At 65.2% G+C, this 57671-nt stretch carries 42 protein-coding genes and 1 pseudogene (1 of these 43 running past the window's edge); 21 read left to right on the top strand and 22 right to left on the bottom strand.

What is annotated here, in order from left to right; all coding sequences use genetic code 11:
* A protein-coding gene (locus GTP77_RS17115; RefSeq protein WP_161073358.1) for an MFS transporter crosses the window boundary here: on the bottom strand, positions 1–611 show its start. The gene continues 742 nt to the left of window position 1, outside the view; only the first 611 of its 1353 coding nucleotides appear in the window; the start codon lies at positions 609–611; its stop codon lies beyond the left edge, outside the window.
* A 185-nt stretch (positions 612–796) separates the two neighbouring features.
* Between GTP77_RS17115 and GTP77_RS17110 the strand changes: the two genes are divergently transcribed.
* From GTP77_RS17110 to GTP77_RS17080, 7 genes are all read left to right on the top strand, one after another.
* On the top strand, positions 797–3199 hold the full coding sequence (locus GTP77_RS17110; protein WP_161073357.1) for a TIM-barrel domain-containing protein: 2403 nt from the start codon (positions 797–799) through the stop codon (positions 3197–3199).
* 177 nt (positions 3200–3376) lie between these two features.
* Entirely contained in the window at positions 3377–5194 is a 1818-nt protein-coding gene (locus GTP77_RS17105; RefSeq protein WP_161073356.1) for a monovalent cation:proton antiporter-2 (CPA2) family protein, read from the top strand.
* A 109-nt stretch (positions 5195–5303) separates the two neighbouring features.
* Positions 5304–7466, top strand: coding sequence for a TonB-dependent siderophore receptor (locus tag GTP77_RS17100; RefSeq protein WP_228893644.1), 2163 nt, complete (start codon positions 5304–5306; stop codon positions 7464–7466).
* 4 nt (positions 7467–7470) lie between these two features.
* A complete protein-coding gene (locus GTP77_RS17095; RefSeq protein ID WP_161073355.1) occupies positions 7471–7779 on the top strand; it encodes a DUF3649 domain-containing protein in 309 nt (102 codons plus the stop codon).
* Positions 7776–9398 carry a PepSY-associated TM helix domain-containing protein gene (locus tag GTP77_RS17090; RefSeq protein WP_161073354.1) on the top strand — a complete coding sequence of 541 codons (1623 nt, stop codon included), beginning with the start codon at positions 7776–7778 and terminating at the stop codon, positions 9396–9398. The genes GTP77_RS17095 and GTP77_RS17090 overlap by 4 nt, the downstream gene beginning before the upstream one ends.
* On the top strand, positions 9395–9760 hold the full coding sequence (locus tag GTP77_RS17085; protein ID WP_161073353.1) for a DUF3325 domain-containing protein: 366 nt from the start codon (positions 9395–9397) through the stop codon (positions 9758–9760). Before GTP77_RS17090 ends, GTP77_RS17085 begins: the two co-directional genes overlap by 4 nt.
* 28 nt (positions 9761–9788) lie before the next feature.
* Positions 9789–11636, top strand: coding sequence for a M2 family metallopeptidase (locus tag GTP77_RS17080; protein WP_228893646.1), 1848 nt, complete (start codon positions 9789–9791; stop codon positions 11634–11636).
* Positions 11637–11808: 172 nt separating this feature from the next.
* Here the strand turns inward: GTP77_RS17080 and GTP77_RS17075 are convergent, their stop codons facing one another.
* Together GTP77_RS17075 and GTP77_RS17070 are read right to left on the bottom strand one after the other, a co-directional pair.
* Entirely contained in the window at positions 11809–14574 is a 2766-nt protein-coding gene (locus GTP77_RS17075) for a TonB-dependent receptor (protein ID WP_161073352.1), read from the bottom strand.
* Between the two features lie 269 nt (positions 14575–14843).
* Positions 14844–15800: an alpha/beta hydrolase gene (locus GTP77_RS17070; RefSeq protein WP_161073351.1), complete on the bottom strand. Its 957-nt coding sequence runs from the start codon at positions 15798–15800 to the stop codon at positions 14844–14846.
* 123 nt (positions 15801–15923) lie between these two features.
* Between GTP77_RS17070 and GTP77_RS17065 the strand changes: the two genes are divergently transcribed.
* Positions 15924–18551 carry an alpha-amylase family glycosyl hydrolase gene (locus GTP77_RS17065; RefSeq protein ID WP_161073350.1) on the top strand — a complete coding sequence of 876 codons (2628 nt, stop codon included), beginning with the start codon at positions 15924–15926 and terminating at the stop codon, positions 18549–18551.
* Between the two features lie 68 nt (positions 18552–18619).
* On the opposite strand, the gene GTP77_RS17060 is transcribed toward GTP77_RS17065, so the two are convergent.
* From GTP77_RS17060 to GTP77_RS17050, 3 genes are all read right to left on the bottom strand, one after another.
* Complete coding sequence (locus GTP77_RS17060; protein WP_161073349.1) at positions 18620–20251, bottom strand: methyl-accepting chemotaxis protein; 1632 nt, start codon at positions 20249–20251, stop codon at positions 18620–18622.
* A gap of 92 nt (positions 20252–20343) precedes the next feature.
* Complete coding sequence (locus GTP77_RS17055) at positions 20344–20853, bottom strand: GNAT family N-acetyltransferase (RefSeq protein WP_161073348.1); 510 nt, start codon at positions 20851–20853, stop codon at positions 20344–20346.
* Between the two features lie 3 nt (positions 20854–20856).
* Positions 20857–22131 (bottom strand): amidohydrolase family protein, encoded by a 1275-nt coding sequence (locus GTP77_RS17050; RefSeq protein ID WP_161073347.1) that lies wholly within the window; start codon positions 22129–22131, stop codon positions 20857–20859.
* A 206-nt stretch (positions 22132–22337) separates the two neighbouring features.
* Here GTP77_RS17050 and GTP77_RS17045 point away from each other — a divergent pair, with 206 nt between their 5' ends.
* The 4 genes from GTP77_RS17045 to GTP77_RS17030 all read left to right on the top strand — a co-directional run bounded on the left by GTP77_RS17045 (position 22338) and on the right by GTP77_RS17030 (position 28968).
* Positions 22338–23081, top strand: coding sequence for a phasin family protein (locus GTP77_RS17045; RefSeq protein WP_161073346.1), 744 nt, complete (start codon positions 22338–22340; stop codon positions 23079–23081).
* Between the two features lie 95 nt (positions 23082–23176).
* Positions 23177–24949: an ABC transporter ATP-binding protein gene (locus GTP77_RS17040; protein ID WP_161073345.1), complete on the top strand. Its 1773-nt coding sequence runs from the start codon at positions 23177–23179 to the stop codon at positions 24947–24949.
* Positions 24939–26729, top strand: a complete 1791-nt coding sequence (locus tag GTP77_RS17035) for an ABC transporter ATP-binding protein (RefSeq protein ID WP_161073344.1) — start codon at positions 24939–24941, stop codon at positions 26727–26729. Before GTP77_RS17040 ends, GTP77_RS17035 begins: the two co-directional genes overlap by 11 nt.
* Positions 26730–26964: 235 nt before the next feature.
* Positions 26965–28968, top strand: coding sequence for a tetratricopeptide repeat-containing diguanylate cyclase (locus GTP77_RS17030; protein WP_161073413.1), 2004 nt, complete (start codon positions 26965–26967; stop codon positions 28966–28968).
* A 78-nt stretch (positions 28969–29046) separates the two neighbouring features.
* Here the strand turns inward: GTP77_RS17030 and GTP77_RS17025 are convergent, their stop codons facing one another.
* Complete coding sequence (locus tag GTP77_RS17025) at positions 29047–29349, bottom strand: apolipophorin (RefSeq protein WP_161073343.1); 303 nt, start codon at positions 29347–29349, stop codon at positions 29047–29049.
* Positions 29350–29462: 113 nt separating this feature from the next.
* Between GTP77_RS17025 and GTP77_RS17020 the strand changes: the two genes are divergently transcribed.
* From GTP77_RS17020 to GTP77_RS16995, 6 genes are all read left to right on the top strand, one after another.
* Entirely contained in the window at positions 29463–31706 is a 2244-nt protein-coding gene (locus GTP77_RS17020) for a molybdopterin-dependent oxidoreductase (protein ID WP_161073342.1), read from the top strand.
* A gap of 76 nt (positions 31707–31782) precedes the next feature.
* Positions 31783–32178, top strand: a complete 396-nt coding sequence (locus GTP77_RS17015) for a GntR family transcriptional regulator (RefSeq protein WP_161073341.1) — start codon at positions 31783–31785, stop codon at positions 32176–32178.
* Complete coding sequence (locus tag GTP77_RS17010) at positions 32171–32995, top strand: ABC transporter ATP-binding protein (RefSeq protein ID WP_161073340.1); 825 nt, start codon at positions 32171–32173, stop codon at positions 32993–32995. The genes GTP77_RS17015 and GTP77_RS17010 overlap by 8 nt, the downstream gene beginning before the upstream one ends.
* Positions 32992–34383 carry a hypothetical protein gene (locus tag GTP77_RS17005; RefSeq protein ID WP_161073339.1) on the top strand — a complete coding sequence of 464 codons (1392 nt, stop codon included), beginning with the start codon at positions 32992–32994 and terminating at the stop codon, positions 34381–34383. Before GTP77_RS17010 ends, GTP77_RS17005 begins: the two co-directional genes overlap by 4 nt.
* Entirely contained in the window at positions 34380–35774 is a 1395-nt protein-coding gene (locus GTP77_RS17000) for a hypothetical protein (protein ID WP_161073338.1), read from the top strand. Before GTP77_RS17005 ends, GTP77_RS17000 begins: the two co-directional genes overlap by 4 nt.
* 69 nt (positions 35775–35843) lie before the next feature.
* A complete protein-coding gene (locus GTP77_RS16995; protein WP_161073337.1) occupies positions 35844–37382 on the top strand; it encodes a cryptochrome/photolyase family protein in 1539 nt (512 codons plus the stop codon).
* Here the strand turns inward: GTP77_RS16995 and GTP77_RS16990 are convergent.
* The 7 genes from GTP77_RS16990 to GTP77_RS16960 all read right to left on the bottom strand — a co-directional run bounded on the left by GTP77_RS16990 (position 37377) and on the right by GTP77_RS16960 (position 47470).
* Entirely contained in the window at positions 37377–38075 is a 699-nt protein-coding gene (locus GTP77_RS16990; protein ID WP_161073336.1) for a hypothetical protein, read from the bottom strand. The genes GTP77_RS16995 and GTP77_RS16990 overlap by 6 nt on opposite strands.
* Before the next feature lie 13 nt (positions 38076–38088).
* Positions 38089–39351: a hypothetical protein gene (locus tag GTP77_RS16985; RefSeq protein WP_161073335.1), complete on the bottom strand. Its 1263-nt coding sequence runs from the start codon at positions 39349–39351 to the stop codon at positions 38089–38091.
* Positions 39352–39424: 73 nt separating this feature from the next.
* Positions 39425–43111, bottom strand: coding sequence for a tubulin-like doman-containing protein (locus GTP77_RS16980; RefSeq protein ID WP_161073334.1), 3687 nt, complete (start codon positions 43109–43111; stop codon positions 39425–39427).
* 26 nt (positions 43112–43137) lie between these two features.
* Complete coding sequence (locus tag GTP77_RS16975; protein WP_161073333.1) at positions 43138–43599, bottom strand: hypothetical protein; 462 nt, start codon at positions 43597–43599, stop codon at positions 43138–43140.
* 41 nt (positions 43600–43640) lie between these two features.
* The gene (locus tag GTP77_RS16970) at positions 43641–45212 is read right to left on the bottom strand and encodes a hypothetical protein (RefSeq protein ID WP_229202241.1); all 1572 of its coding nucleotides are present in this window, start codon (positions 45210–45212) and stop codon (positions 43641–43643) included.
* Positions 45209–46795: a hypothetical protein gene (locus GTP77_RS16965; protein WP_161073332.1), complete on the bottom strand. Its 1587-nt coding sequence runs from the start codon at positions 46793–46795 to the stop codon at positions 45209–45211. The genes GTP77_RS16970 and GTP77_RS16965 overlap by 4 nt, the downstream gene beginning before the upstream one ends.
* Before the next feature lie 192 nt (positions 46796–46987).
* Positions 46988–47470 (bottom strand): cache domain-containing protein, encoded by a 483-nt coding sequence (locus tag GTP77_RS16960; protein WP_308807748.1) that lies wholly within the window; start codon positions 47468–47470, stop codon positions 46988–46990.
* Positions 47471–47678: 208 nt separating this feature from the next.
* Here GTP77_RS16960 and GTP77_RS16955 point away from each other — a divergent pair, with 208 nt between their 5' ends.
* Together GTP77_RS16955 and GTP77_RS16950 are read left to right on the top strand one after the other, a co-directional pair.
* Positions 47679–48653: a hypothetical protein gene (locus tag GTP77_RS16955; protein WP_161073331.1), complete on the top strand. Its 975-nt coding sequence runs from the start codon at positions 47679–47681 to the stop codon at positions 48651–48653.
* Entirely contained in the window at positions 48650–50152 is a 1503-nt protein-coding gene (locus GTP77_RS16950; RefSeq protein WP_161073330.1) for a choice-of-anchor X domain-containing protein, read from the top strand. Before GTP77_RS16955 ends, GTP77_RS16950 begins: the two co-directional genes overlap by 4 nt.
* Before the next feature lie 6 nt (positions 50153–50158).
* On the opposite strand, the gene GTP77_RS16945 is transcribed toward GTP77_RS16950, so the two are convergent.
* The gene (locus GTP77_RS16945; protein ID WP_229202240.1) at positions 50159–50596 is read right to left on the bottom strand and encodes a hypothetical protein; all 438 of its coding nucleotides are present in this window, start codon (positions 50594–50596) and stop codon (positions 50159–50161) included.
* A 169-nt stretch (positions 50597–50765) separates the two neighbouring features.
* Here GTP77_RS16945 and GTP77_RS16940 point away from each other — a divergent pair, with 169 nt between their 5' ends.
* Positions 50766–51827: a M29 family metallopeptidase gene (locus GTP77_RS16940; RefSeq protein ID WP_161073328.1), complete on the top strand. Its 1062-nt coding sequence runs from the start codon at positions 50766–50768 to the stop codon at positions 51825–51827.
* A gap of 527 nt (positions 51828–52354) precedes the next feature.
* On the opposite strand, the gene GTP77_RS30650 is transcribed toward GTP77_RS16940, so the two are convergent.
* From GTP77_RS30650 to GTP77_RS16905, 7 genes and pseudogenes are all read right to left on the bottom strand, one after another.
* Positions 52355–52744 carry an RHS repeat-associated core domain-containing protein gene (locus tag GTP77_RS30650; protein ID WP_229202239.1) on the bottom strand — a complete coding sequence of 130 codons (390 nt, stop codon included), beginning with the start codon at positions 52742–52744 and terminating at the stop codon, positions 52355–52357.
* Positions 52745–52860: 116 nt separating this feature from the next.
* Positions 52861–52956, bottom strand: a pseudogene (locus tag GTP77_RS31245) (RHS domain-containing protein); the annotation flags it as partial.
* A gap of 237 nt (positions 52957–53193) precedes the next feature.
* Positions 53194–54162, bottom strand: a complete 969-nt coding sequence (locus tag GTP77_RS16925) for an RHS repeat-associated core domain-containing protein (RefSeq protein WP_161073327.1) — start codon at positions 54160–54162, stop codon at positions 53194–53196.
* Positions 54163–54594: 432 nt separating this feature from the next.
* On the bottom strand, positions 54595–55218 hold the full coding sequence (locus GTP77_RS16920) for a hypothetical protein (RefSeq protein WP_161073326.1): 624 nt from the start codon (positions 55216–55218) through the stop codon (positions 54595–54597).
* 38 nt (positions 55219–55256) lie between these two features.
* The gene (locus GTP77_RS16915) at positions 55257–56675 is read right to left on the bottom strand and encodes an RHS repeat-associated core domain-containing protein (protein WP_161073325.1); all 1419 of its coding nucleotides are present in this window, start codon (positions 56673–56675) and stop codon (positions 55257–55259) included.
* 119 nt (positions 56676–56794) lie between these two features.
* The gene (locus tag GTP77_RS16910) at positions 56795–57004 is read right to left on the bottom strand and encodes a hypothetical protein (protein WP_161073324.1); all 210 of its coding nucleotides are present in this window, start codon (positions 57002–57004) and stop codon (positions 56795–56797) included.
* A 2-nt stretch (positions 57005–57006) separates the two neighbouring features.
* A partial coding sequence (locus GTP77_RS16905; RefSeq protein WP_229202238.1) for an RHS repeat-associated core domain-containing protein occupies positions 57007–57671 on the bottom strand: 665 nt, incomplete at its 5' end.

Below are 57671 nucleotides of genomic sequence, written 5' to 3'. Positions count from 1 at the left end.
ACGGTCCACATCACGGCCAGGAAGTAGGCGGCGCCGCCGGCGTAGAAGGAGTAGCGCACGCTGTCCGGAATGGCGCCGTTGACGGGCACATTGCTCACGCCCAGCACGTCCGCGAACAGATAGGGCAGCAGCGAGGCGATCACCGCGCCGCAGCCGATGAAGAAGGTCTGCATCGCGAAGCCGGTGGTCTGCTGCGAGGAATCGAGCTTGTCGCCGACGAAGGCGCGGAACGGTTCCATGGACACGTTGATGGCCGCGTCCATCAGCCACAGGACGGCAATGGCCATCCACAGCGCGCTGGAATTGGGCATCAGGAACAGCGCCAGCGAAGCCAGTACGGCGCCGACAAAGAAGAAGGGACGGCGGCGGCCCCAGCGCGGGTGCCAGGTGTTGTCGCTCAGGTAGCCGATAATCGGCTGCACCAGCAGGCCGGTGACGGGCGCGGCCAGCCAGAACAGCGGCAGGTCGTCGGCTCCGGCGCCCAGCGTGGCGAAGATGCGGCTGGTGTTGGTGTTCTGCAGTGCAAAGCCGAACTGGATGCCGAAAAAGCCGAAGCTCATGTTCCAGAGCTGCCAGAAACTCAGCCTGGGCTTGATGGATGGTGATTGCATACCTGCCTGTCCCCGATTTTTATGGTCCTGGCTGGATGCCGGACGGAATGTGTAGCGCTACTTTGTAGTAAAGTAACACGGTGATATTGCGATGTCAATCCACGTACTCATAGTAGAATTAGAAGGTTAGCCTGCTTTCAGCCCACTTCGAGACACTGTTTTGTAGTCAAATAACAGAAAACTATATGACAACACCTACCTTAGCCAAGATCGCCCTCCTGCTGCTGGCCAGCCCCCTCGCGCTGGCCCAGAACGCCGACCGCAAGCTGCAAAGCGCAGCCCTGAACGGCAACCAGCTAGAGATTACTACCAGCGACGGCAAATACCTCATCAAACCGTATTCGCAGCGTATCGTGGAAACCACGTTTATCCCGCAGGGAGAAGCCTACGATCCGACCTCGCACGCCGTGGTGCTGGCGCCCGGCAAGGACAGCGCCACGCTGAAGGACAACGGCGGCAAGCTGGAATACGCGGTGGCGGGCGGCATCAGCGTCACCTTGACCAAGGCGCCGTTCCGCATCGCTTACGCCTACAAGGGCAAGCCGCTGGTGATGGAGAAGCGCGGCTACGCCAAAAAGGAAGGAGCCGAGGTGATCGACTTCGAGCTTGATGCGGACGAAGCCCTGTACGGCGCCGGCGCGCGCGCGGTGGGCATGAACCGGCGCGGCAACCGCTTCACCTTATATAACAAGGCGCACTACGGCTACGACGACCGCTCGGAACTGCTGAACTTCACGCTGCCGGTGGCCATGTCGTCCAAGATGTATGCGCTCCACTTCGACAACGCGGCCATCGGCCACCTGGACTTCGACAGCAAGAAGGACAACACGCTGGCCTACGAGACCATCAGCGGCCGCAAGACCTACCAGGTAATCGCAGGCGACAGCTGGGAAGACGTGGTGGGGAGCTACACCAGTCTGACCGGCCGCCAGCCGCTGCCTCCGCGCTGGGCCTTCGGCAATTTCGCCAGCCGCTTCGGCTACCACAGCGAGCAGGAAGCGCGCGCGGTGGTGAAGAAGTTCGCCGACGAGAAGATCCCGCTGGACGCCATCGTGTTCGACCTGTACTGGTTCGGCAAGGACATTAAAGGCACCATGGGCAACCTGGCCTTCGACAAGGACAACTTCCCCACGCCGAAGAAAATGGTGGCGGACTTCTCCGCGCAAGGAGTGAAGACGGTGCTGATCACCGAGCCCTTCGTGCTGACCTCCTCCAGCAAATGGCAGGACGCCGTGGACAGCAAGGCGCTGGCCACCGATCCAACCGGCGCTCCGGCGCGCTACGACTTCTACTTCGGGAACACGGGCCTGATCGACATCTACAAGAAGGAAGGCAAGGACTGGTTCTGGAATATCTACAAGGGCCTGCGCAACGACTACGGCGTGGCCGGCTGGTGGGGCGACCTGGGCGAACCGGAAGTGCATCCATCCACCGTGCAGCACGGCACGGGCACGGCGGACCAGGTGCACAACACCTACGGCCATGACTGGGCGCGCCTGATCGCCGAGGGCTACCAGAAGGACTTCCCGAACGAACGGCCCTTCATCCTGATGCGCGCCGGCTATTCGGGTTCGCAGCGCTTTGGCCTGATCCCATGGTCGGGCGATGTGAACCGCAGCTGGGGCGGATTGAAGGCGCAGCCGGAGATCGCGGTGCAGATGGGCATGCAGGGCCTGGGTTATATGCACTCGGACCTGGGCGGTTTCGCCAACGCCTACCTGGACGACGAGCTGTACACGCGCTGGCTGCAGTACGGCGTATTCCAGCCTGTGTTCCGTCCGCACGCGCAGCAGGAGGTGCCGTCGGAGCCGGTGTTCCGCGAGGAGGCCACCAAGGCGCTGGCGCGCGAAGCCATCCGCCTGCGCTACAGCATGCTGCCGTATAACTACACGCTGGGCTTCGACAACAGCCAGCAAGGCTTGCCGCTGATGCGCCCCATGCTGTACGAGGAGCCGCAGAACGAAGGCGCGCGCAACCTGGTGTCGTCCTATTTGTGGGGGCATGAGTTCGTGGTGGCGCCGATCACCGAGCCGGGTGCGCGCCGCAAGGAAGTCTACCTGCCGGGCACCAGCCCTGCGTGGTTCGACTTTAACAGCGGACGCCGCTACCCGGGCGGCATTACCGCCGTGGTGCCGGTCGCGCTGGATCATATTCCGGTGTTCGTGCGCGCGGGCGCGTTCATTCCGATGGTGGCGCCGGTGCAGAGCACGCGCGAGTACAGCACGCGCAAGCTGGAGCTGCACTACTATCACGACGCGGCTGTGCTGTCGGGCAGCGGCAAGCTGTATGACGACGATGGCGCGACGCCGGATGCCTACGCCAAGGGCAAGTACGAGATCGTGCGCTTCGCCAGCGCGGCCAGTGCGCAGCAGCTGGTGATTACGCTGGAGTCGGAAGTGGGCAAGCAGTATCAGCGCCACGAGCGCAGCGTGGCGCTGACCGTGCACAACGTGGCCGCCAAGCCGGCAGGCGTGACGCTGGAAGGCAAGCGTGCCAAGTTTGGCTGGGACGCCAAGCGGCAGCTGCTGACGGTGCAGGTGCCCGCCACCACGCGCGCGGCGAGCACCGTCGCGGTCTCGCTGCGCTAGGCTGCTGCGGCCGATCGGCGGGTTACGCTTCGCTAACCCGCCCTACGATCCGCAAATATCCATGGACGCTGCGTAGCCCGCCAACACCCGCCGCCACCCCGCGCCTCCCCCTCACGCGCAATTGTAAAATCCGCCACGCCATCGCATACTGCTGTCTCACACAGTAAAGGATTTGCGATGGAAGGCTCCAATCTCCTCTTGATGGCCCTGGTCTACCTGGCCGCCGGCGTGCTGGCGGTGCCGGTGGCGCAGCGGCTCGGCCTCGGTTCGGTGCTCGGCTACCTGGTGGCCGGCCTGCTGATCGGCCCTTCCGCGCTGGCCTTCGTGCACGACCCGGCCGAGGTGATGCACTTCGCCGAATTCGGCGTGGTCATCATGCTGTTCCTGATCGGCCTTGAAGTGCAGCCCTCCCTGCTGTGGCATATGCGCACCGCCTTCTTCGGCCTGGGCGGCCTGCAGGTGCTGCTCAGCGGCCTGGCGCTGGCCGCCATCGGCGTCGCTTTCGGCCTGGACTGGCAAGCCGCCGTGGCACTGGGCTTCATCCTGTCCCTTTCGTCCACCGCCGTGGTGCTGCAGTCGCTGGAAGAAAAAGGGCTGCGCAAAACGCCCACCGGCCAGGCCGCGCAGGGCATCCTGCTGTTCCAGGACGTGGCCACCATTCCCATGATCGCAGCGCTGCCGCTGCTGGCCGACGACAACGTGAGCAACGCCGCCGAAACCGGCCTGCTGAAAGGCTATCCGGCCTGGGTGCATGCCGCCGCCGTGATCGGCGCGGTGGTGATCGTCATCGTCGTTGGCCGCTTCCTGATGCGGCCCGCGCTGCGCTACATCGCCAAGATACGCTCGCGCGAAATCTTCACCGCCGCCGCGCTGCTGCTGGTGGTGGGCGTGTCGCTGCTGATGCAGGCTGTGGGCCTGTCCGCCGCGCTGGGTGCCTTCCTGGCCGGCGTGGTGCTGGCCGACAGCGAATTCCGCCGCGAGCTGGAGGGCGACATCGAGCCGTTCCGGGGCCTGCTGCTTGGCCTGTTCTTCATGTCGGTGGGCGCCAGCGTCAACCTGGCGCTGGCGGCACAGCACCTCGGCCTGCTGGCGGCCATGGTGTTCGGTCTGATGACGGTGAAGACCGCCATCGTCTACGGCATCATGCGCGTGTTCGGCATCCCCTCGCGCACGGCGGCGCAAACCGGCGCGGCGCTCAGCCAGGGCGGCGAGTTCGCCTTTGTGCTGCTGGGCCTCGCCTCGGCCGCCGGGGTCATCGCCGCCGACGTTTCGTCGCTGTCGGTGGCCGCCGTCGCCATCTCGATGGCGCTCACGCCCTTCGCGCTGATCCTGTATGAACGCCTGGCCGGCCCGGGCTTCTCCAGCAAGCCGGAGCCGGAAGCGGGCGCGCTGGAGCACGAGCCGGACGTGATCGTGGCAGGCTTCGGCCGCTTCGGCCAGATCGCCGCGCGTCTGCTGATGGTCAACAAATTCAACATCTCCACGCTGGACGCCAGCGCCGAGCAGGTGGAGCTGGTGCGCCGCTTCGGCCGCCGCGTCTACTACGGCGACGCCACCCGGCTCGACCTGCTGCGCGCCGCCGGCGCGGCCCAGGCCAAGTTGCTGATCGTGGCCATCGACGACCGCGACCAGGCCGAGGCGCTGGTGGAAATCGCCAAGCAGTACTTCCCCAACCTCACCATCCTGGCGCGCGCCTACGACCGCCGCCACGCCTACCGCCTGCTGGACCGGGGCGCCCACGTCGTCGAACGCGAAACCTTCGAGGGCGGCCTGGCCATTGGCGAGAAAGCCTTGCGCGCGCTGGGCCTGGCGCCGGAAGCGGCGGCCAAGGCCAGCGCCAGCTTCCGCCGCCACGACGAGGACATGGTGGCGGCGCTGGCCAAGGTGTGGGGCGACGAGGAGAAGTTCGCCGTGGCCTTGCGCGAAACCAGCGACCGCATGAACCAGCTGCTGGCGGCCGATCTGGAGGAAACCCCGCCGGAGCCCGCGCGTTGATCCAGCATCTGCAACTTGCATGATTTCGTAGTTAGCAATATAATGAGAATCATTCTCATTTAAATCAGCCAGCGCTTCGCCAGCCATCCAACCCTGCAAGGATGGTCCGATGCCTCGTTTTCCCCTTTCACCACTGAGCGCCGCCGTACGCTCGGCCCTGCTGTTCGCCACCCTCGGCGGCGGCGCGCCCCTCGCCTTCGCCAACGACAATCCGGCTGACAGCCCGGAAGCCGCGCCCGCCGTGATGGCGGTGGTCACCGTCGACGGCAAGAAGGAGGACGACAACTACGCGGCCCGGCGCGGCGGCGTGGGCACCAAGACCGACACCCCGCTGATCGAAACGCCGCAGTCCATCTCCGTGATCCTGCGCGAGCGCTTCGAGGAACAGGGTGCGCAAACGCTGCGCCAGACCGTGAACTACAGCGCCGGCCTGGTCTCGGCCTATTTCGACAGCCGCGTGGACTCCATCAGCTCGCGCGGCGGCAACCCCGCCCTGCTGCAGGACGGCGTGCAGATGAACTTCGGCTCCTACAACACCACCCGTCCCGACCCGTACACGCTGGAGCGCGTGGAAGTGCTGCGCGGCCCCTCCTCCGTGCTGTACGGCCAGGGCGGCATAGGCGGCGTGGTCAACCTAGTTTCGAAGCGCCCGGTGTCTAGCAACCAGCGCGAAGTGCAGCTGCAGGTGGGCAGCCATGACCGCAAGCAGATCTCGGCCGACATCAACCAGGTGCTGGACGAGCAAGGCCACTGGGCGGCGCGCGTGGTGGCCATTGCGCGCGACAGCGGTACGCAAGTGCACCATGTGGCGGACGACCGCCGCGTGTTCGCGCCCTCGCTGACCTGGTCGCCCAACGGCGACACTTCGCTCACGCTGATGGCGCTGCGCCAGGAGGACAAGAGCGGCTCGATGATAGGCTTCTTCCCGTGGCAGGGCACGCTGCTGCCGTCCAAGTTCGGCCGCATCGACACCAGCACCTTCACCGGTGAACCGGGCTGGGACGCCTACAACACCGAGCAGACCAATCTGGGTTACATCGTCAGCCACCGCTTCCGGAACGGCATCCAGCTCCGCCAGACGGTGCGCAAGTCGAACAGCGAAGTGGACTACCGCAGCGCCTATACCAGTTTCACCGCCGTGCCGGCCACCGGCCGTCCCGCGCGCCCCGTCTTCAATGCCGACCAGCGCACCATCAACCGCGACCTCATCCAGCAGTTCAATGAACTCGACACGCTGCTGGCCGACACCCAGCTGGAAGCGCAGTTCGCCACCGGCGCCATCCAGCACACGGTGCTGGCCGGCTTCGACCTGCAGCGCGTGGAAACGCGCCAGGCACGCGGCACCGGCACCGCCGCACCGCTGGACGTGTATGCCCCGGTGTACGGCAGCTACAAGGCGCCCGCCTCGCTGGCCCATCTGCCCACCACCAATCTGCACCAGAAAGGCCTGTACCTGCAGGACCAGCTCAAGTTCACGCCCAACTGGACCGCGCTGCTCGGCCTGCGCCGCGACGCCGCCGAAAACGACATCGAAGGCCGCGCCGCCAGCCGCACCGACGACAAGGCCACCACCAAGCGCGTCGGCCTGCTCTACCTGTCCGACCAGGGCTGGGCGCCGTATGTGAGCTACTCGGAGTCCTTCCTGCCGCTGGGCGGCGTGGACCTGAACGGCAAGGCCTTCGCGCCGCAGCGCGGCAAACAGTGGGAGGCGGGCGTGAAGTGGCAGCCGCAGAACGGCGACTTCAACACCACGCTGGCCGTGTACGACCTGCGCGACACCAACCGCAAGACCACCGACCCGGCCAATCCGCTGAACAGCATCCAGATCGGCGAAGTGCAGGTGCAGGGCCTGGAACTGGAAAGCGGCGGCAGCCTGGGACGCAACTGGAGCTGGACCGCAGGCTACGCCTACACCGACGCGAAGGTCGCCCGCAGCAACGGCGCCGACCAGGGCAAGCGCCTGAGCGGCGTCCCCGAACACAATGTCTCCGCCTGGCTGACGCACCGCTTCGCCATCGCCGGCCGCAACGGCTTCAGCGCGGGCGGCGGCGTGCGCCACCTGTCGTCCTCGTGGGACGGGCTGGACGCGCTGGAAACGCCGGGCGCCACCCTGCTGGACGCCATGCTGGCCTACAGCAGCGGACCGTGGCGCTTCGCCCTCAACGTCACCAACCTGGCGGACAAGGTGCAAATCACCACCTGCCTGGCGCGCGGCGACTGCTTCTACGGCCAGCGCCGCACCGCCGCACTGACCGCGCGCTACGCCTGGTAAAGCCATGCGCGCGCCCATACTCACCGCACCGCTGGCCTACCGGCTCGGCGTGGCCGCGCGCGCCGTGGCCGCCATCGCCGGCGGCTACGCACTGTCGGCGGCAGCCACCGCCTTCCTGGCGCTGCTGCTGCCCATGTTTTCCTTCGGCCGTGCCGACGCCGTCATGGCCGCCACGCTGCTGTCCTTCGCCATCTACGTATGCGCGGTGCTGTGGGTGTTTGCGGCCCGCAGCGCGGCGCGCGCCTGGCTGGGCCTCATGCTGCCCGCTGCGGCGCTGGCCTGCGCCGCTTACGTCCTCCTGAGGTTCCCATGAAAGACGGCTTCCGCCAGGCGATGGCCTGGCTGCACACCTGGTCAGGCCTGCTGGTCTGCTGGATCTTGTTCCTGGTCTTCAGCGCCGGCACCGCCAGCTATTTCCGCGACGAGATCAGCCTGTGGATGAAGCCCGAACTGCACGCCGTGCACGTGCGCGGCGTGGCCACTGCCAGCGCGGCCAGCATGGCGGTGCAGGCCTTGCAGGAGCGCGCGCCGGACGCCAAGCGCTGGTTCGTCACGCTGCCCACCGAACGCACGCCAGCCGTGCGCATCGCCTATTCCGATCCGGACAAGAGCAAGCGCGGCCTGAAGTCCGCCCTGATTGACCCGGCCAGCGGCGTGGAGCTGAAAGACCCGCGCGAGACGCGCGGCGGCGAATTCATCTACCGCCTGCATTTCGACCTGCACTACATGCCGCCGCTGTGGGCACGCTGGATCGTGGGCTTCTGCGCCATGTTCATGCTGGTCTCCATCGTGAGCGGCGTGATTACGCACAAGCGCATCTTCAAGGACTTCTTTACCTTCCGGGGCAACAAGGGCCAGCGTTCCTGGCTGGATGCGCACAATGTCACCGCAGTGCTGGCCCTGCCCTATCACCTGATGATCACCTACACCGGCCTGGTGACCTTGATGTTCCTGTATATGCCGGCCGCCACGCAAGTGGCCTACCGTGGCGACCGCGAAGCCATGAATGCCGAGGTTTTCCCCAGCGCCGGCGCGCCGGCCAAGCCTGCGGGCGTGGCGGCGCCGCTGGCGGCGATACGTCCCATCATTGAAGAGGCGGAGCGGCACTGGGGCGGACGCGCGGCGGGCGGCTTCAGCGTGGCCAATCCGAACGACGCCAATGCGCGCATCTCGGTCACGCGCGCGGCCGGGCGCGAACTGTCGAACAAGCAGCCCGCCATGCAGTTCGACGGCGCCAGCGGCGCGCTGCTGGCGCAGGCGGGCGATGCGCCCAGCGGCGCGGCGGCCACGCACGGCGTGATGTACGGGCTGCATATCGCGCGCTTCGCCGGTCCGCTCATGCGCGGCTTCTTCTTCCTCTCCGGCCTGGCGGGATGCGCGATGGTGGCCACCGGCGCGCTGCTGTGGGCGGTCAAGAGCCGGCAGCGGCAGGCCAAGGCGCTCAAGGCCGGCGGCAAAGTGGGCTTCGGCACGCGGCTGGTGGAGGCGCTCAACCTGGGCGCCATCGCAGGCCTGCCGATCGCCTACGGCGCTTACTTCTGGGCCAACCGGCTGGTGCCGGTCGGCATAGCGGAGCGGCCGGAAACCGAGATCGCGTGGTTCTTCATTGCCTGGGGAGCGGCCATGGTGCTGGCGCAAATCCGCCCGGACCGGCTGATGTGGCGCCTCCAGCTCGGCGCCGGCGCGCTGCTGCTGATGGGCATACCGGTGCTCAATGTGTTCACCACCAGTTCTCACCTGGGCGTGACGCTGCTGCAAAGCCGTGGCCCTGCCGCCGTCGCCGGTTTCGACCTGACCGTGTTCGCGCTCGGCCTCCTGCTGGCCTGCGCCGCCCACCGCCTCGGCCGCCGCGCCAAGGACGCCGTGGCCGCGCCGCGCCCCTCCGCCGCTGCGCGCGACTATGCCCCCGCGCCTATGCCGGAGACCACATGAGCGCCCTGCACATCGACCTCCACCAGCTCGCGCTGTTCACGCTCAGCTACGGAGGCATGTTCGCACTGAGCATGGCGATGGACCGCCATTACGCCGACCTGCGCGGACGCGGCGCCGAACCGGCGCCGGCGCTGCGCCGCCGGCTGCAACTGGGCGGCGCGGCCGCACTGGCGCTGGCCCTGTCTGCCGCTGTCCACGCCATGGGCGGCACGCACGGCTTCCTGCTTTGGGTGGGAGCGCTGACCGGCGCCTGCCTGCTGCTGGTGTTGCTGCTTTCCTACGCCACGCGCGCGGCCGCCCTGCTCGGCGTGGCAGCCTATGCCTGCGGGTCTGTCTCCTATCTGCTGGCAGGTGTATATTAGCCAGCTCACCAACCAGAAGGAGACTGCAGTGCCAAAACCGCTGTATCTGAAAGCCATCCCCGCCGCCGTGATGCTGGCCGCTTGCGCGTTCCAGCCCGCCCACGCCGAGGGTGCAAAAGCGCCTGCCAAAAGCACGCCAAGCAAGCCCACCGTCGCCGAAGCCGAACGCTTCCTGAACGATACCGAAGCCAAGCTGGAAAAGCTGAACCTGGACGGCGCCCGCGCCCAATGGGTCGCGCAGAACTTCATCACCGACGACACCGAAGCGCTGGCCACCTACTTCGGCGAACGCCAGCTGAGCGCCGCAGGCGAAGCCGCCCTGGGCGCGCGCCGCTACAACGGTCTGAAACTCAAGGAAGATTACGCGCGCAAGCTCAAGCTGCTGCAGCTGACCCTGATGCTGTCCGATCCGAAAGAGCGCGAAGCCTACGCCGCCAAGAACGCCGCGCTGAACGGCGCCTACGGCAAAGCCAAATACTGCCCCACCGGCGGCCAGGAATGCCTGCCGCTGGGCGAGCTGGAAAAGACGCTGGCCACCAGCCGCGATCCGGCCAAGCTGAAGGAAGTATGGCTGGGCTGGCACGCGCAGTCGCCGTCGTACAAGCAGATGTACACCGACTACGTGACCCTGTCCAACAAGGGCGCGCGCGAAATGGGCTTCGCCGACACCGGCGCCCTGTGGCGCTCGCAGTACGACATGCCGCCGGAAGCCTTCTCGGCCGAGATGGAGCGCATGTGGCAGCAGGTCAAGCCGCTGTACGACTCGCTGCACACCTACACGCGCTACAAGCTGCGCGCCGCCTACGGCCCGGATGTGGTGCCCGCCAGCGGCCCTATCCCGGCCCACCTGTTCGGCAATATGTGGAGCCAGAGCTGGGAGAACATCTATCCGCTGCTGAAACCCGCCAGCAACGCCAGCAGCTTCGATCTGACCAAGGTACTGGAAGAGCGCAAGACCGACGCCAAGCAGATGACGCAATACGCCGAGCGTTTCTACACCTCGCTCGGCATGCAGAAGCTGCCCGAGTCCTTCTGGCAGCGCTCCCTGCTGACCAAGCCGCGCGACCGCGACGTGGTGTGCCACGCCTCCGCCTGGACCATGGACGGCAAGGAAGACGTACGCATCAAGATGTGCATCCGCCCGACCGACGAAGAGTTCAAGGTGATCCACCACGAGCTGGGCCACATCTACTACGACCTGGCCTACAACAAGCAGTCCTTCCTGTTCCAGGGCGGCGCCAACGACGGCTTCCACGAAGCCATCGGCGACACCGTGGCGCTGTCGATCACGCCGGACTACCTGAAGAAAGTCGGCCTGATGGACCAGGAGCCGGAAGCCAACGCCGACATCGGCGAGCTGCTGCAGCGCGCGCTGGCCAAGGTGGCCTTCCTGCCGTTCGCCTACTCGGTCGACAAATGGCGCTGGGACGTCTACGCCGGCAAGACCCAGCCGGCCGACTACGACAAGACCTGGTGGCAGCTGCGCGAGCAGTACATGGGCGTGAGCCGTCCGGCGCCGATCGCGGCGGGCGGCTTCGACGCCGGCGCCAAGTACCACGTTGCGGCCGACGTGCCCTACGCGCGCTACTTCCTGGCGCACATGCTGCAGTTCCAGTTCCACCGCGCGCTGTGCCGCGAAGCCGGCTACACCGGTCCGCTGCACCGCTGCTCGGTGTACGGCAACCAGAAAGCGGGCGCCAAGCTGCAGCAGATGCTGGCCATGGGCGCGAGCAAGCCGTGGCCTGAAGCGCTGAAAGCGGCCACCGGCGAAGACCGCATCGACGGCTCCGCCCTGCTCGACTACTTCGCCCCGCTGAAAACCTGGCTCGACGACCAGAACCGCCAGCTGGCGGCAGCCGAAGCGGCCAAGAAGTAAGCGGCGCCGGCATGGCGGGTTACGCGCCTCGCGGCGCTAACCCGCCCTACGTACCTAGCCCGGAAACCGTAGGGCGGGTTAGCGCAAAGCGCGTAACCCGCCACACCACAGCACAAAAAAAAAACCCGCCATGCGGTGCATGGCGGGTTTTTTTACGTCCAGCTAAACAGGCTTAGAACTTGTAGTTCGCGCCCACCAGGATGGTGCGGCCGTATTTCTGGTATTCCAGCTGCTGGTTGCGGGTGCCGGTGTAGGTTTCATACGCGGCGTTGCGCAGGTTGTTCACCTGGGCGACCAGGCCCAGGCCCTTCAGCGTACCTTCGCCGAAGGTGTAGCCAACCTGGAAGTCGATGATGTTCTCGCCGACTACATAACGCAGAGCGCGGTCGTTCGAGAAGTTGCCGATCTCACCCACGAAGTCCGAACGCTTGCGCTGGTTGATGCGGGTCTCGAAGCCGTTCTTTTCGTAGTACACCGTCAGGTTGGTGGTGTGCTTCGACAGGCCTGGCAGCGGGATCTTGGAGCCGATGCTGCCGCTAGGATCTTCGATCGTGATCGAGCTGTCGCTGTAGGTGTGGCTGGCTTGTACGCCGAAGCCGTCCAGCGTCTTGGTCACCAGGTTCAGCGGCAGCGATGCCGACAGTTCCGCGCCCTTCAGCGAGCCGCCGGTGCCGTTGTACGGCGCCGAGTAGTCGCCGATCGCCTGGCGCGCCTTGGTGCCAGGAATGAACTTCGAGAAGTCGTAGTCCTTGGTCTGGGTGAAGATGTAGGTGTTCAGCTTCTTGTAGAACGCGGCCACGGCGAAGTAGGCCTTCTTGTCGAAGTACTTCTCGTACGACATGTCGAAGGCGTTGGCGCGCCATGGGTCCAGCTTGGCGTTGCCGCCGCTGCCGCCCGGTTTGAAGGTGGTGTCGGACACGCCGAAGTCCAGCGCGGAGCGCAGCTGGTCCACGCGTGGACGAGCGATCTGCTTGGCTGCCGCCAGGCGCAGGGTCTGCTGGCCTTCAAACGCGAACGCCAGGTTCATGCTTGGCAGGTAGTCGGTGTACTTCTTGCCGTCATGCACAGGCTTGACTTGCTGGCCCACCGGCGCGGTGCCGTCGTAGTAGTTCGAGTCCGACGACTGGTCGGTGTGCTGCGCCTGGATGCCCACGTTGCCGCGCATGGTGACGTTGCCCAGGTCCGCCTCGAGGTTGGCCTTGACGAAGGTGGTGGTGATCTTCTCATTCACGTCCCAGCCCTTGGAGATCAGGTAGCTCTCGGTATCGGTCGGCTTGAAGGTCATGTACTTGGCCACCATGGCCGGCACGTTCCAGGTCGGGATCATGCCCGCGCCGGCGAAGCCCAGGTCTGCCGCGCCGTACAGGAAGTCGGTGTTCAGGCTGACCGGGTTGGTGCCGTTCAGGTTGATGTTGCCTTCAGGCTGGCGCTTCTTCTTGCTGCGGTCGGTGTAGTTGATGCCCGCGTCGATGCCGGAAACGAATTTCTCCAGCATGGTCGGCACCGGCGCGCTGGCCACCAACTTGAAGCCGGTCAGCTCGTCTTCCACGCGCGGCGTCTTGCCGTAGCCGGAACCGTAGATGGTCGGGCCGATGAACAGCGTGGCCGGATTGCTGTAGTTGCGGCCCAGGCCGATGGTCGAGTAGGTGCCGGTGTTGAAGGTCAGCTTGGCCGAATCCAGGTAGGCATTGCCCGCGCCGTCGTTGGTGCCGCGGCCGTTGCCCAGCTGCGCATTGTTTTCCAGGCTCAGCTCATTGCGCTTGGCTTTGGAGTAGTTCAGGTCGGCGAACAGGGTCCAGTCGTCCAGCTTCAGGGTGTTGCTCCAGCCGATGGCGTGGATCTTGTCCTTGCGGTCGTTGTACATGCCGCGCACCAGCGGGTACACGCCGTTGGCGGTGGCGCTGGCCAGGGCGCCGCCGACGATGCTGGCGTTGCTGTAGCCGAAGGCCGGGGTGTTGTTGCCGTTCCAGCCGCCCAGGTTGATCTCGATCTGGTTGGCGGTTTCTTCGCGGCGGAATTCGGACGCGTACACGTCGACGATGCTGGTCCAGTTCTTGTTAGGACGGTATTGCAGCACGCCCATCACGCCGTCGCGCTTGTTCACGCCGCTGCGGGCCACGGCCTTGATGCCGTCCATGATGTAGGTGCCGGCAGGCACGCCTGGGCGGGAGTCTTTCTTCCATGGCTCGTACAGGCCGGTCTCGTTGTCCAGCACGGGCGATTCCAGGTGGGCGAAGCCCAGCGCGATACCGATGGTGCGGTCGGCGAACTGGTCGATGTAGCTGGCGCTGAAGCGGTTGCCGGTCGACTTGGCGTTGGCGATCGAACCCAGCGAGTTTTTCTCGCCACGGGCGTTCAGCGCCACGGTGCGCTTGCCGAAGGCCAGCGGACGCACGGTCTGCATGTCGATGGTGCCGGACAGGCCCTGGCCTACCAGACCGGCGTCCGGGGTCTTGTAGATGGTCACGCCGCTCAGCAGCTCGGACGGGTACTGGTCGAACTCGACGGAGCGGTTGTCGCCGGTGGACACTTGCTCGCGGCCGTTCAGCAGCGTGGTGGAGAAGTCGGGGGACAGGCCACGCACGGAAATCACCTGGGCACGGCCGGCCACGCGCTGCGCAGCCAGACCCGGCAGGCGGGCGATCGATTCAGCGATGGACACGTCAGGCAGCTTGCCGATGTCTTCCGCCGAAATGGCTTCCACGATGGAGGAAGCGTCTTTTTTGACCGAGATCGCATCTTCAATACCGCGGCGGATGCCCGATACGGTGACCGAAGCCATCGGTGCTTCTGCGGCGGCGCCGCTGGTTGCCACTTGGGCGTGGGCCGAACCGGCCAGTGCCGAAACGAACAAGGCGCATGCCGCGGCCACAGGGCTCAGCTGCAGGCTCAGTTGCACGGCTGCGCGCTGCGAGCGCTCAGATGCGAAATTCTTCATAAGGATGTCCCCTCTTTAGACAGATCAAAAGTCCCGCAGGCTGTTTTTCGACTACACGGGAGCCAGCAAAGCAAACGCTCTCAAGACGTTCTATGTGGAATTTTGTACTAAAACTAGATAGGGAGTCAATTAAAGTTCATCCGGGCTACGCAATATCACGCATTTGCTCCCTTGTCCTGCCTATGAAGATGCTGTCCTCGTTGTATTTCAGCTACATGCCCTTCCATGAGGGGCTGTAGTTGAACTACAGAATATGCTGCCAGACCACTTCAGCGCGACAGCAGGAAGCGCAGCGGCACCTCCACCCGCTCGCGCCAGGCCGGCTCGCTGTGGTCCGCGCCGGGGAACACCTGGGAGATCCAGTCCACGCCCGCGCGGTAGCCTTTGGCGCGCACGATGCCGTCCACCTGCTGCTGGTAAGGCGCATAGAGCGCGTCCAGGGTGGCGTCGCCATGGTCGAAATACAGCTTGTGGCGGCCGGCGCGCGGCAGCTTGCGGGCCAGCCAGTCGAAATACGCGGCCGCGTAGCGCACCGGGCGCGGATCTTCCTTGTCGAACAGCATGTTGAAATTGGTGGTGAGCGGCCAGTGCGTGGACAGGCAGGCGGCGCCGGCAAACACCTCCGGATAGCGCGCCAGCGCGTACAGCGACACCAGGCCGCCCATGGACGAACCCATGATGAAGGTGTCGGCGCGCTCCGGGCTGGTGTGGAAGCGCGCATCGATGGCGGGTTTGAGCTCGTCGACGATAAAGCGCAGATACTGCCCGGACAGCGTGGGCAGGCCGCCCGGCGTGGGCGGATCGCCCAGCAGCGCGGCGCGCAGCTCCGGCGCCAGCGCCTCCACCGCCTCGGCCGGCGCATACTCGCGCGCCCGGTCGCGCGTGCTGGCGATGCCGACGATGATGGCGGGCCGCACCGCGCCCGTCGCCGCCAGCGCGGCCAGGCGCTTGTGCACCTCCCAGGCCTGGCCGCCCATGGCGGTGGCCGGATCGAACAGATTCTGGCCGTCGTGCATATACAGCACGGGGTAGCGCTCGCCCTTGGGGTCATAGCCGGGCGGCAGCCACACCACCACCTTGCGCGGCGCCACCTGGGCCGACGGGAAATTATCCAGAACAACAAAACTGCCCTCGCCGGCCGCCGGCTGCGCCCGGCACGGCAACGAAACGCCCAGCAGCGCCAGCCCCAGGCCAGCCAAAACTTGTACACGGCCGCGTTGCGCCATTACCCCTCCTGTACCCAAACTAGATATAAAAACTCCGCATTTCCCATGTATTATCCTCGACACACCGGATAAGCATGTTAAACATGTAGCAGTACTACGCTGCAAAAACACGGAGACAGCCTGATGAAACGCCTGATCGCCACGGCCCTGCTGGCCGCCTGCGCCCTGCCCGCCCTGGCGGCCGAAGATTATCGCATCGACCACATGGAACCGCCCATGTGGTGGACCGGCATGCGCGTCAAAACGCTGCAGCTGATGGTGCACGGCAAGCAGATCGCCGACCTGGAACCCAGCATCAGCTACCCCGGCGTGCGCATCGATAAAGTGGAGCGCGTGGCCAACCGCAACTACCTGTTCATCGACCTGGCGCTGGACGACAGCGCCCAGCCCGGCAAGTTCGACATCCGCTTCGCCGCCCCGGGCAGCGCAGGCGTCACCTACCGCTACGAACTGCTGCCGCGCGAAGCCGGCTCGGCCAACCGCGCCGGCTTCTCCGGCAAGGACGCCATCTACCAGGTAATGCCGGACCGCTACGCCAACGGCAACCCGGCCAACGACAACAGCCCGCGCCTGTCCGAGCAGGCCGACCGCAGCAAGGGCGGCGGCCGCCACGGCGGCGACCTGCAAGGCATGGAAAACGCGCTCGGCTACATCGCCGGCATGGGCTACACCATGGTCTGGCCCACGCCGCTGGTGGAAAACGACATGCCGGCCTACTCCTACCACGGCTACGCCGCCACCGACCACTACAAGGTGGACGAGCGCTACGGCAGCAACGAGGACTACCGCCGCTACAGCGCCAAGGCGCGCAGCATGGGCATAGGCGTGATCCAGGACGTGGTGCTGAACCACATCGGCGCCAAGCACTGGTGGATGCGCGACCTGCCCACACCGGACTGGATCAACTACGGCGGCAAATACGTGCCCACCCGCCACCACCGCGTGGCGGTGGCCGACCCCTACGGCTCCGCCGAAGACAAGCGCAACTTCACGCAAGGCTGGTTCTCGCCCAATATGCCGGACCTGAACCAGGCCAATCCCCACGTGGCCACCTATTTGATCCAGAACAACATCTGGTGGATAGAGTACGCCGGACTGTCCGGACTGCGCGTGGACACCTACGGCTACTCCGACGCCGCCTTCCTCAGCGCCTGGTCGCGCCGCATCACCGCCGAATACCCCAGGCTGAACCTGGTAGGCGAAGAATGGAGCAGCCAGGTCCCCGTGGTGGCGCGCTGGCAGTACGGCAAGCGCAACCACGACGGCTACGCCTCCTGGATGCCCAGCATGATGGACTTCCCGCTCAACGAAGCGCTGCGCAAGGGCCTGACCGGCAAGGGCGAAAACGAGCCCAGCCTGACCAATCTGTACGAGACGCTATCGCAGGACCACCTGTACGCCATGCCGAACAATCTGGTGCTATTCGAAGGCAACCACGACATGCCGCGCCTGTTCAGCGAGCTGAAGAACGACGACGCCCTGTTCCGCATGGCCATCGCCTACGTGCTGACCATGCCGCGCATTCCGCAGCTGTACTACGGCACCGAAATCCAGATGACCAGCAGCACCGGCACGCGCGAGGACGCCACCTACCGCCACGACTTTCCCGGCGGCTGGGCGGGCGACAAAGTGAACGCCTTCACCGGCGCTGGGCTGAGCGAGCAGCAGCGCAGCGCGCAAGCCTTCATGAAAAAGCTGCTCAACTGGCGCAAGGGCGCCAGCGTCATCCACAACGGCAAACTGATGCACTACGGCCCCGAACAGGACGCCTACGTCTACTTCCGCTACGACGGCCAGAACAAGGTGATGGTGGCGCTGAACCGCAATGCCAAGCCGGTCACGCTGCAGGCGGCGCGCTTCCACGAGATGCTGGCCGGCGTGCCGGGCGGAACCGACGTCATCAGTGGCAAGCGCTACGCGCTGGACGGCGACATCACGCTGCCGGCGCGCTCGGCGCTGGTACTGGAACTGGAAGCGGCGGCGCCGGCGGAGAAGGCCGCCGTGCCGCGCGGCGAAGTGCGCATCATCGAGCAATTCGCCTCGCCGCAACTGGGCAACAAGCGCGCGCTGCGCATCTACCTGCCGCCCAGCTACGGCAAGCAGCCCGAGCGCCGCTACCCCGTGCTCTACATGCACGACGGCCAAAACCTGTTCGACGCCAAGACAGCCGCCTACGGCGCCGAATGGGGCATAGACGAAACCGTGGACCAGCTGGTCGCGGAAGGCAAGATGGCCGAGATCATCGTGGTCGGCATCGACAACACGCCGGACCGCATGAACGAATACACGCCCTGCTGCGACGCCAAATACGGCGGCGGCAAGCTCGCCGCCTACGAAAGCTTCCTGGTCGACACGGTCAAGCCCTATATCGACCGCACGCTGCGGACGCGGCCCGGCAAGGAAGACACGGCCATCATGGGCTCCTCGCTGGGCGGCATCGCGTCGGTGCTGATCGCCGCGCACCGGCCCGACATCTACTCCAAGGCCGGCGGCGTCTCCAGCTCCTTCTGGTGGAACCAGCGCAACCTGATCGGCAAGCTGCCGGTGCTGCCGGTCAAGTTCTACCTCGACGCCGGCACCATAGACGACGGCCTGGAAGACACCGCCCTGATGCGCGCCGTGATGCTGGCGCAAGGCTACCGCGAAGGCGACAACCTCTACTACCACGAAGCCGCCGGCGGCAGCCACAACGAAAAATCCTGGGCCGCCCGCGTCGGAATCCCCCTACGCTGGTTCTTCCCTTCCTACTAGCAGCCTGAGCCGCATTCCCCCCACCCCGGGGTCTGACCCCGAAGTGGGGGGAATGCGGCTCAGCTTGCTTAGGTGGGGAGGGCTTGCAGAGGGCGGCGGGGGAGAATGGGGGCGCTGGCGCCGTCGTGCAGCTTGAAGATGCTGACCGCTTCGGTCAGCACCTGGGCTTGCTGTTGCAGGGAATCTGCTGCCGCGGCCGCTTGCTCGACGAGGGCCGCGTTTTGCTGCGTGACGCTGTCCATCTGGCTGATGGCGGTGCTGATCTGCTCGATGCCGTCGCGCTGCTCGCCGCTGGCCAGCGCGATCTCGCCGATGATGGCGTTCACCCGCTCCACGCTGGCCACCACTTCGGCCATCGTCACCCCGGCCTCGCCCACCAGCCGGCTGCCCGTTTCCACCCGCGCCACGGAGTTGCCTATCAGCTCCTTGATTTCCTTGGCCGCCGCCGCCGAGCGCTGCGCCAGGTTGCGCACTTCGCTGGCCACCACCGCGAAGCCGCGCCCTTGCTCGCCGGCCCGCGCCGCTTCCACCGCCGCGTTCAGCGCCAGGATGTTGGTCTGGAAGGCGATGCCGTCTATCACCGCGATGATGTCGACGATACGGCGCGACGATTCGTTGATCGCGCCCATCGTCTGCACCACTTCCGACACCGTGGCGCCGCCGCGCACCGCCACTTCCGAGGCGGCGTGCGCCAGCCGGCGCGCCTGCCCGGCGTTCTCGTTGTTCTGCCGCACCGTGCTGGTGAGTTCGACCATCGACGAGGCGGTCTCCTCCAGCGAACTGGCCTGCTGCTCGGTGCGCGAGGACAGGTCCAGGTTGCCGGTGGCGATTTCGGCGCTGGCCGTGGCGATGGTGTCCGTGCCGGCGCGCACGCGGCCGACGATGCCGGCCAGGTTGTCGCTCATCTGCTGCAGCGCGGCCAGCAGTTCGCCCACTTCGTCCTGCCGCGCCGCCGCCGCGCCGTCCACCCGGCAGCGCAGGTCGCCGCCCGCCACCGTCTTGGCGATGCCGATGGCCTGGTTCAGCGGCCGCGTAATGCCACGTATCATCCACGTCACCAGCACGCTGCCCAGCGCCAGCGTGGCCAGCAGCATCACCAGCAGGGAGATGCTGGCGCTGCGGTGGGCCGACTGGTTGTCCGCTTCCATGTCGGCGGCCAGCCGCCGCGCCTCGGCGCCGATGTAGGCCACGATGTCGTCTATCTTCCGGGTCGGCGCGCGGTCCATCCCTTTCACCAGGCCGTCCACCGTCTTGGCGCTGCCCGGATTGGCGGAGTCGTACTGCTTGAGCGCCTGCAGGTAGTTCGCGCCCAGTTCTTCCTGCATCTTGATGGCTTCGCCCACCAGCGGCGTGGCCAGCTTCAGCCTCGCCAGCAGGCCGTCGAGCTTGCGCAGCTCGCCCTGCACCTGCTTGCCGGACTGGACGAAGGCGGCCGAGTAGCGCTTGAAATTGTCGGGGTCATTGCCGCGCAGCAGGATGTTCTTCCATTCCTGCACCTGGGTCTTGAATTCCACCTGGGCGCTGCGCGCCGCGTCCACCGCCTCTGTCAGCGTGACGGAGCGCTGCATGCCCTCGCCGTTGCGTTCCTTGATGAAATTGAGCGCGTCCCAGCCGACGTAGCCGACCACCAGCAGCGCCACGAAGAAAAAGCCGCTGAGCATGCCCAGCCGCACACCTATCTTCAGGTTTGAGAACTTCATGATGATTCCCCTTGGAAATACAGCACGAGATGTGGTCTGCGCCACGTCCATCTATCATGCGCTTAGGAAAGGGAAAAGCCAAGATTTGTCCTTCACAACTCCAGCCGGTAGACGTTGCTGGCCGCGTCCCAGCCTTGCAGCTGGGTGCGTTCGACGAACTGCATGCCCAGCTTGCCCAGCAGCTGGATGGAGGCGGCGTTGTCGGGCGAGGTGATGGCCATCAGGCGCGCCAGCCCCAGCGGGCCGCGCGCGTGCGCCACCACGGCGGCGGCCGCTTCGTAGGCGTAGCCCTGGCCCCAGTAGCGCGGCGAGATGGCGTAGCCGATGTCGGTATCCGGCAACACGTCGCGCTTGATCAGGCCGCACATGCCCAGCGCGGCGCCGTCGCTGCGGCGCTGCACCAGGTAGAGCGAATAGCCCAGCCGCTCGTACATGGCCACCGGGCCGTCCAGGATGGCGGCGCGCGCCGCGTCCAGCGTGCGGATGCCGCGGTCGCCGATAAAGCGTATCCACGACGGTTCGTTCACCAGTTCCAGGTAGAAAGGCGCGTCGTCGGGACTGACGGTGCGCAGTTGCAGGCGTTCGGTTTCGAGTATCAGCATGGCTTAGGGGAGTTGACGGAAATCGGCCTGCTCAGGGCGGCCCGGCAGGTTCAGCCGCGCCACGGCGCGCGGCGATTCGCTGATCACCGTCCCGCGCCGCATCACCATGCGGCGCGCGGCGCGCAGGCGTATCGCCTCCACCGGGCTGGCAGCGTCCAGCAGCAGCAGGTCGGCGTGGCAGCCCGGCTCCAGGCCGTAGTGGTGCAGGCCGAGGATGCGCGCCGGCGCCTCGGTCACGGCGGCGTAGCAGGCGCGCATGGCGTCCTGGCCGGTCATCTGCGCCACGTGCAGGCCCATGTGGGCCACTTCCAGCATGTCGCCCGAGCCCAGGCTGTACCAGGGGTCCATCACGCAGTCGTGGCCGAAGGCGACGTCGATGCCGGCGGCCATCAGCTCGGGCACGCGCGTCATGCCGCGCCGCTTGGGGTAGCTGTCGTGCCGGCCCTGCAGCGTGATGTTGATCAGCGGATTGGCGATGGCCGCCACGCCGGCTTCCTTCATCAGCGGCAGCAGCTTGCTGACGTAGTAGTTGTCCATGGAGTGCATGGAGGTCAGGTGCGAACCGGCCACGCGGCCGTGCAGGCCCAGCCGGTGGCTGTGGTAGGCCAGGGTTTCGATATGGCGCGACAGCGGGTCGTCCGATTCGTCGCAGTGCATGTCCACCCGCAGGCCCTGCCCGGCCGCGAATTCGCACAGGATGCGCACCGATTCGGCGCCGTCGGCCATGGTGCGCTCGAAGTGCGGGATGCCGCCCACCACGTCCACGCCCAGGGCGATGGCGCGCTTCAGGTTGGGCAGCGCGGTGGGGCTGCGCAGCAGGCCGTCCTGCGGGAAGGCCACCAGCTGCATGTCCAGGTAGGGCGCCACGCGGCGCTTCACTTCCAGCAGCGCTTCCACGGCCAGCAGGCGGTCGTCGCACACGTCCACATGGGTGCGGATGGCCAGCAGGCCGCGCGCCACGGCCCAGTCGCAGTAGCGCATGGCGCGCTCGACCAGCGCGTCCTGGGTCAGCTGCGGCTTCAGTTCGCCCCATAGCGCGATGCCTTCGAGCAGCGTGCCGGACTGGTTCACGCGCGGCAGGCCGTAGCTCAGCGTGGCGTCCATGTGGAAGTGGGCGTCGACAAAGGGCGGCGAGACCAGGTCGCCGCCGGCGTCGATCTCCCGGGCGCCGCGCGCCGCCAGCGCCGCGCCGACTGCGGCGATTTTGCCCTCCAGTATGGCCAGGTCGATGCCGCGGCGGCCGTCCGGCAGGGTGGCGTTTCTGATTACGGTGTCCATCACGGCGTCCATGCTGTCTCCCAAGGCTGCGATGGCCGATTGTAGGCAGAGCCCGCTCCGGGGCGCAAACACTATCTCGATGTTGCAGTGCATTAATATCGTTCTGCAAGCTGCTGGCTTGGCGTAAAAAATAACTTTTCTTCGCCAACAATCGCCGCTAGAATGGATTTTATTGCAGCGCAATATAAACGTTCTCAGGAGAAGTCATGTTTTCGTTCACCGAACAGTTTTCCGCCGCCACTGCCACGGCCAAGTCGCAGTTGGACCAGCAACTGAGTAAACAGTTGAATATCGCCAGCGAATACGCCACCACGGCATTCGACGGCGTGCAGCAGATCATTGCCCTGAATGTCAGCACCACCAAAGCCTCGGTGGAGAAAACCTCCGCCGCCGCGAAACAGCTGTTCGACGTCAAGGAGCCGGCCGAGTTCTTCAAGCTCAACGCCGCCCAGAGCCCCAGCCTCGACAGCCTGCTGGCCTATAGCCGCGAACTCTACAACATCGCCAGCCGCACCCAGGCCGAGTTGCTGGAGGTGGTGAAGGAGCAGATCAAGGATGTGACCGCCGCCGGCACGGCCGCCGCCGCCGCTGCGGCCAAGCAGCTGCCGCTGGCAAGCGCCGGCGCAACGCCGTTCTCGGCCCCGGTTTCCGCCCCTGTGTCCGCACCGGCGCCGGCAGCCGCGCCCGTAGCGAAGGCAGCGCCTGCGCCAGCTCCCGTTGCCGCTCCTGTAGAGCCCGTCGCTGCCGCCCCGGCCGCCGAAGCCGCTCCGGCCACGGTGGTCACGCCGCCTGCGCCTAAAGCCGTTGCCCAAGCCGTGTCCGAAGCCGTCAGCGCGCCTGCGCAGGAAGAAGCGCCTGCCGCCAAATCCGGCAAGGCCAAGCCCGCCACCGTGAAAGCCACCGCCAACGGCGAGCCTGTCGTTCTGAAGTCCGCAAAAAACCAGAAGTAAAACCGGCAATACCAGCGCTACCGGCGCCGCTCAGGGCGCTGCGCAGCCGGGCTCATTGAGGTATCCTAGCGGGCTTGACGCTGCAAGGATTGACAATGAGTTTATCGAGGCTGATCGCCGGTTTTGTGCGCCAGCACTGGCCGGCCTATCTTGCCGCCGGCGCCATGCTGGCCGGCGTGGCTTTCCTGGGCATCCTGGTGCCGCGCCGCATCGGCGCCATGATAGACGGCCTGGCCACCCACACCCTGTCCGGTTCCGGCCTGCTGCTGCAGCTCGGCGAGCTGCTGCTGATCGGCGTGGCTATCTATTTCCTGCGCGTGGGCTGGCGCTTGCGCCTGTTCGCGGCCGCCTACCTGCTGGGCGTGCAGCTGCGCACGCGCTTCTACGCGCGCCTGTCCCTGCAAGGCCCGGCCTTCTACCAGAAGCAGCGCACCGGCGACCTGATGGCGCTGGCCACCAATGATATCGACGCCATCGAAATGGCCGCCGGCGAAGCCATGCTGGCCGGCTTCGACGGCACGCTGACGCTGGTGATGGTGCTCGGCGTGATGCTGCTGGGCGTGGACTGGCGCCTGGCCTGCATCGCCCTGCTGCCCTTCCCGCTGATGGCGCTGGCGTTCTGGCGCATCTCCAGCCATATCCACACCGCCTCCACCGATTCGCTGAAACGCTTTTCCGCGCTCAACGGCCACGTGCAGGAAACCCTGTCCGGCGTGCGCGCCCTGCGCGCGCTGGGCCTGGAACAGCGCAGCAGCCAGCAGTTCGGCGAGCTGGCCGGCCACGCCGCCAAGGCCAGCCTGACCGCGCAGGTATGGGAAGCGGCCTATGAACCGGCCGTGGGCCTGACGCTGACCACCGCCACCGGACTGACCCTGGGCCTGGGCGGCTACCTGGTCTGGCAGGGCGAGCTGACCATAGGTTCGCTGACCGCTTTCAGCATCTATCTTGGCCAGCTGATCTGGCCCATGTTCGCGGCCGGCTGGGTGCTGTCGCTGATCGAGCGCGGCCGCGCCGCCTACGCCCGCCTGCAGCCCATGCTGGACGCGCCGCTGGCGGTGGACGACCACGGCACCATCGCCCAGCTGCCGCCGGGCGAGCTGGTGCTGGACAAGGTCGAGTACCGCTATCCCGGCCAGGCCGCCGACGCCGAAGCGGCACTGAAGGACATCTCGCTGCGGCTGAAGCCGGGCCAGACCATGGGTCTGGTCGGCCCCACCGGCAGCGGCAAGTCCACCCTGCTGCGCGTGCTGCTGCGCCAGCTCACGCCGCAGCACGGCACCGTGCGCTGGGGCGGGCACGCGCTGGACCAGTACACGCTGAGCGCGCTGCGTTCGGCCATCAGCTGGGTGCCGCAGGAATCCTTCCTGTTCTCGGCCTCCATCGCGGACAACATCGCCCTGGCGCGCGAGCACGCCAGCCGCGCCGACGTGGAGCACGCCGCCAGCCTGGCCGCCATCCACGACGACATCCTGCTCTTCCCGCAGGGCTACGAGACCGAGGTGGGCGAAAAAGGCATCACCCTGTCCGGCGGCCAGCGCCAGCGCGTGGCCATCGCCCGCGCGCTGCTGGCCAACAACTCGCTGCTGCTGCTGGACGACGCCCTGTCGGCGGTGGACACCGGCACCGAAACGCGCATCCTCGAACACCTGGAAGAGCTGCGCCGCGCCGGCCACCAGAGCGGCGCCGAGCGCAGCGCCATTATCGCCAGCCACCGCCTGAGCGCGGTGGTCAACGCCGACCTGATTATCGTGCTGCGCGACGGCCGCATCAGCGAATCCGGCAGCCACGACAGCCTGCTGGCGCAGGACGGCTGGTACGCCAGCCAGTGGCGCTATCAACAACTGGAGGCCAGCCTCGATGCTCTCTAAACCCGACGAAACCTCCACCCGCAAGCAAGCGGCGCAAGCCATCGGCCTGCTGCGCCGCGCAGCGCGGCCCGACCAGCACCACCTGGGCTGGGCCTTGCTGTGGCTGGTGGCCGCCGCCTTCCTGGAAGTGCTGGGTCCCATCGCCGGCAAGGCGCTGATCGACGAGCACCTGCTGCCGCGCCACCTGGACTGGCCGCGCATGGCCATGCTGCTGGCCGCCGTGCTGCTCACCGGCTGGGTCGCCAGCGGCCTGCGCTACCTGCAACTGGTGCGCCTGTCCGGGCTGGCCATGCGCTCGGTGCAGCGCCTGCGCGAGCAGGTGTACGGCCACGTGCTGCGCCTGCCCATGGCCTTCTTCGACCGCGCCATCATCGGCCAGCTGGTGTCGCGCGTGACCAACGACACCGAGGCCGTCAAGACCCTGTACGTGCAGGTGCTGTTTGTTATGCTCGACAGTACCATCGTGCTGGTGGGCACCATCATCGCCATGGCCTGGCTGGACTGGCGGCTGATGCTCATCGTGCTGGCGCTGCTGCCGGCGGTGCTGGGCATCGTCTGGCTGTACCAGCGCTGGAGCGCGCCGGCCGTCACGCGCGCGCGCCAGCTGCGCAGCGAGATCAACGGGCAGATGGCCGAGTCCATCGGCGGCATGCCGGTGCTGCAGGCGAACAACGCCGAGGCGCGCTTCGCGGCCCGCTTCGGCAAGACCAACACCGAGCACTACACCCAGCGCCTGGCCGAAATCCGCGCCAACGCCTGGCTGCTGCGCCCGGCGCTGGACATGCTCAACATTATCCTGCTGGCGGCCGTCATCTACGCCTTCGGCCAGCGCGCCATGAGCGCGGCCGAGGTGGGCGTGCTGTACGCCTTCATCAGCTACATCGCGCGCGTGATCGAGCCGCTGATCCAGATCACCATGCAGTTCAGCCAGCTGCAGCAATCGGTGGTGGCCACGGCGCGCGTGTCGGCGCTGCTGGACGAGCCGGTGGCGGACGAGCACATGGCCGGCGCGGCCCAGCTGGCCGATTCCCGCGAACATCCGCCGGGCACGCCCGCCGTCTCCATCCGCCACCTGCGCTTCGCCTACAATGAAGACCAGACCGTGCTGCACGACCTGTCGCTGGACATTCCGCAGGGCGGCTTCTTCGGCATCGTCGGCCACACCGGCAGCGGCAAGTCCACGCTGCTGTCGCTGCTGCTGCGCTACTACCCGGTCAAGCACGGCAGCATCGCCATCTTCGGCGAAGCGCTGGCCGGCATCCCCAACACGCGCTTCCGCAGCGACGTCGGCCTGGTGCCGCAAGACCCCTTCCTGCTGGCCGCCTCGGCGCGCGAGAACATCGACATGGGACGCGGCCTGTCGGACGCGGATATTGAAGCGGCGGCCCGCGCCGCCCACGCGCACGGCTTTATCGCCGCGCTCGAGCACGGCTACGCCACCGAGCTGGGCGAAGGCGGCTCGCGCCTGTCCAGCGGCCAGAAGCAGCTGGTTGCCATCGCCCGCGCGCTGGCCGGCAAGCCGCGCATCCTGCTGCTGGACGAAGCCACCTCGCGCATCGACAGCCAGACCGAACAGATTGTGCAGACCGCGCTGGACGAGCTGCGCGGGCGCGTCACCATCATCGCCATTGCGCACCGCCTGTCCACCATCCGCGACGCCGACCGCATCGTGGTGCTGAACCACGGCCGCATCGCCGAGGCCGGCGCGCACGAGGAATTGATGCAGATCGAAGGCGGCCTCTACCAGCGCCTGTATCTGCTGCAGCAGCTGGCCGTCTGAAAGGCTAGTTGCCATAGAATTAAGGAAAGCCGGAAACTGTGCGTTTTTGGAGAATATCTCCCTTGAACGGCTGATTTCTCGCCTGCAACAAGAATATAATTGTCTGGACATCTTACCGCGTTCACACAAGGACAATACGTTGGCTGGCTTCGGGGATAAGGCGATTTTGCGCGGCATACGCAAGCTGGCGGCTGCATGCGTGCTTGCGCCTGCGCTGGCCTGGGGCCAGTCCGCCATGGACGCCAGCATCGCCGAGATCCGCGACCAGGCCCGCTACGTGCCGGACAAGGCCCTGATCCAGCTACAGAAAATGGAGCCGGCCGCGCGCGCCGCGGCGCCGCCCACCAAGGCCGAATTCCTGTCCCAGCTCAGCAACGCATGGCGCGCGCTGGGCCAGCTTGAGACGGCGCTGCTGCTGTCGGAAGAACTGATCGCCTACGGCCGCAGCCAGAACAACCCTGCCATCCTGGCCAAGGGCCTGCTCACCAAAGCCTACGTGCTGTCCTCAATGGCCGACCGCAAGGCCTCGCACCAGCTCGCGTTCGAAGCGGAGCAGATGGCCAACGGCACCGCCGACCTGGCGCTGCGGGTGCAGGCCACCATCACCTCCGGCCAGTCCTACGCCGAGCAGGGCAATTTCCCGGCCGCGCTGGGCAAGCTGCAGACCGCCGTCGACCTGGGCCGCCAGCTGGACGACATGGTGCCGCTGGCGCAGGCGCTCAACGCGCTGGCCCTGCTGTACACGCAGATGAAGGAATACGACAAGGGCTGGGCCGTGCTGGACGAGTCCGTGCGGGTGGCGGAAAAGCTCAATTCGCCGGGCCGCCTGGCCACCGCCAAGGGCACCGAATACGGCTTGGCGATCGATTCGCACCAGCCCAAGCGCGCGCTGGCGGCGCTGCAGGCCGGGCTGGAAGTGGCGCGCAAAATGGGCGCCAAGACCCTTATCGCCAACACCCTGGTCAATCTGTCGGACAGCTACCTGAAAGAGCAGGACTACGCGCGCGCCCTGCGCTACGCCACCGAAGCGCTGGCCGCGTCGGCCGAAACGCGCGACGCCAGCACCCGCGCCACCGCCCTGATCAACCTGGGCCAGGCGCACCTGGGACTGGGCAACCTGGCGGAAGGCCGCAAGCACTTCGAGGCGGGCCTGGTGTACTACGAAAAAACCGGCGACCAGCCCGAGCTGCAAGTCATCCTGAAGGAATACGGCCAGGCGCTGGAACGCGCCGGCGACATGCGCGGCGCCGTCGCGGCCTACCACCGCGAGCGCACGATCTCCGAAGCGCTGTTCGAAAAACAGCGCCAGAAGGCGGTCTACGAGATGCAGGAGAAATACGAGACCGAGAAGAAGCAGCGCCAGATTGAACTGCTGAGCCGTGAAAACCAGGTCAAAAGCGCCGAGCTGGACAACAAGCGCCTGCAGCAGCGCGTGTGGTGGCTGCTGGCGGTGGTGTTCGCGCTGGCGGCGGTGATCGTCGGCCTGCTGTACCGCAAGGTGCGGCACGCCAACGCCCAGCTGGAAGTGAAGAATCTGGAACTGAAGGCACAAAGCTCGCTCGACCCGCTGACCTCGCTCTACAACCGGCGCCACTTCCAGGAATTCATGCGCAGCCACAACCAGGTGGACAAGCGCGGCCCGGGCGGAGAGGACATTGTCGGCGCGCTCTTCCTGCTGGACGTGGACCATTTCAAGCACGTCAACGACACCTACGGCCACGCCGCCGGCGACATCGTGCTGAAGATGATCGCCGAAACGCTGCGCGTGGCGCTGCGCGAGACCGACATGATAGTGCGCTGGGGCGGCGAAGAATTCCTGGCCTTCCTGCCGGCGATACCGCGCAGCGGCGTGGAGGAGATCGCGCGCCGCATCCTGACCAGCATTTCCGCGCAGCAGATCGTCTACCAGGACCATGTGCTGAGCGTGAACGTGTCGGTGGGTTTCGCGCCCTTCCCGCTGGTGCCGGCCGAAACGCCGCTGCCGTGGGAGCGCGCGGTCAACCTGGTGGACATGGCGCTCTACCTGGCCAAGGCCCACGGCCGCAACCGCGCCTACGGCGTGCGCGGCTTCGACCGCTTCCACCAGACCTCGATGGAAGCCATCGAGCAAGACCTCGAACGCGCCTGGCGCGCCGGCTACGTCGACCTCAGCGTGGTGCTGGGGGGCCCCCAGGACCCAACTCCCCCTCCGGGCGAGCACAGCAACGTCGTCCAGCTCAAGCCCGCCATAAAATTGTAGAACTGCAAAAAGGGGTCAGGGTTAATTATTCGCCGCAGGCGAATAATTAACCCTGACCCCTTTTTTGGTTTTTGGGCGTTACTTGTCGCGCGCTTCGCGGGCGGATTCCTGGATTTTCTCGCCGGCCTTTTCGATCTTGCGGCCAGCCTGCTCGGTGGCTTCGTTCAGGATCTCGCTGGTGTTCTTGGCCGCTTCGCTCAGCTTTTCGTTGGTTTCGCGCGCGGCGTGGGTCAGTTCGGCGCCGGCTTGCTGCGTCACCTGGTCCAGCTTGCGGCCCGCTTTCTCGGCCGGGCCCGGTTCTTCCTGCTTCTGGCAGCCCGCCAGGCTGGCCACCACGATGGCTACTGCCAGCGCGGCGTAGAATAGATTTCTTGGTTTCATGATTCTTCTCCTAACGAGCCCAGCATACACCCGGGCCACGACAACACGATTGACATCAATGTAACAAATCCTGACAATAGCACGAGCGTTCACTTTTAAACAAGGAAGCCGTCATGGAACAGTCCAGCCCGCAGCAAGCCAGCCAGCAAGCCAGCACTGCCCACCGCATCTGCCCCTTCTGCGAGGCCGCCTGCGGCCTGGAGGTGGAACTCAGCCAGGGCCAGGTGACGCGCGTGCGCGGCGACCAGGCCGACGTCTTCAGCGCCGGTTTCCTGTGCCCGAAAGCGGTGGGCCTGAAGGACTTGCACGAGGACGGGGACCGCCTGCGCACCCCGCTCATCAAGCGCAACGGGGTGTTCGAGCCCACCAGCTGGGACGAAGCCTATGCCGAAATCGAGCGCCGCCTGCTGCCCATCATCGAACGCGACGGCGGCAATGCCGTAGCCACTGTACTGGGCAACCCGGTGTCGCACAAAATGAGCTTGATGCTTTATTTCCCCAAACTGGCAAAAGCGTTGTCTACCCACAACATGTTTTCCGCCTCCAGCGTCGACCAGGTGCCGAAAATGTTGTCCGTGGGGCTGATGTACGGCTCCTGGCTGTCGGTGCCGGTGCCCGATATCGAGCGCAGCGACTTCCTGCTGATCCTGGGCGCCAATCCCATGGTCTCCAACGGCAGCCTGTGGACCGTGCCGGACTTCCGAGGCAAGGCCAAGGCCCTGCGCGCGCGCGGCGGCCGCATCGTGGTGGTGGACCCGCGCCGCACCGAGACCGCCGAAGTGGCCGACCAGCACCATTTCATCCGCCCCGGCGCCGATGTGTTCTTCCTGCTGGGCCTGGTGCATGCGCTGTTCGACGAGCAGCTCGTCAAGCTGGGCCGCCTGGCCGGCCATGTGACGGGTCTGGAACAATTGCGGGAAGCCGCCCTGCCCTACGCGCCGGAAACCGTGGCCGCGCGCTGCGGCATCGCCGCCACCACCATGCGCGAACTGGCGCGCACGCTGGCCGGCACGGAGCGAGCGGCGGTGTACGGCCGCATCGGCACCTGCACGCAGCAGTACGGCACGCTGGCGTCCTGGCTGATCGACGTGGTCAACATCCTCACCGGCCACCTGGACCAGGAAGGCGGCATGATGTTCCCCAAGGCCGCCGCCTTCGCCGCCAACACGCGCGGCAAGCCGGGCAGCGGGCGCGGCGTCACGAGCGGACGCTACCGCAGCCGCGTGTCGGGCGCGCCGGAAGTCGTCGGCGAGCTGCCCATCACCTGCCTGGCCGAGGAGATCGACACCCCCGGCCCGGGACAGGTGAAGGCGCTGATCGCCATCGCCGGCAACCCGGTGCTGTCGGCGCCCAACGGACCGCGCCTTGCGGCCGCGCTGGAGCAGCTGGAATTCATGCTGAGCATGGACATCTACCTGAACGAAACCTCGCGCCATGCGGACGTGATCCTGCCCGGCGTGTCGCCGCTGGAGGACGCGCACTACGACGTGACCTTCACCCAGTTCTCGCACCGCAACCACGCGCGCTACAGCCCGCCGGTGCTGGCGCGCAGCGCCGGCCAGCCGGACGAATGGGAAACCCTGCTGCGCCTGGTCGCCATCCTGAAAGGCCAGGGCGCCAACGCCGACATCGCTGCGCTGGACGACGCGCTGCTGCGCGAGGACCTGGAGAAAGCCGTCGGCCCGCTGACCGACACGGTCATGGGCATGCTGGCGCCGCAGCGCGGCGTGCAGCGCCTGCTGGACCTGGGCCTGCGCAGCGGCCCCTACGGCGACCAGTTCGGCCGCGCGCCCGGCGGGCTGACCCTCGCGAAGATCCAGGCCGCGCCGTCCGGCATCGACCTGGGACCGATGACGCAGCGCATCCCCGAAGCGCTGCGCACGCCGTCCGGCCAGATCGAGCTGGCGCCGCAGCTGCTGCTGGACGACCTGGCGCGGGTGGCGGCCGACCTGGCCGCGCCGGCGGCGGACCTGGTCATTATCGGCCGCCGCCAGCTGCGCTCGAACAACAGCTGGATGCACAACCTGCCGGTGCTGGCCAAGGGCGCCTACCGCTGCACGGCGCTGGTCCATCCGGACGACGCCGCGCGCCTACAGCTGGCCGACGGCGGCCAGGCCACGGTGCGCAACGGCGCGCGCCAGATCGAGGTGCAGGTGGAGGTGAGCGCCGACATGATGCCCGGCGTGGTCAGCCTGCCGCACGGCTGGGGCCATAACCTGCCCGGCACGCAGATGGGCGTAGCGGCCGAACGCCCGGGCGTGAACCTGAACGTGCTGCTGGACGAGAACCTGCGCGATCCGCTGTCCGGCAACGCGGTGCTGTCCGGCGTGCCCATCACCATGGCGCCGCTGCAGTAAGAATCCCCTGGCCCAGATCCGCCCGACGCGAGAAGTGTATTGCACAGTGTATTAATGCAGTGATACACTGATACGCATGAACTTCGATATTGCCACCACCTCCCCCGTCCCGATCTACCGCCAGATCGTGGACCAGCTGCGCCGCATGGCGGCCAGCGGCCAGCTCAAGCCGGGCGACGAGCTGCCGTCGGTGCGGGCGGTGGCGCAGCACCACGCCATCAATCCCATGACCGTGAGCAAGGCCTACAGCATGCTGGAGGCGGAAGGCCTGCTGGCGCGCCGGCGCGGCCTGGGCATGGTGGTCGCCGACGCCCAGCCCGCCTCCACCGCGCAGGACAAGGCCGCCATGCTGCTGCCCGCACTGGAAGCGGCGGCGCAGATGGCGCGCCAGCTCGGCCTGCCGCCCGCCGAGGCGCTCGCCTTGTTTGAACATTGTCTGAACGCTCCCTCCAAAAAGGAAAACCATGACTGACTCCGTCATCCGCGCGAGCGGCCTCACGCTGCGCCGCAAGCATATCGACGTGCTGCACGACATTTCCTTCGAGATCCCCGCCGGCGCCGTGGTCGGCCTGGTGGGCCGCAACGGCGCGGGCAAGTCCTCGCTGCTGCAATGCCTGACGGGCCTGGCCGCACCGGACGCGGGCCACTGCGAGCTGCTGGGCTGCCCTTCGCTGGATTTGAGCGACGCGGTGCGCGAACGCCTGGGCTATGTGGCGCAGACGCCGGACCTGTTCGGCTGGATGAGCGCGGAGGAACACCTGCGCGCCATCGGCCGCGCCTACCCGCGCTGGGACGAGGCGCGCTGCCTGGCGCTGGCGGCGCGGCTGGACCTGCCGCTGGCGCACAAGGTGCGCGACCTGTCCGGCGGCGACCAGCAGAAACTGTCCGTGGTGCTGGCCCTCGCGCATGATCCGGACGTGCTGCTGTTCGACGAACCCGTGGCCAGCCTGGACCCGCTGAGCCGCCGCGAATTCATGCGCGCCATCTTCAGCGGCGAGGATCGCGAGCGCACCGTCATCATCTCCAGCCACATCCTGAGCGACCTGGAACGCGTGGTCACCCACCTGGCCTTCATCCGCAGCGGCCGCCTGCAAGTGCTCGACAGCTGGGACGCGATGCTGGAACACTACCGCGTCGCGCCGGCCGGCAGCGAGCCGCCAGGCGCCGCCATCGTCTGGCGCAACAAGGCCGGCGAACGCGCGCTGATCGACACCCGGCTGGCGCCGGAACTAGCCAGCGCCAGCCGCGCGCTCACGCTCGACGAACTGTTCATGGAGCTGAACGCATGAAAACCGCCGCCGTTCTCGCATTGCCGGCGCTGCTGTACCCGGAGTGGACCGTAGCCACCGGCCGAGGCATGCTGGCCTTCCTGGCGATCGGCTGGATCCTGCTGCTGATGCTGACGACGGGCGCGCCGTCCAGCGGCGCGGACCTCGGCATCGCCATGCTGACGGGCGCCGCCTGCGTCGTCATCGGCCTGGCGGCGAACTATCGGCTTGAAGTATTGGAGGACGCCTGGCGCGTGCTGGCCGCGCGCCGCGCGCCGGACGCGCTGTGGCAGGCGTGGACGCGCGGCACGCTGGTCTGGCTGACGCGCTGCTGGGCCGCGCTGTGCGTGGGACTGGCCATGCACTACCTGGCGCCCGCCTCGCAAGCGCCGTGGCTGGTGGCGCCCGCGCTGCTGTCGCTTTCGCTGTGCCTGGCCGTGCTGGGCGCGCTGTCCCGCATCGGCCTCGCCCGGCGCGGCCTGGAATGGAGCCGCGCGCTCGGCGCCGTCGGCTTTATCGCAGGCTTCGGCTGGGCCACGCTGCACGGCTGGCGCGCCGTGGTGCAGGCCATCATCTCCACGCCTGCGCCGGTGCTGCTGCTGTGCACACTGGCATGGCCCGCGCTGGCCTGGATGCTGTGGCGCCGCAGCCTGGGCGCCATGCCGGCCTACCGTCCGCGTGAACGCAAGCCCGGCGCACTCGGCCCCGGCAAGCTGTCCACGCTGTTCAAGCGCTACAGCATGGTGCGCTGGCACGACGAGACCAACGCATCCGCGCGCCCCACCTTCTTCAGCAAGCTGCCGTACGTCTTCCAGGGCGAACTGCTGTTCTACCTGGTGCTGTTGCAAATGCTGACCTCGAAATGGGGCAGCGCAGTCACGCCGCTGCGCGCGCTGGCGCTGTACATCATCTGTACCGTGACGGCAAACCGGCTCGCCGTGCGCGATCTGCACTGGCGCTCGCTGCTGCTGCCGGGCGGGCTGCGCCGCAACAGCGTCGGCACGCACATCATCCGCTCCACGCTGACGCTGCAACTGTGCGCGCTAGCCGCCATCGCCCTGGCCTACCTCGCGTTCCAGCTCGCCACCGGCAACGCACTGGGCGAAGCGCTGGAGCGCATTGCGGCAGCAGCCATCCTGCCCTTTGAACTGGCCTTCACCACCAGCGCCGCCGTGGTCATGCGCGGCCTCGCGTCGCGCCGCCTGCTCGGCTTTGCGGGCGCCTCAGCCATTGCCATGGGCATCGCCTATCTGGTGCTGGCGTCGTGGACTGCGCACGCCTGCCAATGGACCATAGGCCCGCTCTACCTGCTGGTGCTGGCGGCCGGCACGGCGCTGCTGTGGCGCCAGGCGGACCGGGTCTGGACCGTGGAAAAACTGTTTCGGCAAATACGTAAGGATGGCCTATGAAAATCGGGTTGATGCCGGCGCCGTCATGGGCGCCCGTACCGCGCGTGATGCAGCTCATGATGGCCTTGCAGCTCTTGGTGGTACTGCCCTTCGCGCTGCTGGAGCCCAGCGCCACGCAGGGCGCAGGCCTTGCACTGTTCACACAGAGTTGCCTCTGCATGGGACTGCACTGCCTATGGGAAATGGAACGGCTGCGCACATCGAGCAGGCGCTTGCACGGCATGCGCGCGCCGTCGGCAGCCTGGCGCGGCAGCGCCGCCGGCTACCTTAAAAGCATCACGCTGGCCTGGATAATATTCTCCGCCGGACCGACGCTATGCTTTGCCATGCCCGCATCCGGCATGCACTGGATCACGGGCGGCTCGGTGCTGTCGCTGATGTGCTGCCTCAGCGCCGCGGGCAGCCTGCGCCGTTCCGGCATCACGCAGCGCGGCTGGCCACTGGCGGCTGTGCTGGCGGCTTATACGGCAGTGGCTGTGCTGGCGATGATCTTCGCGGGGCAGTTCGTGCCGGAGCAGCTTGCGCTGATGGCCTGGCTGGACCTGCTGCCGACTGCCGTGCAATGGGCCATGCTGCTATCCTGGCCGGTGACCGCCTTGCTGCTGCACCGGCAATGGCGCGCGCAGCCACCCGCCAGCGCAGCGCCGGACTTGGCACGGGCCGGCGCCGCTTGGCCGACCCGTTCCGGCTGGCGCAAACAACTGGAAGCCCAGTGGCGGCGCTATGGTTTTCTGTCCAAAAAACAGGCGCAGACAGGCGAACTGCTCAGGCCGCTCGCCCCCGCCCTGCGCGCGAGCTACCTGCTGCTGGTTCCGCTGACAGCACTGCTGTGGCTGCGCTCTTCCTGGGGAACTTCGTTCCCGCAAAGCGAACACTTGCTGCCCATGGTGGTCGTGATCGTGATGAGTTCGGACAACCTTATCATGCGCGACCTGCACTGGCGCCACAGGCTCGCGCCCGGCGGCATACATACACGCAGCATCGCGCTGAACCTATTTTTCTCGTCGTTAGCGGTTTACCTGGTACTGACCTTGCTGCTCGGGCTCTGCGTATTGGGTCTGCTCTGCCTGGCTGGGCGGCTGACCACCGCCCAAGCGCTGAATGAACTCCTGCTGCGCACGCTGATCGTGCCCGAACTGGCGTTCAGCCTGGCCTGCGCGGTAGCACTCAAAAGCATGGGCAACTGGACGGTGGCAGGCGCTGGCATTGCTGCGGCGCTGTTTTCCCTGCCGCTGCTGCGCGAAGTGGTGCAATATCCGGGCCGCCACGCGCGCATCGATGGCAACGCGGCGTACTGCGCAATCCTGCTGCTATTGACTGCTGGCATGCTGCTGCTCGCCAGGCGCACCTGGACCGTGCAAAAGTTGGCGCCCTACTGGCAAGCGCGTTGACCCGAAGTTGAACCGCCGCAGCGCAGGCGGTGGCTGGACGCGCTGCGCGGCAAGGCATACAGTCGCCGCATGAAAACCGACACGACGCTACGCCTGATACTCGGCGACCAGCTCAACCCAGAACACAGCTGGTTCCGCCACCACCATGCCGACGTGGTCTACGTCATGATGGAGGTGCGCCAGGAAACCGACTATGTGCTGCACCACGCGCAGAAGATCATCGCCATTTTCGCCGGCATGCGCGAGCTTGCGCGCCAGCTGCGCGCGCAAGGGCACCGGGTACACTATCTGAAGATCGGCGACGCGCGCAACCGCCAGTCGCTGCCGGCCAATCTGGACGACGCCATCGAGCAATTCGACGCCGCCGAATTCGAGTACCAGATGCCGGATGAATACCGCCTGGAGCAGCAGCTGGCGCGCTACACGCGCAACCTGCCCATCCCCAGCCGCATGGTGGACAGCGAACATTTCTATACGCGCCACGACGAAGCCGAACAGCTGTTTGAAGGCCGCAAGCACTGGCTGATGGAGCACTTCTACCGCGCCATGCGCGTGAAGCACGGCGTGCTGATGGACGCGGCCGGCAAGCCGCAAGGCGGCAAGTGGAACTACGATCACGACAACCGCAAGTCCTGGTCCGGCACGCCGCCGCAGCCGGATGATTTCCGCCCCTGCCACGACCACTCGGCGCTGTGGCTGGAAATCGTAGCGTCCGGCGCGCGCAGCTTCGGCGAGCCAAATGCAGAGCATTTTGCGTGGCCCCTGAACCGGCAGGAAGCCTTGCAGCAGCTGGATGGCTTTATCGAACACGCGCTGCCGCACTTCGGCGAATTCCAGGACGCGATGAGCAGCCGCGCATCACGCCTGTTCCATTCCCTGCTGTCCTTCGCGCTCAACACCAAGATGCTCAATCCGCGCGAGGTGGTGCGGGCGGTGGAGCAGGCGTGGCGCGAAGGCTGCGCGCCGCTGGCGTCCGCCGAGGGCTTTATCCGGCAGGTGCTGGGCTGGCGCGAGTATGTACGCGGCGTGTACTGGAGCCGCATGCCCGGCTACGGGCAAGAGAATGTGTTCGGCCACAGCCTGCCGCTGCCGCGCTGGTTCTGGGACGGCCAGACCGGCATGCGCTGCCTGGCCAGCGCCATCGGCGACTCCTTGCAGCATGCGCACGCGCACCACATCCACCGCCTGATGGTGATAGGGAATTTCGCGCTGCTGGCGGGGCTTGATCCGCAAGAGCTGCATGAGTGGTATCTGGGCGTGTATATCGACGCCTTCGAGTGGGTGGAAATGCCGAACACGCTGGGCATGAGCCAGTTTGCCGACGGCGGCCTGCTGGCCACCAAGCCCTACGTTTCCAGCGCGGCGTATATCGACCGCATGAGCGACTATTGCAAGGGCTGCCGCTACGACAGGAAGGCCCGCATCGGCGAGGATGCTTGCCCGTTCAACGCGCTGTACTGGGATTTTTTCTCCCGTAACGAGGCTACGCTGGCGGGCAATCCGCGCATCGGCATGGTGTATCCGCAATTACGGAAGATGGAGCCGTCCGCCGTGCAGGCGCTGCGCGCGCAGGCGGATGCGGTGCGCGCGCGGCTTGATACGCTATAGCTTGGCCATCGCCGGCGCGGCAGTCTGCGCCACCTGGAACACGGTGGTGCGGCGCGCCACCTCCAGGCCGTCGAGCAGCAGCACGCTTTGCACGGTGTACTGCCCCTGCTCCATGCCGCGCGGGATTTTATAGACGCCCACCGCACGGTACTGCCCCGCGCCGTCGATGCGTTCCACGCGGGCGATCTGCGGCTTGTCGGACGCCTTCTCGCCGTTGGCCTTCAACAACGTCATGCTCTGCACCACTTCCGGCACGCGTTGCGATTCGCCGTACAGCTTGATTTCGCCAACCACCCGTACCGGCTCGCCGCCGGCGCGCGCCACGCTGGAAGTGGAATAGACCTGGTAATCCTTCACGCGGATTTCATTGACCGGGACGGGAATGCCCTGGCGGCGCGCTTCGTTGTTGACGGTCTGCGCGTTGGCGATTTTCTCCGAGTACGAGGTCCAGCCGATGGCTGCGCCCATGGCCGCGCCTATCGCGGCGCCTTGCGCGCATTTCTTGCCCGCCAGGGCGGCCAGCGCGCAGCCGGCCACGGCGCCGATGGCCGCACCCGCTGCGGCGTTTTCAGCGGCGCTGCCAGTGCCGCCGGTGCTGCTACTGCCGCCGCGCTGGCCGGAACGGCCTGCATCCGGCGCGGCGCAGCCAGCCACCAGTGCGGCGATCAGGGTGAGGCCGAGTGTACGTTTCATGACGCCTCCTTGCTTAGTTGTGGCATTTATCGTTGATCCAGTCCGCGCCGCTGGCCACGCAGCGCAGCATGTCGCGGTTCAAGCGCTCGGCGCGCTGCTTCAGGCCCACGCATTCGCGGTTGCCCACGTCTATCATCGTTGCACAAATTTCCGCCTTGTCCATCGCGCCTTTGTAATTGCCCTGGCTGAGTTCGCGCTCGGCGTCGGCCAGGATCTTGCGCGCCTGCTGGGCTGCTTGCGGCACTTGCGGCGCCGTGCTCAGCACCTGGGGCGCCGGCGCCGCACGCGGTGGTTCGTTGCTCAGCGCGGGCGGCGCCTTCTGTTCCAGCACGGTCGATTCCAGCAGCTTGGACAGGGCTTCACGCAAGGCGTGGATACGGTCGGCCACTTCGCTGCGATTCAGCTTCTCGGCGGCCACCAGCTTGGCTTCCAGGCAGGCACTGTTGGATATTTTCAGGCAGCCGTCGGCGTCGTCCAGCAGGCGCTCGGCCTTCTTCAAGTCGATGCGTTTGTCCCAGTCACGGGTTTCGTCGTCGGCGCCCCATTTCTTCGTGAAGGCGGCCAGGCGGGCGTCCGCGCGTTCCACGGCGCCGGTTTGCAAAGCGCTTTCCAGTGCAGGCTTCAAGTCGGTCCAGGCCTTGGTGCGCTGGCGGTTTCGTTCGCAGTTGAGCGCGGCGCTGTGAATCGCGTCGTTGGCCTTTCTGATCTGCAAATCGCTGGCTTTGTCCGCGCGCATGGCGGTGACTTCGGCGCGCGCTGCATCCAGCTTGCATTCGCCTATCAGTGCGAGCACCTTGTCGGCATGCTTGTCGAGGATGTCGTCCTTGCTGGCCGGCTTGGCCAAATACCAGATCACGGCCAGGATCATGGCGACCAGCAGCCAGGTGCTCCAGCCTATCGGTTCGCGCAGCGGCGGCTTGCCTTGCTGGCCGCCGGTGGCGCGTCCGGGCGGCGCGCTGCCGGCGGTCTGCGCACCGCGCAGCTTGTCCAGCCGCGCCTTGGCCGCAGCGATCTGCTCCGGCGTCATGACGACAGGCTCCTCCGCCGCGGGCTTGGATGCGGGCGGCACCGTTTGCCTGAACTGCGGCTGCGAAGGCTGCGAAGGCGGTTCGGAAGGCTGCGCGTGCGCCGCAGACTGCTTGCCCACCGGCTGCGGACGGCCAGCCGGCGGCGCCGAGGCCGCAGGCTGCGCCGCCTGCGACGGCCTCGCGGACGCCGCCGCTGCGGCCGCTGATGCGGCGGCTTGCCGCGTGCCGCAGAACGGGCAGAACTTCACCTGGCGCGGAAAAACCCGGCCACAATCATTGTTGATGCATCGGTACGTCACTACGTCCACTACTCAGCCTTCCTTATTCCGGGTCCGGGATATCGTCATGCGGGTCCGGGATCGCGGCGCTCAGCAGCGGTGCGATGTCCGGCATCTCGCTGGCCAGCTTCCACTGGTCCACGCGCGGCACCCATAGCATATTCCAGACCTTGGTGTTGCCGTCCACCTCGCCCGCCGTGATGCGCTGGGCCAGTTCATGCAGCCCGTATGGTCCCTGCTGCGTCTTGTTGACGAACACCTTGTACAGCACGCCGCCCGCAGCCGCAGGCGGCGCGGCGACAGCAGCGGCAACAGCGGCAGCAGGAGCCGCTGCGCCGCCCGCCGCAACGGCGGTCGCTGCGGAAGCATCGCCAAACACGCGCGCCGCAGCCGCGTCGCTGGCCAGCATTTCGGGCTTGAGCACGCGCTTGTCCACCGCATGCTGCACCTCCCAGCTGTACGCGTCCGTGGACGATCCGGCCACCGGCTCGCTCCATGCCGCCAGCGCCTCCAGCGCGCGCTCCACCGTCGGCGCCGCGCCCGGCGCCAAGCCAGCCTGCATGGCCTGCGCGCGCTTAACCCATTCATCGTGCAGACGCTTCGCCGTGATATTCGGCAGCGACGGCGACGGCAGCTCCGCGCCCGTCTCGTCCACTTCCAGCTTGGGCTGATACACGCGGTGCTGGTAGTGGCGCATCAGCGCCGCCAGCAGCACGAACTGGTTCGCCCCCATGCGCGCCAGGCGCTGCTGCACCGAACCGATCACCTGGTCGCGGTAATACGCGGGCAAGCCATTCGAACGGATGGCGAACTCATTCCCGATCTGCAGCCACTCGCCGGAACCCTGCTCCACTTCAAACAGATACTGTCCGCGCGGCTGGAACAGCGCCTCGCGGTCCGCCAGGTCGGCCTTGCGCTTGACCACGCCCAGCGCAATCGCCTGCAGGAACCACTCGTAATCGTCCGCTAGCCGGTTCAGCTCATCCATAGACGGCGCGATGGGATGGCGGAAGCGCGTGGAGTCGAAGTGCAAATGGGTCGGAATCTTCGGATTCTCGATCTGGTAGGACGTGCGCCAGGTCGGCAAGCCGCGCAGCACCGTCATCGGAATGCCGGACAGCTCGATATAGCACACCGCCCGCCCGGCAACGCCGGTATTGACGATGCTGACCAGGTCGCCGTGGAAGAAGCCGGTCGGCACCGCCGCCTTGATCTCCGCCTCCAGCTTGCGCCACGCGTTCACGTCGCCCACGCCGATAAAGCACTTGAACTGGTCCGCGTTCGGCGTGAACTCCGCCGAGAAGCGCGCGTTCACCCACGGCATGGCGCTGCGTATCCATTCGTTGAACGTGAGCTGGCGCTCCTGCGGCGACATCGCCATCAGGCGTTCCAGCAGCGGATCGGGCGGCGCTTCGCCGTCGTCCAGATGCTCGCTGCTCAGCTGCGTCTGCGCGCGGCGGAACAGTTTGAGCAGCAGGGCCGAGCGCAGCTGCTCGTCGCCCAGTTGCGGGAACAGGCGCGCCGATCCGCCGAACTCCAGCAGCACTTCCTCGCTCCACACGCTGATGTCGCCGCTCAGCTTGACCGCCTCAGGCACCGTGTCGCTGGCCAGCTTCATATAGGTCGCGTGTTCATGCTGCGCATCCGCGCGCAGCTGCGCAATGCGCTGGTCCACCACGCCCAGCATGGCCTCCACGCAGCGGCGCCCTTCCTGCAGCTCGCCTGCAATGCCGCTCCATACCGCCTGCCCCTGCTCGTCCACCGACTGCGTATCGCCCAGCCAGGTGGACATGGAGTTCAGCAGCTCCACCGACTGCCCGGCCGCCACGGCCAGCATGTGGAAGCGCAGATAGTCCGCAATGTCGCGCTTCAGGTGCGCCATCACTTCGCGCGACTGCGCCTCGCTGCCGAACATCTTGGCGGCGGCCTGCGACAGGTTGTTCAGCGATTCCTCCACCTGGCGCGTGCGCAGCGCGTCGCGGATGTCGCGGTAGCGCTTGCCGTTGCGTTCCATGTGCACCAGGTCACGCTGCGAAATGCGCGCCTTGATCTGCTCCAGCAGCGACAGCACGAATTCCAGCCCACCCTGCTTGCGGTCGTCCAGCAGCGCGTAAAGCTGCTCGCGCGCGCGGCCCTTCAGCCTTTGCAGCAGTTCGGCCGTGTGGCGCTTCAGGCGGTCCTCGCTGGTCTCGGCGGTAGCGCCGGCTTCGCGGATGGCGTCGCGCTCCAGGTGCGGCAGCAGCTCGGCCACTTTCTCGCGCCACTGCTTCAGCTCATAGTCGCCCATGATGCGGTCGATCTCGAGCTGGACCTTGCTTTCCACGCGCTCCAGCAAGGAGCGCTCGTCCTTGTCCATCAGCAGCTGGTCGGTGAGCGCGTATTCCTGGAACGGCGTCACGTCCACCGTGCCCTTTTTGAAATCAGGGAATTCGTCGAAGGGATGCTCGGCCATCGCCATCTGCTCGCGCATGAAGATGTCGCGCTCCTGGTCGCCGGCGCGGCGCGCCTTGGTGCCGTCGCTGCCGAGCAGACCGAAAAAGGCTTTCACCATCAGGCCCGCCAGCTCGTAGGCGCGGATGTCTTCGCGCAGGCTTTGCTGCGTATCCAGCACCGCCTGGCCGAAAGCCGAGTACACCTTGGAGTAGGACAGCCGCATGTCGCCGAAGCGCTGCTCCGGCACGCGCGGATTGAATGGTCCCAGCTTGTGCTGCTGCTGGTTCACCGCCACCGAGCGTTTGCGGTTGGCGAAATCCGCCGAGGCGAAGTCCTCGAACAGCGAATCGGCCACCATCTGGTAGACGTCCTTCACATCCTGCGTGGCCTTGTTGGCCAGGTTGGCGGTGTCGACGAAATAGACGTCGTCGAACGGCGCGCCACGGCCGGTCAGGCTGTCCGGGTCCGCCCAGCGCACTTGCGCGTTCATGTCGCGCATGGCGGTTTCCAGCTCCATCAGGGTGGCGTAGGCGTTGGCTTCGGTGCGCTCCTTGTTAGCCTTGGCGTAACCGGACGGCATGAACATCACCAGGTCCACCTGGCTGTCCGCCACTTCCTGGCGCGCAATGGCCTTGGCGATCCAGCCCAGGTCCATGGCGGTGCCCGCGCCGGTGCCCCCGGCGTTGGAGCCGATGACCACGATGCGGAACTTGGACGTGTCCACTTGCAGGCCGAGGCGCTGGTAGTTTTCCTTGCGCTCGTTGCCCGCGTTACTGCTCAGAAAATTCAAGGCGCCCTTGATGCGGCCGCGCAGCTTGGGGTATTTGTCGTACAGGTAAAGCCGCGCCACGGCGCGGATCTGGCCCGCGCCCTTGGACGGATCGATGCCCAGCGAGCGCAGTTTTTTCGGGCGCAGCGGCATCCAGTTTTCTATCAGTGGGAAACGCGCCAGGCTGTCGTCGGACTCGTGGTACTGCTGCAGGTCTATCGACTCGACCAGGCGTTCCTCGTCGCTCAGCTTCACCAGCTCGTACCACGGGTCGGTGCGCTGCGACTTGCCTTCGTCGATGACAGCGCCGCTGTCGAGGTCCACGTGCAGGAAGCGCGCCACCGGGAACTGGCCTATGGCTTCCACCCGCGTGGGATGGCGGCGGTTCCAGACCGCCGACAGGATGCGGCGGCGGATGCGCATCATCACTTCCATGCCCGTGCCGCCCGCGCCGATAAACAGCGTGGGGCGCAGGTCGACCTTGAGTTCGGCTTTTTTGCCGCTGCCGTTGTTCTGGAAATCTGCCATGATCGCTCTCCTGGGCTTTTATTGAATTAACGGCGGCCCGTCAGCATCGCGCCGACCAGCGCAGCGATGCCAAAGACAAGCAAGGTGCCGGTAATGGCCACGGTAAGGAATTTGCCGGCGTTCAGGATGGCCAGCACGGCGGCGGCGCTCAGGAAGGACAGGCCGAAGAACATCAGCCAGCCCGCCGTGTCGGCCGACGACGGCGCCACGCGGCGGCGCACCAGGTGATTGGCGTAGGCGTTGCGCGCAAAGAAGAACACGATCAGCAGCACCAGGAAGACGGCGCCGCCTATCGCCAGGTCGCGCGTGGAGGTATCGGTGGCGGGCGCGCCCTGCACCGGCGCCACTTCGATAGGCGCGCCGCCGGGCGGCACGCTGGACAGCGCCGGCTCGCTCGACGGCTTGGCGCTCTGGTCCTGGCTGCCGGGCACCTTGAAGCCCGGGTCGGTATTGGCCTGCGCCAGCTGGATGTCGTTTTCTTTTTGCATTCTTGGTGATCCTTGATATGGGCGGAAATATGAGCTGGATATTAACGGCCGAGACGCACTTGCGCGCCTTCGCGCAGGTCCGTCAGTGTGCTGCCAAATAAGGTGGTGTTAAGCACGGCGACTTTGTTGCCGGCCTTGTCGAACAGGGGCTGGCTGTTGCCGGCCTTGACGTGTAGCGTGCGCAGTTCGCCTTCGACGGTGACCTGCACTTTGCGCGGACGCGCGGCTGCAACGGCCAGCGCGGCGGCGCCCAGCAGCAGTGCCGCCACGCCGCCCAGCAGCGCCAGCAAGGGCGCCAAGCCGAACTGCATGCGCACTTCCAGCGGCAGCACGGCGCGCGAGCCTTGCACCTGGCTGGGCGGCGTGAAGATGTCGGGCAGCGGGTCGCCAGGGAACAGCGCGGCCATGCGATCGCGGAAAGCTTGCGAGAGTTCCAGTTTTTGTTCGCTCAGTTGCACTTCGATCGCGCCCGGCAGCACTGCGGCGGAGCCGGCGGCCTGCACGGCTTCCAGCGACCATTTGCCGGGCAGGTTGGCCACCGGCAGCTGCATGCTGGACGCCAGCGGCAGCGATTTGCCGGGCGCCAGGCCCTGCACACTGTCCGCGCCCAGCGCAATCGGCTTCTCGGCGCCGGCCAGTACCGAACGCGCCGCCAGGCGGGCGCTGGTGATGGTGTAGGGATAAATCGTGTTCTCCAGCCGCCACTGGATGCGCGCGGCGGGCGGGCCGCCAGCAGCGTGCGCAGCGGTAGACGCGGCCGCGGCCGGATCTCCGGCGGATGGCGCGGCGCCGGATGCGGCGGCAGCGGCGTCAATGTCGGCGCGCAAAGTGCCGTTGGGCTGCGTGGAAAACGCCACGCCGGGCACGTTCTCCACCTTCACAGGCAGCAGGCGCACGGTGTCCTGGTCGAGCGGCTTGAGGCGCGCAGGCGGCTCGGTGATCACCTTCTGCAGACGGCCCGAACGCAGCAGCGCATCCAGCTCGCGCTTGCCTTCGTCCTGGATCGCAAAGACGTAAATCATCATCCCGTTGGCGCTGTAGCGGCCATGCACCGGCATGTGCAGCGGAAAGGCCAAGGCCTTCTTGATGCTGCCGCCGTGATGGATCAGCTCATAGAATTCGCGGTTGCGCTGCGCCGTGGCCTGGTCGTTGTTCGGGCTGTTCTTGTTGTTGGTGAACAGCCAGATCAGCCCCGGCTTGCCGCCCAGCGCCGACGTGATGGAGGTGCTGACCGCCTCGCCCAGATCGGTATCCGCCAGCGCGCTGCTGCCCGGCTTCCTGGCCGCAGCCAGCGGCGCAAGCGCGGCTGCTACTGCGGCGCGCTGCGGCTTGTCGTCCACCTTCGCCGCCAGCAGCGCTTTCGGCGACGGTGCACCCGGCAGGCTTTGATTGAAGGCCGCCAGCACCAGCGCATCGCCCGGCTGCACGGCGGCCAGCACCACCTCCGTCACCAGCGCCTTGTATTGCGAGGCCGGGTCCGTATAAAACGGCTCCATCCAGCCCGAGTTCTGCACCAGGAAGACGTGCGACACCGGCGCAGCCAGCGCCGCGACCGGCGCACCCAGCGCGCAAGCCAGCGCCAGCGCGGATGGCCGCATCAGCGCCCGCATCATGGCAGCGCTTTCAAATGCCAGCCGCGAATCTCGTTCCAGCCCGGATGGTGCAGCCACAGGCAGTTGTCATACACGAACGGCTGGCAATCCGCCGGATGCGACAAGCGCACCGCCTCATCCAGAATGACATTGCGCTGCCCCACCCACTCGATCAGCGTGCGCTGTATGACCGCGCCGCCCAGCGCATCCTCCGCCATGGCGGGCGGACGCTCCATGCGCAGCACCAGCCCGGTCGGCTGGCTGCGCGTGCTGCTCACATTCTCCAGCAGCGGCAGCACCAGCGCCTCGTTGCGGGTCTGGTCCTCCACGTCCTCCACGTCCCACGGCTCGTTCTTGACCTGGTGGCCACGGCGGAACAGCAGCGTGCCAAAGCCCAGCCGCGCGCCATCGAGTTCGCGCTGCTGAGCCTGCGCCACGCCCAGTTCACTGAACGAATAAGCCTGGCCGTCATGCCCGATCTGCCACAAGCGCCCGTCCCGGCTGCGCGCCGGCCCGCCGAACTGCAAGCGCGGCGTCCACCCCGCAGGCCAGGGCAGCCACTGAGGCGCGCTGCCCGGACGCCAGACGAGATGCCCCTGCGCGTGCAGCCACATCAGCTTCCCGTCATAACTCAAAGGACGCGACCACCCGCCGGCCGGCACAGCGCCATCGGCATCCGGATCCGGAATAACATCAGCCTCGGTGGAGAAAACCGTAGGGCGGGTTAGCGCAGCGTAACCCGCCAGCTCCGCCGCAATCTCCAGCGTCTCCCCATCCGCCCCCTGCGCATCCGCAGTCCACAAGCGCACACCGCCTGCCGCCGCGATCAGGCAAGCGATCCGCCGCCCCACCATACCCGGCGCGCTGGCCAGCCTGGCCGACAGCACCACCTCGGTATGAAAACTCTCGCTGACCGGATTAATCAGCAGCCGCACCAGACCCTGCCCCGACGGCACCAGCCCCACCTCCCCGCGCCGCGCCTCCGCGTGCGCCGGCAGCCACGCATACGCCGACGCGCTGAACGACAAATCGGCCAGGTGATCCTCGCACGTCATCACATGCCAGCGCATGGCGGCCGGATCCCAGTACTGCAGCACATTGCGCGTGTAAGCCAGCGCCAGCAAGCGCTGCGCCGCAAAGCCGAAATCGGCCGCCGCAAACACGCACACCGCGTTCGGCGGCGCCGGGATCTTCAATTCCGCCTGCCCCACCTGCGGTTCCGGCGGACGCGTCTCCAGGCTGGCCGCCAGCGGCAGCGCCGTCAGCGGCAAACCATGCGGCGCATGGCGCGGCAGCGGCGCCTCATTCACCGGCAGCGGCGCGCTGCTCGGTCCCCACCACGCAGGCAGACGCTGCGCCGCCGCACACACGCGCAGCGCAGCGCCGCACTCTGGGCAGTAAGCAAAACCTTCGGGATAAATGGCCGCGTGCGCGCAGCCCGCAGGCAGCGACGCGCCCAATAGCTGCGCCACGTCCGGCAAGCGCGTGCGCGCTTGCGCCTGCCACTCGATGCGGCTCAAACCCTGGCTGGACGCCAGCTCAAATTGCCCACTTTCATCGTCCTCCAGCCAGACGCTGTCGGAAGTCTCCCACCTGTATGCCATGTATATGCTCGAATATGCTCGGATAGATTCCCGCCTGCGGAACCTGGGCTCCGCCTGGGCGAGCTCAAGTTGTCCTTTGCATCATAACGCAGCGCCCAGCGGTTCGGGCAAGCCGCCATAAAAAAATACGCCCCATTTTTGCGGGGCGTATTGCGCTGGATCGCGGTTGTTGGCCGAACTTTCCCTCTTCGGCTATTTGTAGATGCCGACACCTATCAGCACATCGCCGAATTTCTCGACATAAGTGGACTTGTCTTCCATGTTCTTGCTGATGGAGTTGGGCCATTTGTAGGAAACCCAGCCTTTGCCCGCCGGGCTGTTCGCCACCTTTAGGAACTCCTTGATCGGGAACACGCCGCCGGCGTTCAGCTCCATCAGGTTCTTGTTGACCATCTTGGCGTTCTGGCCGTGCGCCAGCGCCACGCCCTGCTGCTCGCCCGTCATGCCGAACATGAAGACATACAGGTCGCCCTTGATGAATTCGCCCTTGGGATCGTTAAAGGCGGCAATCGCCTTGTCGCGGCCATTCTTGTCCATAAAGGCGCCGGCTTTCTTGACCATGGCCACCGCCTCGTCGGCCGTGCCACGGTGGGTGGCGTCCTGCGCGCGGGCGGCGCCGCCCAGGGACAAGGCCAGTACGGCCGCGAATACAACCTGGAATGCATGTTTCATCATCTGTCGTCTCCTGTGGATTTTGTCGGTGCGGACAGTTCGTTGCTGCCCGTCACATCCAACATAACACATGCCGTACAGCAACCCTACGACTTCCGCAAGCCGGTTGCGCAAACCCGACGCTTGGGTCTGATTTACATCAAATCGCGCGTTTGGCAGCGGCATAAGCTGGACTCCGGGGTCTTCCCACGCTGCTTCCGAAAGGACTGCCATGCCTGCTCATACCATCATCCGCGATGGCTCGCCGTACTGGTGGGCCAGCACCGACATCTGGGTCGTGCCCGGAACAGACCCGAACGGTGCGCCCGGCACGCCGGTCGCCGGCCAGCCTGCCTACCTGTGGGCGCACGCCGCCAATCTCGGCAACACCCAGGCCAACGGCACCCGCATCGACTTTTACTGGGCCGATCCCAGCGCCCAGGTGATCGTCGGCAATGCCACCGCCATCGGCTCGGCCTTTGCCGACCTGGCGCCGGAGCCGGACCCGAACAATCCGGTGGGCCAGGACGTGCTGTGCCTGGTGCCGTGGGTGCCGGTCATTGTGAACGGCGGCCACGAATGCCTGCTGGCCGTCGCGCACGTGCCGGGCGACACCGGCCCCATCCCCGACCCGCTGCCCAACGGCTATGTGTTCGACCCGCCCGCGCACGACCAGATCGCGCAGCGCAACATCACGGTGCTGATGGCCGGCATGCTGCAAGCGGCCATGGTGATCAGCGTGCGCGCGCTGCCCCGGCAGGACAAGGAAGCCTTCATCAGCGTGGAATACGGCGGCGAGCTGGACGAGCGGCAGATCGCGCTGCTGGGCCTGCGCGGCCTGCAGCTGCGGCCTGCGCCGCAGCGGGCCGTGCAGGTGGAGCTGAGTCTGCAGCCGCTGTGCGGCGGCAAGGACCGCCATCCGCACGGCCATGAGGATGCCGAGGCGCAGGGCAACGAGCCCGGCGCCGCAGAGGATGACATGGGTGCGGCCAACGGCGGCGCCGGGCCGGACGCGGACTACGGCGGCAAGCACGGCCTGCGCGTGCGCCTGCCGCGCGGCACGGCCACCGCCGTGTACGCCGCCTTCAGCGCGGACGGACTGCGGCCCGGCCAGTACCAGCTGGTGCACATTATCGAACGCAGCCAGGGCAAGGTGGCCGGCGGCGTCAGCTACGTTGTAGTCCAGCTGCAAGGAGACAAAAAATGAGCGCCACCCCACTCCAGGTGCTCACGCGCCCGTTCGCCATCGAGCCCGTGACCAGCATCATGCTGCCGGACGGCATATTCGACAACGCCATCTACGGCCTGCGCATTGCCGCCCACATCACCAATCTGTCCTCCAGCGCGCTGACCAACGTCACCGTCTGGCTTGAGAGCGTGGGCGACCCCGGCATTGCGCCGGTGGCGCGCACCCACTACTTCGCCACCATCCCCGCCGGCGCCGCCATGCTGGTGATGTGGGACGCAAACTTCCAGCACGCCAGCCCCGGCAAGCCGCTGGTCAGCATCCTGGCGCGCGCCGACGGCTTTACCCCGCGCCGCTCCATCCAGCAGATCTTCGTCTCCGAAACCCGCTTCGACGCCACCAGCAACAGCTACACCTGCACGGTGCAGGAAGGCACGCTCACGGTCTCCAACTTGAAAGGCCACCTGCCCGGCAAGCGCTGGGGCCAGACCGGGCCGGACGGCAAGGAATGCGTCTGCCCGCCGGGCGGCGGCCCCATCGTGCCCACCGGCCTGACTATGGCCTGGGCGCCGAATCCCGCCTTCCCCGGCCTGCACGGCGAGCTGCCTTTTGCCGACCCGTGGTGGAAGATACTCGCCATTATCATCGCCATCATCGCCGCCCTGGTGGCCATCATCGCGGCGGCGCTGGGCGCGGGCAAGGCCAGCTTCAATGTGGGCGGCAGCGTGGAGGAAACCGACCCCAGCGTCACCTGCTGCTCGCTGGAGGGCGCCAGCTCGGGCGAGCCGGAATACACAGTGGCGGGAGTGGCCTCGGCCATCGCCTCGGTGGCCATTGCCGTGGCCTGCTCGGACGCGGCCGACCCGTTCTGGCGCGGCCAGGAAGCCACCCCGCCCGCCGCCGGCGAACTGACCGTGGGCGAGCGCGTGGTGGCCGAGTGGACCATGCTGGAAGCGCCCAACGCCGGCGTGCCCTACGCCACCGACGTCAGCTGGACCTACCAGCGCATCACCACCGGCGCCACCTACAGCCACAGCGTGACGGAGACGCAAACCAACATCCACACCGCCGGCCCGGTGGACGTGGAAGCGCCGCCGCAGGTGCAGGCCTTCAGTCCCTTGTGGGTGCGCGCGAAATTCCACCGCGAGGACGGCAGCCTGTTCCACGGCACCGACCTGTATTCCTTCGCCATCTTCCAGGCGCCGCAGGGATTGAACTTCGTGATACCGCTTACCGACGACGGCCTGGGCTTCGACACCGGCGCCAACGACGGCGTGTACGCGGCCAGCCTGAGCCTGGAGCTGGCCTACCGGCTGCTGCTCAAGTACGGCCAGACGGTGTATGGCAGATGGCGCATCTTCCTGTTCGCGCAGGACGTGAACCTGACCAAGCCGGGCACGCCGCCGGAGATCGCCGCCCAGCACATCGGCGGCTTCTTCGTGGCGAGCGCGGTCGAGATCACGTTTGACGACACGCTGCCCTGCCCGCTGAAGGCACAAGCCAGCATCATGGTGGTGTGAGGAGGATTACTCGGCGACGATCTTCTTGGGCGGCGGCGGCGGCGCAAACGCCACCGTTTCGCTCTCCGGCGCGGAGTCCAGCGCGTCCGAGTACTCCAGCCAGCGCTGCAGCACTTCCATGCGGCGGATCACGATGCCCTTGTTGCTGATATAGCCCACCTGCTCGAAGTTCTCCGGCTTGCTGACCATCTTGTTGGTGGTCGGCAGGTTGTCCAGCAGGCGCTCGAAGCACTTGCGCGCCTTCTGCTCCCACTTCGCCAGCGATGGTTCCGAAAAGCGGTTACTCTCGTAATAAATGGTCAGGGTGCGGTCATGGTTGCCGAAGCCCACGACGGCCGCCCCTTTGCGCACCAGTTGCAGCACGTCTTCCTTGATGGCCGTGGTCGGCACGAACAGCGCCGCCCGTCCATCGCCGTCATCAGGCCGTTCCAGCGGTAAATCCATTCCCTTCACTGAGCTCATCGCTGCCTCCAACCTGTAATGTGACGCCGAATCTGTAAAGTTGCCGTCCGGCTATATTGCAATGATTCTACGCCGCTCCCTTGCGCTGTACAAGGAATATGCAGGGCATATAATGCTCAAGCTTCCAATAAGTATTACTTCTGATTAAAAAATGACACAGTCGGCTCCCCTCCCCCCGTCCGCGCCCCACGGCGCCCTCCCCGCAGACGCCATCGCCACGGCGGCGGTCAACGTGCGCGACCTGCTGGCCGGAGCCATCGAATACGCGCCGCCGCAGCGCGCGCTGGTGGTGTACGACCGGCGCTGCGCGCTGAATGAGGCGCTGACGGAAGCCTACCGCCGCTCGCTGCCGGACGGCCGCTTCATCGACTTCGACACTGTGGCGCCGGAAGACGTGCTGGCCGCGTTCGCCGAGCTGGGCCAGCACGACCTGGTGGTGCTGATACAGTCCACCAGCTTCCGCCTGGAAGCGTTCCGCATCCGCATCGAACTGTTCAAGCGCGGCCTGAAAGTGATCGAGCACGTGCACCTGTCGCGCATGCCCGGCGAACAGGGGCTGCACTACATCGCCTCGCTGGCTTACGACCCGGCCTACTACCGCGGCGTGGGCCGTGCCCTGCAAGCGCGCATCAACGCGGCGCCGTCCGCCGTGGTGGACAGCGGCGCCGGCGCGCTGCTGCGCTTCGACTCGCCGCTGGAAGCGGCCAAGCTCAACATCGGCGACTACAGCGGCATGAACAACGTGGGCGGCCAGTTCCCCATCGGCGAAGTGTTCACCGAAGCGCAGGACCTGGAAGCGGTGAACGGCCGCGTGCGCGTGTTCGTGTTCGGCGACACCTCCTTCCACGTCAACCACCCGGCCCAGCCCATCACCATGATCGTGGAAAACGGCCGCGTCACCGGCGCTATCGACTCCACGCCCGAGTTCGACAACATGCTGGAGATCATCCGCGCCCACGAAGGCGAAGTATGGCTGCGCGAACTCGGCTTCGGCATGAACCGCGCCTTCTCGCGCGAGCGGCTTGTGAGCGACATCGGCACCTACGAGCGCATGTGCGGCATCCACCTGTCGCTGGGCGCCAAGCACGGCCAGTACCAGAAACCGCAATTCAAGCGCAAGGACGCACGCTACCATGTGGACGTGTTCGCCGTGACCGAAGCGGTCTGGCTGGGTGAGGAAAGGGTGTATCAGGATGGGGCCTGGCGGGTGTAAGCCTACACGGCTTCTATCTAGAATGTCGCCTTCAGCTATGGTCCGCCCTTCCCATAGTTGAAGCCTGGTATTTTTATTTAAGAAAAAATCGTGGATATAAGATTCTTTCCAAAAAAACAACAATCCAATACTACAGACACTGATCATTGGCCCCCAAAAGGCAAAATATGGAGCAAATGATCCAACCAAAAGTGCCTGAAAAAAATCAGCCCCTCCGCGCAGACCAGTCAGATAAATATACATAAAAGCCATTAACGAACTGACATAAGGAGTGACGGCAGCCATTACCAATCTATTTTCAAATCGCCACTTTCTATTGCAAATCCAAAAAATCCATATCAGTAAGATCGAAAATATTAAATATCCAGTCACCATAGGCGTGATCTCTTTAGATAAACGGCGGCTCATACCCTTCCAGTTAAATGCCTTAATTATGAAAGGCGAGGAGGACAGTGGGTTCAACAGGCGGTCCAAACTGCGTCCAAGCCATCCAGGAGTAATTCAACGCTACACTACCAAACGCCGGCTCAACAATTTGAAAGGTGTGTTGCATTGACGGATTGAATCCGCAGATGCGTGTGGTACATACCGACATTCTTGCCACCGTTCGGACACTCGAGTGGCGGCACCTTGCCCATGTCCTTGGTATTGCCCTCCTCTGGGTTGGTGTATGAATATTTCCCGCTAGGCATTTGATAGACCCGTCCACCCCACTCGTTGCCGGACTTCGCCGTCAGCGGGAAAATGTCCGTTATTGCCGCGACTGTAGCCAAGTTCGCGGTCCGGTAAGGATCGTCTGGCGCCAAGCCCAAGAAATCGGAGTAAGCGACCGGGTTTCCACCGACATAGGCGTAGGTATTGATCCCTCCTGCAAGCCCGATGGGATCGCTTTGGATATATCGTCCCAAGCGCAGCATCGTAATACCGGTTCCAGTTGTACCAATCCTGTTTCGTTATCGATGTACTGCCCAGGGAACCCGCCATTCAATCCCCCCACGGTGTCAACGACCACCTTGCGGTCAAACGCCGCGTTTTCCGCGCGCCACACGACTGCGCCGGCGGTATTGCTCAGCACTTCGGGCCGGCCAAGGTGGTCATTATGGCTGGCGTAGAACTGACCACTCCGCACGATTCCCTGCAATTCGCCCCCTAATCGGATCGTAGCCAAAGCTGCGCGACTTGCCGCCGCTCCAGGAGGATTTTACGCATTATTTCCACGCAACAATCCAACCTATTAACACTAAAGAAAAAACGACGCCGCAAAATATCCAATACCCAATTTTCTCTCCTCGAGACATTTCATCATATTGTTCATTTCTAGTTTTCGTGAACCCATCTCTAAGCAATTGCCGCATAGATTTTTTCATTATTTTCCATATGTAATTGGCGAGACGCTTGCCCCTACAGACCCGACACCGTATTCAATCGAATATGCCCCACCTATCGCGTGCGATACACCGCCACCCACTCCAATGAAAGGATTGCCTGCAGGCACGAAAATAGTGGCTTGATTTCCCGCACCGTTTAAGAAGGAGTCAGTTTTGGCTCCATCCACTCCGGATCCAACGATGCTGCCCGCCACGATGCACGCCCCGGGCTTTGAAACTGGTGCAGGATATCCTCTGAATAGACTGCCTTGCATGTAGACGTTTCCATTATGAAGGTTTACTGCTGCTCCGACGGATACAATATAGATGTTTCCGGACGCAGCGATATAGTCCGGACCACGGACTGCTCCAGAGAGCGCATCTGTTGTAGCTATCCAAAGCTGTCGTACTGGGTTTTGGTTGGATCGTATCGAAAAATCGTACGAAGAGTCATCTAACCCACTCGCATCAACACGACTTATCGGATTTCCTGCGACATATGCATAGGTATTAACTCCTCCGGCGATCCCGATCGGATCGCTTTGCAGGTAGCGTCCAAGCGCAGCATCGTAATACCGATTCCAGTTGTACCACAACCCAGTTTCGGCATCCACATACTGCCCAGGGAAACCCACATTCAAGCCACCAACGGTATCCACCACTACCTTGCGGTCAAACGCCGCGTTTTCCGCGCGCCACACGACAGCGCCTGCGGTATTGCTCAGCACTTCGGGCCTGCCAAGGTGGTCATTATGGCTGGCATAGAACTGGCCACTCCGCACGATTCCCAGCAATTCGCCCCCTATCCAGACGTAGCTGGTTGGCGTGGTGCCGGTTTCCGTCAACAGCTCTCCTTGTGGTCCATACACGTAGGCAGTACCCACGCCGATGTTTTTGTAAGCGCGCTGGTTGTAAATGTTGGAGCGGTAGTCGCCGACCTGCACACCGCTGATGGTGACGGCGCTCATCCGATTGAACAGGTCGTAGTCGTAGGTACGATTGCCATCGGTGCGCGTCTCGGTGCGGACGTTGCCGATCGCGTCATAGCCAAAGCTGCGCGACTTGCCGCCGCCGCTCCAGGAGGCGAGCCTGTTGCTTTGCGTGTCGGGCGTAAATGTATAGGCCGTGCCTTGGCGACTCTGGCTGGTACGGTTCCCCGCGCTATCCCAACGGCATCAGACATATCTGATAGCGCCAAAGCAACGCAATTAACCCACGTAACACGTCGTTACTAAGAGAGCGCACGTCAACTCAATGAAAAGCCCACGTCCCACGCGACGAACATCTTTTATGGACGAAATAACCTTGAGCCTTTGAAAAAAACGATCCTCATCACGCGTCGAATAAAACGTAGTCAACTCTATTTTCAACAGCATCGGGCCTCCGTACCACGCTGACTATTACAGGTGATCAACCGGCCGTAGCGTGTTAGCTGGGTGAAAAGACTCAAATTTCGTTCCTGGCTTCCCCTCCCATAGATCAAGTTGGGTAACTTTTCGCCGAATGACATTACACCGCCATACGCCTTTCGTACGTGTAGGGGCTCCGCTAAGCGCAGCAGTAGCAGCAATTGGGCCATTAACCACTGCCTCGAACCCTGTTTTCGTTCTGATTAAATCGACTTGGCGAATAGTATTTTCGCCCCAAACGTACCCCCCACCACTCAACCAGAACAATCCCCCGTACGTGAAGTAGCTGCGCAACACAGGAATATGCTTAACTTCACCTAAAGTCATAGCAGCAGTTATAGGCGCAAACTCCAAAGTTGCTTTCCACAGTTGCGAGGTATCAGAGTCAGCCAAGTCCTCCCATGCTCGAATAGACAATACATTTCGCGTGCCTACACCTATCTGGTGCCCCACATTGGCCTGCCCATAAGGCGGCTCATCAAAACGCTTGGTAACAATTGAAGCCTTTGCAATCAAAAGGCACGTTATTGGCACTTTGGGCGTGGGTTGTTCCTCAACAGCACCAGCGTGGACACGAATCGAGCAGGCGGTGACAAGTATAACGAGAACCATCATCCGGGCTCTGCAACTTATAGATGAAGATGAAAGCAACATTATTTTGCACATTTGCAGAGCTTACTGCGCATGGCCTGGAATCTTTCCCAACTTGCCTCGGCATTCTTGGCGGCGTAAGGATAGATTACATCGTGATATGCTTCCTGCCACGTAAAATGTCCGACCTCGTGATAATAGGTTTCCAGGACTTTGAATTGCATTCTCGCGTCCAGTGGTTTGAGAAACATTTTATTTAGGTGTATATAACCGTCAAAACCTTCTTCCCGCCCTAGAATTTGAGCTTGCCCGTACCATCCCATTCCGGAGTAGTCGACTTTTGGCGAACCTTTACCAAAATTCATATTAGGGAGACGCTCTCTTGCAGTCTTCTCTGCAGCATCAATATCACATTGTTCCAGCCCCGTCGGATCAATACGGCTCAATGAATTCCCCTCAACATATGCATAGGTATTGATACCGCCCGCAAGGCCGATCGGATCGCTTTGGATATAGCGTCCAAGCGCGGCATCGTAGTACCGGTTCCAGTTGTACCACAGCCCAGTTTCGTTATCGATATACTGGCCAGGGAAGCCGACATTCAATCCCCCTACAGTATCGACAACCACCTTGCGGTCAAACGCCGCGTTTTCCGCACGCCACACCACAGCGCCTGCGGTATTGCTCAGCACTTCGGGCCGGCCAAGGTGGTCATTATGGCTGGCATAGAACTGGCCACTCCGCACGATTCCCAGCAACTCACCACCTATCCAGACGTAGCTGGTTGGCGTGGCGCCGGTTTCGGTCAATAGCTCTCCTTGCGGTCCATACACGTAGGCGGTACCCACGCCGATGTTTTTGTAAGCGCGCTGGTTGTAAATGTTGGAGCGGTAGTCGCCGACCTGCACACCGCTGATGGTGACGGCGCTCATCCGGTTGAACAGGTCGTAGTCGTAGGTACGATTGCCATCGGTGCGCGTCTCGGTGCGGACGTTGCCGATCGCGTCATAGCCAAAGCTGCGCGACTTGCCGCCGCCGCTCCAGGAGGCGAGCCTGTTGCTTTGCGTGTCGGGCGTAAATGTATAGGCCGTGCCTTGGCGACTCTGGCTGGTACGGTTCCCCGCGCTATCCCAATTAAAACTTTGCGCGTCGCTGCTGCGGGTTACAGAGTTGATGCGGTCCGCAGCGTCATAGCCGAAGCCGGACGTCATGGCGCTGTACACGCCATCAGTGAGGCTGTTGATCAGGTCTGCATTGTTATAGCCCAGCGTGACGTTGTGTACGCCGCTGCTGCTCATCTGCGCAATGCGGCCATCCGTGTCGAGCGTCACTAGGCGCGGCAAGCCGTTGCCGAAGCGCCAGGCATAGCGCTGCAAATTCGCCGGCTGGTACAGGAAGTTGGTAGCCAGCGTGGCCGACGCGCCGCCGACGTTGCTGGTGATGCCGGAAACGCGGCTATAGCTGTCGTAGGCATATGCCAAGGAACGTGCACCGTGCCAGCGCTCGCTTCGTGGCTGGACGCCCCGTCTTCGGCCGGGTTGGCTTCCTATGCTTCGCTCCGGCAGCGACTCCAATTCTACCCCGCACTCGGGACTCAAGATTAAGGGCCTCGCACGAACCACAGCACTACCAGCGCAATCAAAACGAGCAGGCCGACTGTTCCGAGGACATAGCCGATACGGAAGATAAGAGGCTCCTGTCGCCAAACCTCTCTGAACGAATCTCGATAACCCGGCTTGAATAAGCGCAATGGGTTCAGGCTACCGAGAAGGTCTTTGAGAATCTGGATGACGGTGACAAAGAGGTCCATCTTTATTGCACCATCGCCAAGCCCCATTGCAGGCAAGTTGTAGAGCCGCCCTGGCCCGGCGACGACATTACTGGGCCAGTCGTCGGCAGCGTAGCGGCACCAGTCGGGTTGGACGCAGAGCACTGGAGCGGCGGCTGCGGAATATGGGTGACGCTCACCAAGCAGACCGACTGAACCTTAGGACCCCAGGCATCGTAGGCATTACGCGTTCTTGAACTGAAATTCTGAATCGCACCATTTCGCATCTGATTGCCAATCCAAATCTGTCCGTTGATGTCGCCAGTCCCTCGATACATCGTCCCCTGAGGCATCCCTTTCTGCAGCCCTCCTGGGTCCACATTGCTAACGGGGTTGCCTTCGACATATGCATAGGTATTTATCCCGCCCGCAAATCCGATCAGATCACTTTGCAGGTAGCGTCCAAGCGCAGCATCGTAATACCGATTCCAGTTATACCACAACCCAGTTTCGTTATCGATATACTGTCCAGGGAAGCCGACATTCAATCCTCCTACCGTATCGACAACCACCTTGCGGTCGAACGCCGCGTTTTCCGCGCGCCACACGACAGCGCCTGCGGTATTGCTCAGCACTTCGGGCCTGCCAAGGTGGTCATTATGGCTGGCATAGAACTGGCCACTCCGCACGATTCCCAGCAATTCGCCCC

Origin of the sequence: Pseudoduganella aquatica, from assembly GCF_009857595.1 — a bacterium.
GTDB classification, from domain to species: Bacteria; Pseudomonadota; Gammaproteobacteria; order Burkholderiales; family Burkholderiaceae_D; genus Rugamonas; species Rugamonas aquatica_A.
The sequence above is the reverse complement of the archived record's forward strand: the minus strand, read 5'-3'. Positions and strand labels throughout refer to the sequence as shown.

Bases quoted from the DNA above. Each gene is read 5' to 3' on its own strand.
- GTP77_RS17110 (WP_161073357.1), top strand. From the start codon at position 797: ATGACAACACCTACCTTAGCCAAGATCGCCCTCCTGCTGCTGGCCAGC.
- GTP77_RS17105 (WP_161073356.1), top strand. From the start codon at position 3,377: ATGGAAGGCTCCAATCTCCTCTTGATGGCCCTGGTCTACCTGGCCGCC.
- GTP77_RS17100 (WP_228893644.1), top strand. From the start codon at position 5,304: ATGCCTCGTTTTCCCCTTTCACCACTGAGCGCCGCCGTACGCTCGGCC.
- GTP77_RS17095 (WP_161073355.1), top strand. From the start codon at position 7,471: ATGCGCGCGCCCATACTCACCGCACCGCTGGCCTACCGGCTCGGCGTG.
- GTP77_RS17090 (WP_161073354.1), top strand. From the start codon at position 7,776: ATGAAAGACGGCTTCCGCCAGGCGATGGCCTGGCTGCACACCTGGTCA.
- GTP77_RS17085 (WP_161073353.1), top strand. From the start codon at position 9,395: ATGAGCGCCCTGCACATCGACCTCCACCAGCTCGCGCTGTTCACGCTC.
- GTP77_RS17075 (WP_161073352.1), bottom strand. From the start codon at position 14,574: ATGAAGAATTTCGCATCTGAGCGCTCGCAGCGCGCAGCCGTGCAACTG.
- GTP77_RS17070 (WP_161073351.1), bottom strand. From the start codon at position 15,800: ATGGCGCAACGCGGCCGTGTACAAGTTTTGGCTGGCCTGGGGCTGGCG.
- GTP77_RS17065 (WP_161073350.1), top strand. From the start codon at position 15,924: ATGAAACGCCTGATCGCCACGGCCCTGCTGGCCGCCTGCGCCCTGCCC.
- GTP77_RS17060 (WP_161073349.1), bottom strand. From the start codon at position 20,251: ATGAAGTTCTCAAACCTGAAGATAGGTGTGCGGCTGGGCATGCTCAGC.
- GTP77_RS17055 (WP_161073348.1), bottom strand. From the start codon at position 20,853: ATGCTGATACTCGAAACCGAACGCCTGCAACTGCGCACCGTCAGTCCC.
- GTP77_RS17050 (WP_161073347.1), bottom strand. From the start codon at position 22,131: ATGGACACCGTAATCAGAAACGCCACCCTGCCGGACGGCCGCCGCGGC.
- GTP77_RS17045 (WP_161073346.1), top strand. From the start codon at position 22,338: ATGTTTTCGTTCACCGAACAGTTTTCCGCCGCCACTGCCACGGCCAAG.
- GTP77_RS17040 (WP_161073345.1), top strand. From the start codon at position 23,177: ATGAGTTTATCGAGGCTGATCGCCGGTTTTGTGCGCCAGCACTGGCCG.
- GTP77_RS17035 (WP_161073344.1), top strand. From the start codon at position 24,939: ATGCTCTCTAAACCCGACGAAACCTCCACCCGCAAGCAAGCGGCGCAA.
- GTP77_RS17030 (WP_161073413.1), top strand. From the start codon at position 26,965: ATGGACGCCAGCATCGCCGAGATCCGCGACCAGGCCCGCTACGTGCCG.
- GTP77_RS17025 (WP_161073343.1), bottom strand. From the start codon at position 29,349: ATGAAACCAAGAAATCTATTCTACGCCGCGCTGGCAGTAGCCATCGTG.
- GTP77_RS17020 (WP_161073342.1), top strand. From the start codon at position 29,463: ATGGAACAGTCCAGCCCGCAGCAAGCCAGCCAGCAAGCCAGCACTGCC.
- GTP77_RS17015 (WP_161073341.1), top strand. From the start codon at position 31,783: ATGAACTTCGATATTGCCACCACCTCCCCCGTCCCGATCTACCGCCAG.
- GTP77_RS17010 (WP_161073340.1), top strand. From the start codon at position 32,171: ATGACTGACTCCGTCATCCGCGCGAGCGGCCTCACGCTGCGCCGCAAG.
- GTP77_RS17005 (WP_161073339.1), top strand. From the start codon at position 32,992: ATGAAAACCGCCGCCGTTCTCGCATTGCCGGCGCTGCTGTACCCGGAG.
- GTP77_RS17000 (WP_161073338.1), top strand. From the start codon at position 34,380: ATGAAAATCGGGTTGATGCCGGCGCCGTCATGGGCGCCCGTACCGCGC.
- GTP77_RS16995 (WP_161073337.1), top strand. From the start codon at position 35,844: ATGAAAACCGACACGACGCTACGCCTGATACTCGGCGACCAGCTCAAC.
- GTP77_RS16990 (WP_161073336.1), bottom strand. From the start codon at position 38,075: ATGAAACGTACACTCGGCCTCACCCTGATCGCCGCACTGGTGGCTGGC.
- GTP77_RS16980 (WP_161073334.1), bottom strand. From the start codon at position 43,111: ATGGCAGATTTCCAGAACAACGGCAGCGGCAAAAAAGCCGAACTCAAG.
- GTP77_RS16975 (WP_161073333.1), bottom strand. From the start codon at position 43,599: ATGCAAAAAGAAAACGACATCCAGCTGGCGCAGGCCAATACCGACCCG.
- GTP77_RS16970 (WP_229202241.1), bottom strand. From the start codon at position 45,212: ATGATGCGGGCGCTGATGCGGCCATCCGCGCTGGCGCTGGCTTGCGCG.
- GTP77_RS16965 (WP_161073332.1), bottom strand. From the start codon at position 46,795: ATGGCATACAGGTGGGAGACTTCCGACAGCGTCTGGCTGGAGGACGAT.
- GTP77_RS16960 (WP_308807748.1), bottom strand. From the start codon at position 47,470: ATGATGAAACATGCATTCCAGGTTGTATTCGCGGCCGTACTGGCCTTG.
- GTP77_RS16955 (WP_161073331.1), top strand. From the start codon at position 47,679: ATGCCTGCTCATACCATCATCCGCGATGGCTCGCCGTACTGGTGGGCC.
- GTP77_RS16950 (WP_161073330.1), top strand. From the start codon at position 48,650: ATGAGCGCCACCCCACTCCAGGTGCTCACGCGCCCGTTCGCCATCGAG.
- GTP77_RS16945 (WP_229202240.1), bottom strand. From the start codon at position 50,596: ATGGATTTACCGCTGGAACGGCCTGATGACGGCGATGGACGGGCGGCG.
- GTP77_RS16940 (WP_161073328.1), top strand. From the start codon at position 50,766: ATGACACAGTCGGCTCCCCTCCCCCCGTCCGCGCCCCACGGCGCCCTC.
- GTP77_RS30650 (WP_229202239.1), bottom strand. From the start codon at position 52,744: ATGCTGCGCTTGGGACGATATATCCAAAGCGATCCCATCGGGCTTGCA.
- GTP77_RS16925 (WP_161073327.1), bottom strand. From the start codon at position 54,162: ATGAGCGCCGTCACCATCAGCGGTGTGCAGGTCGGCGACTACCGCTCC.
- GTP77_RS16920 (WP_161073326.1), bottom strand. From the start codon at position 55,218: ATGATGGTTCTCGTTATACTTGTCACCGCCTGCTCGATTCGTGTCCAC.
- GTP77_RS16910 (WP_161073324.1), bottom strand. From the start codon at position 57,004: ATGGACCTCTTTGTCACCGTCATCCAGATTCTCAAAGACCTTCTCGGT.